Annotated in this window: 50 protein-coding genes (1 of these 50 cut by a window edge); 6 read left to right on the top strand and 44 right to left on the bottom strand. The window is 53.6% G+C overall.

Going from position 1 to position 57,671, the window contains the following annotated elements; all coding sequences use genetic code 11:
* Positions 1 to 3: 3 nt before the first annotated feature.
* The 16 genes from glyS to AC3ZPD_RS13285 form a co-directional block, all read right to left on the bottom strand.
* Positions 4 to 2,085, bottom strand: a complete 2,082-nt coding sequence (gene glyS, locus AC3ZPD_RS13360) for a glycine--tRNA ligase subunit beta (RefSeq protein ID WP_490984785.1) — start codon at positions 2,083 to 2,085, stop codon at positions 4 to 6.
* Positions 2,078 to 2,962: a glycine--tRNA ligase subunit alpha gene (glyQ, locus tag AC3ZPD_RS13355; protein WP_094093614.1), complete on the bottom strand. Its 885-nt coding sequence runs from the start codon at positions 2,960 to 2,962 to the stop codon at positions 2,078 to 2,080. Before glyQ ends, glyS begins: the two co-directional genes overlap by 8 nt.
* A gap of 353 nt (positions 2,963 to 3,315) precedes the next feature.
* Positions 3,316 to 4,062: a DNA repair protein RecO gene (recO, locus tag AC3ZPD_RS13350; protein ID WP_490984784.1), complete on the bottom strand. Its 747-nt coding sequence runs from the start codon at positions 4,060 to 4,062 to the stop codon at positions 3,316 to 3,318.
* Positions 4,063 to 4,125: 63 nt separating this feature from the next.
* On the bottom strand, positions 4,126 to 4,266 hold the full coding sequence (locus tag AC3ZPD_RS13345) for a YqzL family protein (protein WP_490984783.1): 141 nt from the start codon (positions 4,264 to 4,266) through the stop codon (positions 4,126 to 4,128).
* 95 nt (positions 4,267 to 4,361) lie between these two features.
* Positions 4,362 to 5,261: a GTPase Era gene (gene era, locus AC3ZPD_RS13340; RefSeq protein WP_490984782.1), complete on the bottom strand. Its 900-nt coding sequence runs from the start codon at positions 5,259 to 5,261 to the stop codon at positions 4,362 to 4,364.
* Between the two features lie 25 nt (positions 5,262 to 5,286).
* The gene (locus tag AC3ZPD_RS13335) at positions 5,287 to 5,724 is read right to left on the bottom strand and encodes a cytidine deaminase (protein WP_490984781.1); all 438 of its coding nucleotides are present in this window, start codon (positions 5,722 to 5,724) and stop codon (positions 5,287 to 5,289) included.
* A gap of 17 nt (positions 5,725 to 5,741) precedes the next feature.
* Positions 5,742 to 6,116, bottom strand: coding sequence for a diacylglycerol kinase family protein (locus AC3ZPD_RS13330; RefSeq protein WP_490984780.1), 375 nt, complete (start codon positions 6,114 to 6,116; stop codon positions 5,742 to 5,744).
* Positions 6,116 to 6,613 carry an rRNA maturation RNase YbeY gene (gene ybeY / locus AC3ZPD_RS13325; protein ID WP_490984779.1) on the bottom strand — a complete coding sequence of 166 codons (498 nt, stop codon included), beginning with the start codon at positions 6,611 to 6,613 and terminating at the stop codon, positions 6,116 to 6,118. The genes AC3ZPD_RS13330 and ybeY overlap by 1 nt, the downstream gene beginning before the upstream one ends.
* Complete coding sequence (locus AC3ZPD_RS13320) at positions 6,585 to 8,870, bottom strand: HD family phosphohydrolase (protein WP_490984778.1); 2,286 nt, start codon at positions 8,868 to 8,870, stop codon at positions 6,585 to 6,587. Before AC3ZPD_RS13320 ends, ybeY begins: the two co-directional genes overlap by 29 nt.
* Positions 8,871 to 9,063: 193 nt before the next feature.
* A complete protein-coding gene (locus AC3ZPD_RS13315; RefSeq protein WP_490984777.1) occupies positions 9,064 to 10,032 on the bottom strand; it encodes a PhoH family protein in 969 nt (322 codons plus the stop codon).
* 6 nt (positions 10,033 to 10,038) lie between these two features.
* Positions 10,039 to 11,220, bottom strand: a complete 1,182-nt coding sequence (yqfD, locus tag AC3ZPD_RS13310; RefSeq protein WP_490984776.1) for a sporulation protein YqfD — start codon at positions 11,218 to 11,220, stop codon at positions 10,039 to 10,041.
* Positions 11,217 to 11,510: a sporulation protein YqfC gene (yqfC, locus tag AC3ZPD_RS13305; protein ID WP_490984775.1), complete on the bottom strand. Its 294-nt coding sequence runs from the start codon at positions 11,508 to 11,510 to the stop codon at positions 11,217 to 11,219. The genes yqfD and yqfC overlap by 4 nt, the downstream gene beginning before the upstream one ends.
* A gap of 232 nt (positions 11,511 to 11,742) precedes the next feature.
* Positions 11,743 to 12,186 (bottom strand): GatB/YqeY domain-containing protein, encoded by a 444-nt coding sequence (locus AC3ZPD_RS13300; protein WP_490984774.1) that lies wholly within the window; start codon positions 12,184 to 12,186, stop codon positions 11,743 to 11,745.
* A 15-nt stretch (positions 12,187 to 12,201) separates the two neighbouring features.
* Entirely contained in the window at positions 12,202 to 12,375 is a 174-nt protein-coding gene (rpsU, locus tag AC3ZPD_RS13295) for a 30S ribosomal protein S21 (RefSeq protein ID WP_005547957.1), read from the bottom strand.
* A 280-nt stretch (positions 12,376 to 12,655) separates the two neighbouring features.
* Positions 12,656 to 13,021, bottom strand: coding sequence for a histidine triad nucleotide-binding protein (locus AC3ZPD_RS13290; protein ID WP_490984773.1), 366 nt, complete (start codon positions 13,019 to 13,021; stop codon positions 12,656 to 12,658).
* A gap of 346 nt (positions 13,022 to 13,367) precedes the next feature.
* Positions 13,368 to 14,159 (bottom strand): PaaX family transcriptional regulator C-terminal domain-containing protein, encoded by a 792-nt coding sequence (locus AC3ZPD_RS13285; protein ID WP_490984772.1) that lies wholly within the window; start codon positions 14,157 to 14,159, stop codon positions 13,368 to 13,370.
* A 269-nt stretch (positions 14,160 to 14,428) separates the two neighbouring features.
* Between AC3ZPD_RS13285 and AC3ZPD_RS13280 the strand changes: the two genes are divergently transcribed.
* The gene (locus AC3ZPD_RS13280) at positions 14,429 to 15,106 is read left to right on the top strand and encodes an MBL fold metallo-hydrolase (RefSeq protein WP_490984771.1); all 678 of its coding nucleotides are present in this window, start codon (positions 14,429 to 14,431) and stop codon (positions 15,104 to 15,106) included.
* 236 nt (positions 15,107 to 15,342) lie between these two features.
* Here AC3ZPD_RS13280 and AC3ZPD_RS13275 read toward each other — a convergent pair whose 3' ends face one another.
* The 5 genes from AC3ZPD_RS13275 to AC3ZPD_RS13255 all read right to left on the bottom strand — a co-directional run bounded on the left by AC3ZPD_RS13275 (position 15,343) and on the right by AC3ZPD_RS13255 (position 29,357).
* A complete protein-coding gene (locus AC3ZPD_RS13275) occupies positions 15,343 to 18,753 on the bottom strand; it encodes an AAA family ATPase (protein WP_490984770.1) in 3,411 nt (1,136 codons plus the stop codon).
* The gene (locus tag AC3ZPD_RS13270) at positions 18,750 to 19,937 is read right to left on the bottom strand and encodes an exonuclease SbcCD subunit D (RefSeq protein WP_490984769.1); all 1,188 of its coding nucleotides are present in this window, start codon (positions 19,935 to 19,937) and stop codon (positions 18,750 to 18,752) included. Before AC3ZPD_RS13270 ends, AC3ZPD_RS13275 begins: the two co-directional genes overlap by 4 nt.
* Positions 19,938 to 20,017: 80 nt before the next feature.
* Positions 20,018 to 24,217 (bottom strand): helicase-exonuclease AddAB subunit AddA, encoded by a 4,200-nt coding sequence (gene addA, locus AC3ZPD_RS13265; protein ID WP_490984768.1) that lies wholly within the window; start codon positions 24,215 to 24,217, stop codon positions 20,018 to 20,020.
* Complete coding sequence (gene addB, locus AC3ZPD_RS13260) at positions 24,205 to 27,747, bottom strand: helicase-exonuclease AddAB subunit AddB (protein WP_490984767.1); 3,543 nt, start codon at positions 27,745 to 27,747, stop codon at positions 24,205 to 24,207. Before addB ends, addA begins: the two co-directional genes overlap by 13 nt.
* A 248-nt stretch (positions 27,748 to 27,995) precedes the next feature.
* Positions 27,996 to 29,357 carry a class I SAM-dependent rRNA methyltransferase gene (locus AC3ZPD_RS13255; protein ID WP_490984766.1) on the bottom strand — a complete coding sequence of 454 codons (1,362 nt, stop codon included), beginning with the start codon at positions 29,355 to 29,357 and terminating at the stop codon, positions 27,996 to 27,998.
* 197 nt (positions 29,358 to 29,554) lie between these two features.
* Here AC3ZPD_RS13255 and AC3ZPD_RS13250 point away from each other — a divergent pair, with 197 nt between their 5' ends.
* Positions 29,555 to 30,538: a Na/Pi cotransporter family protein gene (locus AC3ZPD_RS13250; protein WP_490984765.1), complete on the top strand. Its 984-nt coding sequence runs from the start codon at positions 29,555 to 29,557 to the stop codon at positions 30,536 to 30,538.
* A gap of 36 nt (positions 30,539 to 30,574) precedes the next feature.
* Here AC3ZPD_RS13250 and AC3ZPD_RS13245 read toward each other — a convergent pair whose 3' ends face one another.
* The 7 genes from AC3ZPD_RS13245 to AC3ZPD_RS13215 form a co-directional block, all read right to left on the bottom strand.
* Positions 30,575 to 31,006 carry an NUDIX hydrolase gene (locus AC3ZPD_RS13245; RefSeq protein ID WP_490984764.1) on the bottom strand — a complete coding sequence of 144 codons (432 nt, stop codon included), beginning with the start codon at positions 31,004 to 31,006 and terminating at the stop codon, positions 30,575 to 30,577.
* Between the two features lie 118 nt (positions 31,007 to 31,124).
* Positions 31,125 to 32,468 (bottom strand): tRNA (N(6)-L-threonylcarbamoyladenosine(37)-C(2))-methylthiotransferase MtaB, encoded by a 1,344-nt coding sequence (gene mtaB, locus AC3ZPD_RS13240; RefSeq protein WP_490984763.1) that lies wholly within the window; start codon positions 32,466 to 32,468, stop codon positions 31,125 to 31,127.
* A 2-nt stretch (positions 32,469 to 32,470) separates the two neighbouring features.
* Positions 32,471 to 33,247 carry a 16S rRNA (uracil(1498)-N(3))-methyltransferase gene (locus AC3ZPD_RS13235; protein WP_490984762.1) on the bottom strand — a complete coding sequence of 259 codons (777 nt, stop codon included), beginning with the start codon at positions 33,245 to 33,247 and terminating at the stop codon, positions 32,471 to 32,473.
* Positions 33,248 to 33,352: 105 nt separating this feature from the next.
* Entirely contained in the window at positions 33,353 to 34,033 is a 681-nt protein-coding gene (locus AC3ZPD_RS13230) for a site-2 protease family protein (RefSeq protein WP_490984761.1), read from the bottom strand.
* Positions 34,034 to 34,035: 2 nt separating this feature from the next.
* The gene (gene prmA, locus AC3ZPD_RS13225; RefSeq protein WP_490984885.1) at positions 34,036 to 34,959 is read right to left on the bottom strand and encodes a 50S ribosomal protein L11 methyltransferase; all 924 of its coding nucleotides are present in this window, start codon (positions 34,957 to 34,959) and stop codon (positions 34,036 to 34,038) included.
* A 254-nt stretch (positions 34,960 to 35,213) separates the two neighbouring features.
* The gene (locus AC3ZPD_RS13220; protein ID WP_490984760.1) at positions 35,214 to 35,390 is read right to left on the bottom strand and encodes a YfhD family protein; all 177 of its coding nucleotides are present in this window, start codon (positions 35,388 to 35,390) and stop codon (positions 35,214 to 35,216) included.
* 32 nt (positions 35,391 to 35,422) lie between these two features.
* Positions 35,423 to 35,746 carry a hypothetical protein gene (locus tag AC3ZPD_RS13215; protein ID WP_490984759.1) on the bottom strand — a complete coding sequence of 108 codons (324 nt, stop codon included), beginning with the start codon at positions 35,744 to 35,746 and terminating at the stop codon, positions 35,423 to 35,425.
* A gap of 128 nt (positions 35,747 to 35,874) precedes the next feature.
* On the opposite strand from AC3ZPD_RS13215, the gene AC3ZPD_RS13210 reads away from it, so the two are divergent.
* The 3 genes from AC3ZPD_RS13210 to AC3ZPD_RS13200 all read left to right on the top strand — a co-directional run bounded on the left by AC3ZPD_RS13210 (position 35,875) and on the right by AC3ZPD_RS13200 (position 37,085).
* Positions 35,875 to 36,222 (top strand): hypothetical protein, encoded by a 348-nt coding sequence (locus AC3ZPD_RS13210; protein ID WP_490984758.1) that lies wholly within the window; start codon positions 35,875 to 35,877, stop codon positions 36,220 to 36,222.
* 140 nt (positions 36,223 to 36,362) lie between these two features.
* Entirely contained in the window at positions 36,363 to 36,803 is a 441-nt protein-coding gene (locus AC3ZPD_RS13205) for a hypothetical protein (RefSeq protein ID WP_490984757.1), read from the top strand.
* 3 nt (positions 36,804 to 36,806) lie between these two features.
* A complete protein-coding gene (locus tag AC3ZPD_RS13200) occupies positions 36,807 to 37,085 on the top strand; it encodes a YxcD family protein (protein ID WP_490984756.1) in 279 nt (92 codons plus the stop codon).
* Positions 37,086 to 37,205: 120 nt separating this feature from the next.
* Here the strand turns inward: AC3ZPD_RS13200 and dnaJ are convergent, their stop codons facing one another.
* The 10 genes from dnaJ to gpr form a co-directional block, all read right to left on the bottom strand.
* Entirely contained in the window at positions 37,206 to 38,333 is a 1,128-nt protein-coding gene (dnaJ, locus tag AC3ZPD_RS13195) for a molecular chaperone DnaJ (RefSeq protein WP_490984755.1), read from the bottom strand.
* A gap of 201 nt (positions 38,334 to 38,534) precedes the next feature.
* On the bottom strand, positions 38,535 to 40,373 hold the full coding sequence (gene dnaK / locus AC3ZPD_RS13190) for a molecular chaperone DnaK (protein WP_490984754.1): 1,839 nt from the start codon (positions 40,371 to 40,373) through the stop codon (positions 38,535 to 38,537).
* 290 nt (positions 40,374 to 40,663) lie between these two features.
* On the bottom strand, positions 40,664 to 41,248 hold the full coding sequence (gene grpE, locus AC3ZPD_RS13185) for a nucleotide exchange factor GrpE (protein ID WP_490984753.1): 585 nt from the start codon (positions 41,246 to 41,248) through the stop codon (positions 40,664 to 40,666).
* 95 nt (positions 41,249 to 41,343) lie between these two features.
* Entirely contained in the window at positions 41,344 to 42,372 is a 1,029-nt protein-coding gene (gene hrcA, locus AC3ZPD_RS13180) for a heat-inducible transcriptional repressor HrcA (protein ID WP_490984752.1), read from the bottom strand.
* A 108-nt stretch (positions 42,373 to 42,480) separates the two neighbouring features.
* Positions 42,481 to 42,948, bottom strand: coding sequence for an N-acetyltransferase (locus tag AC3ZPD_RS13175; RefSeq protein ID WP_490984751.1), 468 nt, complete (start codon positions 42,946 to 42,948; stop codon positions 42,481 to 42,483).
* A gap of 210 nt (positions 42,949 to 43,158) precedes the next feature.
* Positions 43,159 to 44,403, bottom strand: coding sequence for a radical SAM family heme chaperone HemW (gene hemW, locus AC3ZPD_RS13170; RefSeq protein ID WP_490984750.1), 1,245 nt, complete (start codon positions 44,401 to 44,403; stop codon positions 43,159 to 43,161).
* Between the two features lie 146 nt (positions 44,404 to 44,549).
* Positions 44,550 to 46,364 (bottom strand): translation elongation factor 4, encoded by a 1,815-nt coding sequence (lepA, locus tag AC3ZPD_RS13165; RefSeq protein WP_490984749.1) that lies wholly within the window; start codon positions 46,362 to 46,364, stop codon positions 44,550 to 44,552.
* Positions 46,365 to 46,457: 93 nt separating this feature from the next.
* Positions 46,458 to 46,997 (bottom strand): hypothetical protein, encoded by a 540-nt coding sequence (locus tag AC3ZPD_RS13160; RefSeq protein ID WP_490984748.1) that lies wholly within the window; start codon positions 46,995 to 46,997, stop codon positions 46,458 to 46,460.
* 29 nt (positions 46,998 to 47,026) lie between these two features.
* On the bottom strand, positions 47,027 to 48,424 hold the full coding sequence (locus AC3ZPD_RS13155; RefSeq protein ID WP_490984747.1) for a stage II sporulation protein P: 1,398 nt from the start codon (positions 48,422 to 48,424) through the stop codon (positions 47,027 to 47,029).
* Positions 48,425 to 48,747: 323 nt separating this feature from the next.
* Positions 48,748 to 49,752, bottom strand: coding sequence for a GPR endopeptidase (gene gpr, locus AC3ZPD_RS13150; protein WP_490984746.1), 1,005 nt, complete (start codon positions 49,750 to 49,752; stop codon positions 48,748 to 48,750).
* A gap of 177 nt (positions 49,753 to 49,929) precedes the next feature.
* Between gpr and rpsT the strand changes: the two genes are divergently transcribed.
* Positions 49,930 to 50,202: a 30S ribosomal protein S20 gene (gene rpsT, locus AC3ZPD_RS13145; protein ID WP_068696583.1), complete on the top strand. Its 273-nt coding sequence runs from the start codon at positions 49,930 to 49,932 to the stop codon at positions 50,200 to 50,202.
* Positions 50,203 to 50,295: 93 nt separating this feature from the next.
* Here the strand turns inward: rpsT and holA are convergent, their stop codons facing one another.
* The 6 genes from holA to AC3ZPD_RS13115 all read right to left on the bottom strand — a co-directional run.
* Positions 50,296 to 51,315 (bottom strand): DNA polymerase III subunit delta, encoded by a 1,020-nt coding sequence (holA, locus tag AC3ZPD_RS13140; RefSeq protein ID WP_490984745.1) that lies wholly within the window; start codon positions 51,313 to 51,315, stop codon positions 50,296 to 50,298.
* Between the two features lie 280 nt (positions 51,316 to 51,595).
* Entirely contained in the window at positions 51,596 to 52,906 is a 1,311-nt protein-coding gene (locus AC3ZPD_RS13135) for an anti-sigma factor family protein (protein ID WP_490984744.1), read from the bottom strand.
* Positions 52,903 to 53,451 (bottom strand): RNA polymerase sigma factor, encoded by a 549-nt coding sequence (locus AC3ZPD_RS13130; protein ID WP_490984743.1) that lies wholly within the window; start codon positions 53,449 to 53,451, stop codon positions 52,903 to 52,905. Before AC3ZPD_RS13130 ends, AC3ZPD_RS13135 begins: the two co-directional genes overlap by 4 nt.
* Positions 53,452 to 53,629: 178 nt before the next feature.
* On the bottom strand, positions 53,630 to 56,356 hold the full coding sequence (locus AC3ZPD_RS13125; RefSeq protein ID WP_490984742.1) for a ComEC/Rec2 family competence protein: 2,727 nt from the start codon (positions 56,354 to 56,356) through the stop codon (positions 53,630 to 53,632).
* 191 nt (positions 56,357 to 56,547) lie between these two features.
* A complete protein-coding gene (locus tag AC3ZPD_RS13120; protein ID WP_490984741.1) occupies positions 56,548 to 57,063 on the bottom strand; it encodes a deoxycytidylate deaminase in 516 nt (171 codons plus the stop codon).
* Positions 57,064 to 57,081: 18 nt separating this feature from the next.
* On the bottom strand, positions 57,082 to 57,671 hold the 3' portion of the coding sequence (locus tag AC3ZPD_RS13115) for a ComEA family DNA-binding protein (RefSeq protein ID WP_490984740.1). The gene runs 7 nt beyond the window's last position; 590 of the gene's 597 nt are visible here — the last part of the coding sequence; its start codon lies beyond the right edge, outside the window; the stop codon is at positions 57,082 to 57,084.

The raw sequence follows: 57,671 nt of genomic DNA, 5'->3' as shown, positions 1-57,671 counted from the left end.
TGGTTAAGCCCAAACAAGTTTGCTGAAATCAGCAAATGCTTTCAGATCCCCGTCAATGCCTGCAAGAAGCGCCAGGCGATTGTTGCGGATCTGTTCGTCGTCGGCCATAACCATTACGCTGTCAAAGAAAGCGGTGATCGACGCCTTCAATCCGCTAAGCGTGCTGAGCGCCTGCTCGGCTTCTTTACCGGCAAGCGCCTGCCGGTAGCTGCCCGACACGGACTGCCAGGCTTCATAAAGCGCCTGCTCGGACGGTTCGGCCAGCAGGTCCGATCTTACTTTCTCGGAGGAAACGGCTTTTGCGGCGAGGTTGCTGACCCGATTGAAGGATTCAACTATCGTCTTAAAATCCTCCTGGCCGTTTACGGCAGCGGCGAGCGCATGCCCGCGCTTCACGACGGAAACGACATCGTCATAACCGGCTGCAATTACCGCATCCACGATATCGTAGCGAAGCTCATCCGACAATAGCTTTTTCACGCGAAGACCGAAAAATTCATTCATATCCTGCGTCACTTGCGCAGCAGGCCGTTTCAATCCTCTCAGCTCTTCATGCGCTTCGATGCCCAAAGCAAAAATGTCGCTCAGGTTAATTTCCAGCTTGTGCTCCAGCACGATTTGCACGATGCCGGCCGCCTGGCGTCTCAATCCGTACGGATCCTGGGAGCCCGTCGGAATGATCCCGATCGAGAAGCATCCCACCATCGTATCGATTTTGTCCGCCATACTGACAATAGCTCCGGCCAGGGAGGCAGGCGCGCTGTCGCCGGCAAAACGCGGCTGGTAATGCTCAAACACGACATCCGCCACCGCTTGAGGTTCGCCGGCTTTGCGGGCATAATCCTGACCCATAACGCCCTGCAGCTCAGGGAATTCGTAAACCATTTGCGTGACCAGGTCAAACTTGCAAATTTCCGCGCCGCGGTTCGCCGTTTCACGTACGCTGCTTTCCACGTTCAGCTTGGCTGCCAGGCTGTCGGCAATCCGGCGGATACGGCGGACTTTGTCCCCGATCGTTCCAAGTTCTTCATGGAACACGATCGTTTCCAGCTTGGAAAGCGCATCTTTGATGGCCAGCTTCTGGTCTTCCTCGTAAAAAAACTTGGCGTCGGACAGACGGGCGCGAAGCACCTTCTCATTCCCTTTAGAGATGACGTCCAGCGATTCCGCATTCCCGTTGCGGACCGTTACGAAGAAGGGAAGCAAAGAACCTTTGCTGTCCAGCACCGGGAAATAACGCTGATGCTCACGCATCGAAGTAATCAATACTTCCTGCGGAATGTTCAGGAACGATTCGTCGAACGTCCCGACCAGCACCGTCGGTGTTTCTACAAGGAACAGCACTTCTTCAAGCAGATCTTCCTTGACTGCGATGTTCCAGCCTTTTTCGGCCGCAAGCTTGTCGATTTGATCCACGATCAGCTTCTGGCGTTCTTCCGTGTCCGCAATAACATACTGTTCGCGAAGCACATCCAGGTAAGTGCCCGGCTCCGAAATGACGGCTTCCGAACCCAGGAAGCGGTGCCCCCGGGTGACGTTGCCGGATTCTACGCCCACGATGGACATCGGCACGACGTCCTGGCCGAACAAAGCCACAATCCATTTAATCGGACGGACGAATTTGAAATCGTAGCTGGCCCAGCGCATGTTTTTCGGGAAAGTCATCGCCGTCAAAATGCCGAGCAGGCTTTCCGGCAGCACGTCGGCCGTATATACGCCTTTAGTGTTTTTTGTGACGTAAATGTATTCCACGCCGCCAAGCTCACGGAATGTAAATTGTTCGGGATCCACGCCCTGGCTGCGGGCAAAACCAAGCGCGGCTTTGCTCCAGTTGCCGTTTTCGTCCAAAGCGATTTTACGGGAAGGGCCCTTCACTTCTTCCTCAACGTCCTCTTGCTTTTCGGCAACCTCTTTAACCAAAACGGCCAAACGGCGCGGCGTCGCATAAGCCTCTACCGTTCCGTGCTGAATGCCGGAGGCGTCCAGCCATTTCACCGTACGGTCTTTGAACTGGTCCATCGCCGCCCGGATAAAGCGGGCCGGCGTTTCCTCTAATCCGATTTCAAACAGCAGATCCTTAGGCATGGTCTACTCCTCCTTTAAGCAGCGGGAATCCTAGCTTCTCGCGTTCCTCCAGGTAAGTTGCGGCAACCTGTCTCGCCAGATTGCGGACCCGGGTAATATAACCGGTTCTTTCCGTTACGCTGATCGCGCCTCGCGCGTCCAGCAGGTTGAAGGTATGCGAGCATTTCAGGACATAATCGTAGGCCGGGAACACGAGGTGCTCGCTCATCGCGCGATTCGCTTCCTGCTCGTACATGTTAAACAAAGTAAACAGCATTTTGACGTCGGATACCTCAAACGTATATTTGGAGTGTTCGACTTCCGGATGATGGAACACGTCGCCGTAGCTGATGCCTTCCACCCACTCCAGATCAAACACATTTTCTTTCTCCTGGATGTAAGAAGCCAGACGCTCCATACCGTAGGTGATTTCAACCGCTACCGGGTTGGTTTCAATGCCGCCCACCTGCTGGAAGTAGGTAAACTGCGTGATTTCCATGCCGTCGAGCCAGACCTCCCAGCCCAGGCCCGCGCAGCCGAGGGAAGGATTTTCCCAGTTGTCTTCCACGAAACGGATGTCGTGTTTAAGCGGATCAACACCCAAAGCCTTCAAGCTGTCCAGGTAAAGCTCCTGAATGTTGTCAGGCGAAGGTTTGATAATCACCTGAAACTGGTGATGCTGGTAAAGACGGTTCGGGTTTTCCCCGTAACGGCCGTCCGAAGGGCGGCGGGAAGGTTCGACGTAAGCGACTTTCCAAGGCTCAGGACCCAGCGACCGCAAAAAGGTCATCGGATTCATCGTACCCGCCCCTTTTTCCGTATCGTACGGCTGGACAAGAATACAGTTCTGTTCGGCCCAGAACTTTTGCAGCGTCAAAATCATCTGCTGAAAATTCATACAAACACTCCTTACCTGAAATTTGTTGGTTTCATTTGAATCCAATAAATCAAAGCCGCTTTGCGGCGATTATATACAGACAGCAAAAAGCTCCCGCCTCTACGCCTGTATATCAGACGTAGGGACGAGAGCTGTTCCCGCGGTTCCACCCTACTTGATCCAGCCGATGGCCGAATCCACTTTTCACGTTCCGTTTGCCGCTCCGGGGATCGCCCTAAGACAAACCAGCCAATCCGGGCTTGCACCGTCCCCGGCTCGCTAACATCGGCTTTGCGTTTATCTCTTTCCCTTTCAACACAGCAACTCACTTTTATGAGAAATATGATTTATAATAGCTGATTTCAAACGCCAAGTCAAATCTGGTATTTATCAAGCTGATCCAAAAAGTTCCGCGACTTGAGCTGCATCCCGAGCTGCATGTCCATCAGCGCCCTCATCAGCGTTTTCAGCTCCGTTTTGGTCGTATCCTTCACCGCCACATTGCCCAGCCTGCGCATATCCAGCTTTGCGAATACGCGAAGCAGCTTTAACGCCGAAGGAGAAACCGCCAACGCCGCCGGATCCAGATGCCGGCTTCTCCGGCTGAGCACGCCGCCCAGCCTCGGACTAAAGAACTCAAGCTCCTGATCCGTCCCCGAAACGACGCAAACGTCCATTTCCGGCCCGTAGCCCGCCGCCTGCAGGATCTTCATTTCATAGAGGTGGATCAGCACCTCGGGGTCCTTCCCTTCCTGCAGCGCATCCAGAAAAGCCTTTAACTGGCCAAACCAGAAGGAGCCCGTCTCTTCCTCCTGAAGCACCCGGTCCAGCAGCTCGCAGGCATAAGAGCCGTAAGCGGCCAGCGTTAGATCCTCCCGCAGCTTATGATGCGATTCGATGATTTCCCCGGCGTTCAGCGTTCCAAGCCCTTTATTCCTGAAAAAAATGTACTGTCCGTATGTAAAGGGCATCGTCATGGCCGCATGCCGGCTTTTCGGCTTTTTGGCTCCGCGCACCATAACGCCCACTTTTCCGTCCTGTTCGGTCAGCAGCGTAATAATTTTGTTGCCTTCCCCGTAATCCATACTTCGTATAACAATGCCCTCAACTCTGTATAACATAAGCTCCCCCCGCGCCCGGACCTCTCCCAAAAGATCCCCAAAACTTAAAACAAGAGGGGCAACTTAGGCCTCCTCCTGCTCCAGTACCAGTTCTTCGGGCTCCTCCTGCTGTTCATCCTCCGGGGGAGCTCCGACCTCCTTATAAAGCATATAAGCATCTACATCACCAGTCATCGTAAAATACTTCCACGAAAAGTCTCGCACTCGTATTCACCCTTTCTTCGGACATGACGCCTTGCTTTGTAAGAATAGGATGTACCGAGCCTGCTTAACTATTCGCCCTAATAACTGGTAAAAGCTTAATCGCGGTTAAAGCCGAGATCGCGCAGCACCCGATCCTGGTTTCTCCAGTCTTTTTTAACCTTTACCCACAATTCCAGAAAAATTTTCGAACCGAGCAGATGCTCGATATCTTTGCGCGCAAGTTTGCCGATTTCTTTGAGCAGCGCGCCCTGCTTCCCGATAATGATGCCTTTTTGCGAATCCCGTTCCACAAAGATCACGGCCGAAATGTAAACGACTCCGTTCTCCTCGACGCGCATATCTTCAATCGTGACCGCAATGGAGTGCGGAACCTCTTCGCGGGTCAGGTGGAGGATTTTCTCGCGGATGAGCTCGGCGCAAACAAACTGCTCCGGATGGTCAGTCACCTGATCTTCCGGATAATACTGCGGTCCTTCGGGCAAATATTTGGCGATCTGATCCAGCAGCGTATTTACGTTATTGCCGTGCATGGCCGAAATCGGCACGATTTCCGCAAACGGGTACAGCTTGTTGTAGGCTTCGATCATCGGTAGCAGCTCTTCCGGGGTAATCTTATCGATTTTGTTCAGCACCAGAATAACCGGCGTTTTGATTTCCTTCAGCCGTTCGATAATATAACGGTCTCCGCCGCCAAAACCTTCCGAGGCATCGGCCAGGAACAAAACCGCTTCCACTTCGCCAAATGTATTCAGGGCGGTCGTGTTCATGTAATCGCCAAGCTTCGATTGGCGTTTATGAATCCCCGGCGTATCCAGGAAAATAATTTGCATATCGTTTGACGTGTAAACGCCGTGAATTTTATTCCGCGTCGTCTGCGGCTTGTCCGACATGATCGCGATTTTTTGCCCGATGATGTGATTCATCAAGGTGGACTTGCCGACGTTCGGACGGCCCACGATCGTAACAAAGCCAGATTTAAATGAGGATTTCGCCATAATTTCTCCTTTGCGCTAACAATTCTTAAGACTGGGCTTCCTTCAAATGGGAAGGCACAAACGCATGAGGCAGCAGCTCCCGCATGGTCGTTTCCATAACGTCCCCCTTCAGGTTGCCCAAAATCACCGGCATGTCCAGCCCGCCAAGCTCGGCGAGCACCTGCCGGCATACGCCGCACGGCACGATCGGCTCGTCCGTGTCGCCCACAACCGCAATGGCTTTGAAGCTGCCCGGACGGCTGCCGTCCGCAATAGCGCGGAACAATGCAGTCCGCTCGGCGCAGTTCGTCGGGCTGAACGCCGCATTTTCCACGTTGCAGCCGTGATGGACCTTGCCGTTTTCATCCAGCAGAGCGGCCCCGACCGAAAAATGGGAATAAGGCACATAAGCATTTTTATAAGCTTTCATCGCTTCCTGAAGCAGCTCTTTGTTATCCATCTTTATTTTTACCTCGCTTTTCAAGTTCAAACTTCCGATCGTCAGCCCCAGCCAAAATAAGCGCAAACCGGAGAGTAAAAAAGCACGATACCGATCAATACTGAAAAAAAGGCGGCGATCAGCACCGCACCTGCGGCTGTATCTTTAGCAATTTTAGCCAGCGGGTGCCATTCATCCGTCACCAGATCCACCACCGTCTCCAGAGCCGTGTTAATCAGCTCAAGCGCGATGACCGAGGATATAGTCAGCATGAGGAGCACCCAGCTGGTCGGCGGCAGCCGGAAAAGGACCGCCATGGCCGTGATCACTATGGCCACTGCCAGGTGCGCTTTCATATTCCGCTGAGTACGAAGGGCGTACCAGATGCCTGCGGCGGCATAACGGAAAGTGAACTTCCACCTAGGACGCGGCTTCATCAGCGTACCAGACCCACTTGGGCGAGAACAGCCTCCTGTTTGCCCATCATTTCCGCTTCGCTGGCTTCATCCTGATGATCATAACCAAGCAAATGCAGGAAACCGTGCACAAACAGAAAACCAAGCTCACGTTCTAACGAGTGGCCGTAGTCTTCGCTTTGTTCCTTGGCCCGTTCTACGGAGATAATAATATCCCCCAGCATGTCCGGGAACATTTCGGCCTGCTCGTCTTCCCCGAGCTCATAAATGATCTCCGGTTCCTCATCCAGGCTTTCGTTCATGGCAAAGGAGAGGACATCCGTCGCGCGGTCAATGCTGCGGTAATCCCGGTTAAGCTCATGAATCTGTTTATTGTCGACAAAGGTGAGCGCCACTTCTCCTTCCTCGATCCCCTCGGCTTCCGCCGCTTTCTGAAGCAGCGTATCCAGCAGGGCGATCAATTCGTCGGAAATGTCGAACTGCTCCTGTTCATTGCTCCACGCCAGATGAATGGCCATCTTTTTCACGCTCTTTCCCATCATTATTCTTGTTTGGCTTGACCTCATCCGGATATTCGATCCGGGAGTGGAAAATGCCCATCACCGTTTCCTTCAGCGTCTGTCCGACGATATCAAGCTCGCGCATCGTTAAATCACACTCTTTAAACTGATGGTCGTCCAGACGGCTTTTTATAATTTTTTCAATCATCGTCTCCACCTGGTTTACCGTCGGTTTATGCAGGGAACGGACGGCCGCCTCCACGCTGTCGGCAATCCCGACAATAGCCGCTTCCTTTGTTTGGGCATTCGGGCCCGGGTAACGGAAATCGTCCTCCGTAAAATCAGGCTCCATGCCCTGCTCCTCGGCTTGTTTTAAAGCCTTGTGGTAGAAGAAATGCAAAAACGTGGTGCCGTGATGCTGCTCGGCGATGTCCCGGATCGGCTTCGGCAGCTTATATTCCTTCTGCATTTCCACGCCGTCCCGCGCATGGGCGATAATAATCGACTTGCTGAGTTTGGGATCGATGAAATCATGCGGATTTTCCATCCCGTTTTGATTTTCGATAAAATAACCCGGCCTTTTCGTTTTCCCGATATCGTGATAATACGAACCGACACGGCATAACAAACCGTTTGCGCCGATAGCCTCGGCAGCCGCTTCCGACAAATTGCCGACCATTACGCTGTGATGATAAGTGCCCGGCGTTTCCGTCAGCAGCTTCCGCAGCAGCGGATGATTCGGATTGGACAGCTCCACCAGCTTTAAGGCTGACAGGATACCGAAGGTCACTTCAAAAAACGGCATCAGGCCAAAAACCATAATCGTCGCAAGCAAACCGCTGGCAAAAGCAAAACCGACCGCGTACAAAATATTGGTCTGGTCCCAGCCGTTCGAGTTAATCATAATCAGGATGCCCACCAGCAGGGCCCCGAAGAACGACACCATGACCCCTGCTTTCAAAATCGAAGCGCGCTGGCTGGCGCGGTGAATCGTAAAAATCGATACAAATGAAGTCACAAGCGCAAACAATCCGTAATAAAAATCAAAAATCTGTCCCTGATGCAAATTCAGCACGATGCTGGCTACCACGGACAAAACGACCGAGGAGATGTAAGCCAGCGGCACATCCAGCAGCAGCGTGATTAACATAGCGCCGACGGCCACAGGAGCCAAATACCCCATATACGGCCTGCGGTCATTATGAAGCAGCTCCAGCAAATGCATCGACAGAATCGTAATCAAAAAAATCAGCAGCAGCATCGTAAGCTGCGAATTGTTATATTTGTAGCGCGCGCCCGACTCCGGTTGTCTAGTCGACATATAAAGTCCGACTGTAAGCAAAATGGACAGCAAAGCTACGCCAACTTGAGGCCAATAGTTGACTTCGTTTTTCAGAAGATCATTGTCCTTCAGAAGGGTGTACATTTCCTGGGTAATGATTTCGCCTTTCGAGACGAGCACATCCCCCTGCTTGATATAGACAGGCGCCGTGTTTTCCCGGGCTTTGACTTTGGCTTCCTTCGTCGCATCTTCATCATAAAACTTGTTAGCCGTAATGACATAACGGGCAAGCTCCTGCACAATCTCGCGGGAAATCCGCTTGCTGAGCGAGCTGGAGCTGACCTGTTCGGCAACCTTCACCCGCGTGGTTTGCGCTTCGGTAGCCGGGTCATACATCAGCCTGCTCACGATATCCGAAGCCACGGGTTTCATTTCGGCGATATCCTCAGGCGTCAGCTGGGGCAGTTTAACATAAGTTTCTTCCGAAATATGATACATCTGCTCGTTAATGCGGGTCCTCACCTCATCCAGGAAGGTTGAGGAATAATTGCCGGCATTCCGGCTGGACATAATGAAATTCTGAATAAACGTCTGAAAAATTTGCGGCAGATCCTGCCGGTAAATGGAAATTTTATCTTCCTTGGAAACCTGGTCGTCCTGATTGATCCGTGCAATTTGATCCAGCATTTCGGTAATGATCGCTTCATTGCGAAGGGAGATTTTGGTGTAAACCGGTTTCTCGGCTTCCGCGGCTTCCTCTTGCGCTTTTAAAGTCGCTTTGGTGTTCTGGATCTGCATCGGAGCCAGAATTTCTTTCTCGCTCGGCATATTCACCGCAATATTGTATTTCTCTGGCAGCAGCTTAGGCGCAAGGCTGACATATAACAGGATGAACAGCAATGCGAACAGAGCATAACGCATTCCTGCGCTATGCCGCCAGCCCGCCATCTTGGATTGTATGGAGTTGCTATTATTGTCGCGATTTGAGGTCATTCGAAACAGCCCTCTCTATCCTTTTGAAATTTGCCCCCGGTCAATCATCCGGAACACCGGACTCGAACGTTTCTTCTCATCTTGGCTCCCCCAGGGTCCCCCATCATTCCATTGCTGCAGGGGGGTTATCTCGCTAGATACATAGACAGACTGTCTTTTATTCGGCTGGCGGTCTGACCGTTGTTATGACGGATCAGCCGTTATCGATAGCCGCTTCATAAGCTACAATGATTTTTTGAACTAGGGAATGGCGCACTACATCCGACTCGTTAAAATACACAAACCCGATTTCTTCGATCTGATTCAAAATGGAGCTGGCCTCGATGAGGCCGGATTTTTTGCCCCGGGGCAAATCAATCTGCGTCATATCGCCAGTAATGACCATTTTGGAGCCGAAACCAAGCCGCGTCAAGAACATTTTCATCTGCTCGGGCGTCGTGTTTTGGGCCTCGTCCAGTATAATAAAGGAATCGTCCAGCGTTCTTCCGCGCATGTAGGCCAGCGGCGCTATTTCAATCAGCCCGCGCTCCAGCGCTTTCGCCACCTGATCCGGACCCATAACGTCATACAGCGCATCGTATAAAGGTCTCAGATAGGGGTCCACCTTCTCCTGCAGGTCCCCCGGCAGGAAACCGAGGCTTTCCCCGGCTTCCACGGCTGGGCGGGTCAGCACGATTTTTTTGACCGAACCTTCCTTTAATGCCGATATGGCAAGCACGACGGCCAAATAAGTTTTCCCCGTGCCCGCCGGACCGATGCCGAATACGATATCCCTTTTCTTGATTAAGGTTACATAGTGATTCTGGCCAATGGTTTTGACCCGGATCGGCTTGCCGCGAAACGTAACGGCAATTTCGCCTTTATATAAATTAAGCAGCTGGTCCGCCCGCAAATCGAGCGCAAGATCGACGGCGTACGAAACATCACGTTCCGTTAACACATATCCGCCGCGGATTAACTCAAGCAGCACCTCAAAAAGCTGCTGGACCGCCATCGTCTCCCTGTCGCCGCCGCGTATCGTAATCTCGGATTCGCGCGACACGACCTGCACGTCGATTTTTCCTTCCACCAATTTCAGGAAGATATCCTGGGGACCAAACAAAGAAAGTCCTTCTGAAGCGTTTTTAAGCGGGATTCTGATCACAGTCTGTTGTTCTGCCAAATATACTCATTCTCCTTGATCTTGGACTATAGGAACCTCTTCCGCGATATTCTGCTCTACCTCAAACAATACTTTCATATAAACTTTACCATTCTCTGTCTTCTCATGCAAAATTTTTTCCTCCTTCACGAAGGAATCCGCGCCGTTTTTCGCCACAATATCCCGCTTGGCCTGGGCGAGTCCCGCCGCTTTGGCCTGCTCCGCCGTTTGTTCGATTTCAATGTCCGCCTTCTCCATCACGTGTTCGCTCATCCAGCCTATAGGGAGCTTCCACTTCCGCCAGGTGAGGGGGTCCGTTTCCGTATAGGTAACGCTTTCGGCGAATTTGTTTTTGCCGTAGCCGGTCAGTTGAATGGCCGTGTTTCCGAAATACAAATAACCCTTCGTTTTCTGCTCTCCGCTAAGGACGCTTTTTTTCTTGACGAGCGGGGCTTCGATATTGTATTCGTGCCAAACCAACCCCCGGACCTCTCCTTTGGACACAACCGCTTGGCCGGCCTGATAACCCGAAATGAGGAGGCTGCCTTTTTTGACCCGGTCGTTCTTGGCTACCTTCGGATACCCTTTTTCCGCATAAATATAAGTGATTACCGCATCCGATTTGCTTACTAAGTTGCTCGGGCTGCTGAGCTTCTGGTCCTTGGGTTTCGTCGCCTCCACGACCTCAATCGTCGCTTTGGTTCCATGAATCGTAACTCCGACCCAGGAGGTGCCTTCCAGTTTCCTCGTCAAGGTTTTGGATAGCTTGTCCTGTTCGGGAACCTTGAATCTCCATTGAAAAGGATACAGCCCTTCCTCTTTGGCGGCCTGCTTGATATCCTCTGCCGGGATCTTGACGTTGCCCTTCACCTCTACGTCCCAAACCATGGAGGACATGAGAGCGATGGCCATTACAAAAAAGACGATGCCTGCCACAAACCATTTTCGCCGCAGCACGCGGAGCGCAAGGAACGGCAGGCCTTTTCGGCGTTTCACGTGCATCCGGCAGCTTGTCTGCCTCAGAAGCGGACGAAGCTTAAAAAAATCGCCAAGCATGACGCTCAGCTCCATTTTCCTTTCCGGCAGGGGTTTGACCTCCCAAACCCCTATCCCCTGTTCCGCGCATTTATTAATCAGCTGCTCCAAATCGCCGCCGCGGATTTCGAGTCCCACCCATCCGCGGAGAAAACTAAAGGCCGGTTCATTCACGGCTTCTCCCCCGTTCCACGATACTTGATTTCTGCGATATCCCCTTCAACCATCACTTCTTGGGGCATAATGGTCTTGATGACCAGATCTTTTCCCGTTACTTCGAGGCCGCCTTCGCTGAGCGCCAAGCTTAACCGCTCTTCCGAAAAATGCAGAACGCCCCTGTGATTCTCAATGAGCAGCTGTTTTCCGCCGACAAGCGTAAGTCTGGGCAGCTCAAAGACGAGATCCCCCGGAAGACCCATCGCATCAACGGTCCATTTGCGAAATTTGCGGGTAATGCGGCTCATACGAGGCAATCCTCCTTCCCCTATGCTAAAAATTATGCTTGGGACTCCGAATTTATGAAAAACACCTGAAGATTGATGGCATTCGCAAGGAAAGGTTAAGCTGCAGAGAAAATCGTGGAAGTGAAACCGGGGGAGAGCCGTTGGAAGACAGCAGATTAACGCGGGCACGGTAAAGGAAAAAGAAACAGCAAAAAACGCCCTTCTTCTCAGAAGGGCGTCCTGCTATTCGCTTTTATTGCAGCAATTGCTGAACTGCCTGGTTTACAAGTTTGCCATCCGCCCGTCCTTTGACTTTAGGCATTAGCGCACTCATTACTTTCCCCATGTCGGCTTTCGAAGAAGCACCGGTTTCCTGGATGGTCTGCTGTACAATTACTTTAATTTCTTCTTCGGTAAGCTGCTCGGGGAGGTACCGGGCAATAATATCAATCTCGGCATTTAAGTTATCTGCAAGATCGTCTCGGCCTGCTTTAATAAAATCCTGGAGGGCATCTTTGCGCTGTTTGATTTCACGACTTAGGATATCAAGCACTTCATCATCGTTCAGAGTTCTCTTCAGATCTATTTCAAGATTCTTGATCGTAGCACGAACCATACGAATCGTGGTGAGTTTGAACTTTTCCTGATTCCTCATCGCCTGCTTCATATCTTCGTTTAATCGTTCGCTAAGATTCATGAAGTTCAGATCCTCCTAGAACTTTCTCTTACGAGCAGCCTCAGACTTTTTCTTGCGTTTCACGCTTGGCTTTTCATAATGCTTGCGTTTCTTCACCTCAGCCAGGACGCCGTCCTTAGCAATGGAGCGCTTAAAGCGACGAAGTGCAGCATCGATTGTCTCATTTTTGCGAACTTTCGTTTCAGACACCAGTTTTCCCTCCCTCCGACCAGACCGTCCAAGAGCATAACACGGTTCATCAATCTTCATTATAGGTGAAGAGAGAACCTAGGTCAACTATTCTGAAAATAATACCTGTCTCCCGATTTCGACGAGAGTCGGCTGAACAGTTCCAGTCCCCCTTTGCAGCTCTTCAAAAACTGTTAAAAGATTTTTTGATAACTTGACAACAACCAACAATTTTCAATAATTTCCTTCAATTATCTTCTGTTTTCTTTGCGTTTTCTATTAAGCCTAATCCCTAATCAGCCTACTCGGCATGAGAAGCGGAAATTCCCGTAAGCGCCCCCAGCTTGGCCCCTCCAAGCAGGTGGTAATGCAGATGGAACACCGTTTGTCCTCCGTCCGGCCCGCAGTTATTGATCAGTCTGTAGCCCGTTTCCGCAATCCCCAGCTGTTTGGCGGACGTTTGCGCAACCTTGTGCAGCCTGCCGATCAAAGCAAAATCCTCGCCTTCCGCGTCATTCACGGAAACAATATGTTTCTTTGGAATCATCACCGCATGGACCGGAGCGGCGGGCTGAATGTCGTGAAAGACCAGAAACTCGTCGTCTTCATAAATTTTGTTGGAAGGAATATCTCCGTTTACGATTTTGCAAAACAAACAGTTCTCCATAATTAACGGCCTCCTGAGATTTATGTATTGAAATCGAACACGGGTGCCGGAACCCGCACACCGGCAGCCCTCTGCTTCCTATCATACCAGAAATACGGCAAAAAAAAGAAGCACCCGGCACTCCCGCTCAGGGGAGTGCGTCAGACGGACGTATGAGCAGGAGCGGCAAGAGAACTAAACTCTAACCCATACGTCCGTCCAGGTAGCTTCAATGAGTAATGTCGGCTTAGCTGTATTATAACAGCGCCTTTAAACTGTATCTGTGATATGGATCACATCAAGCTCGGACACATTCGACCTCCATCAAGCGGCCAGAAAACCCCTCTTTAGACCACAAATCCCGCTTTCAGTGCTTAAACCGGGAATAGGGGCTTCCGCTCGGAATAGCCTGGGACAATGCCTCGTACCGCTCAAAAAAAGTATCCAATATTCCAGGCGCCGTCCAGCCTTCGGGAAGCAATTCTCCCGGAAGCATCGGATCGGCGAGAAACAAATCCGTAATCGCCTCTCCAAGTTCAAGATACAAGGAAAAAAGCTCCAAATCCGAATTCCCCTGTGCTAATACCCTCTTCGCCATAGGATTAAAAACCTCTTGAAACCAGTTCCATTTTTCTTGATAGGTTTGTTCCAGGCTACCAAGCTTCCAAATATGAAAGGCTTTCTCTTTCGTGATCCGGCCCAGCTGAAAGGTACCGTTAAAGAGCGATACTTTCCCTTCCAGCTCCAAATTTCGGATGCTAGACAAAACTTCCTCCTCATAATTCCAGGGGGAAATATACACGCTGTTATATAATAGACCAAAACCGTACTGCAGGATTTCAACGCGAAACCGGTCCCGTTTCTTTCTTTCCCCTTCCGGAACCTCCAGCATGACCGTTTGCCAGGTGCCGTTCCATTTTTCGCTATACCGGTGCGGCTTTTGGTTGATGGATCGGATAAACGCCCTTCCCGATTCCGTTATCTGATAAACCGATCTGGAGGGCGAAAGGACATAACCCTCTGATTTCAGCCGAGATAACGAATTTCGGACATAAGTGGCAGCATAATTCCGTTTCTCATAAATTTTGATGAGTTCCTGAATCCCCATGCTTTCCGCCCGGCCAAGCAGATACAGCATTTGCTTTTCTATCGATAACAAAGCCAACAACTCCTTAAAGAGGTACAAAGAAAAGGCAAACCCTCGCTTGACAGCATTTGCCACTGAATATATCATAAATTCAAACGTTCGTTTATAAAAATAATACATTTATTTACGAGAATGAATGTACTTTTTATTAATTGGATTATAGCAATTCTATTACAGCCTGTTGGCATTCACAAGAGAACGACAGATGCAAGAAGGACGAAAGAAAAAGGTATCGTTTGGAACAGGAAGCGATCATTCTATTATTTGGAGGAGAGAAAGCCATGACAACAGCCACAGGAATCAAACCGTTAAAATTAGAAATGACCTCCCGAGGAAACCCATTCATAGCCCATGCTGCCCTTTTATGGGACGAGAACGAAGTCATTTTGGTCGACGCCGGCCTGCCCGGCCAGCTTCAAGTAATCCGGGATGCGCTTGCCAAGGAGCAGTTCTCCCTGGATCAGCTGACGAAAATCATCATCACTCACCAAGACTTCGATCACATCGGCGGTTTGCCGGAGCTGATCGCGGCGACTGACGGGAAGGTCGAAGTCATCACTCATGAGCTCGGGAAACCTTATGTCCAGGGGGAAGTGCCGCTGCTTAAAGGCGGATTCCCTGCACCGCCCACCAAGGTAGGAGCCATCGTAAAGGACGGCGATACGCTGCCTTACGCCGGCGGCATCCAGGTTATCTTTACTCCGGGACATACACCGGATCATATTTGTTTGTACCATGCGCCGAGCAAAACATTGATTGCAGGCGATGCGCTTATGGCGAACGGGGAAGAACTGGGGCTGTCAAGTCCTGAATACACTTTGGATATGCCCGGCGCCCTGCAGTCTGCAGCCAAACTGCTTAACTGGGATATCGAAACGGTCATTGCTTATCACGGCGGCGTATTTACCGGACAGATCCAAGAAAAGATCGCCAAAATTGCCTCGGGTGAACAGGGTTAACCAAAAGGATGACCGAAGCCTGCCGGCGAACAGGCCGGAATCGAAGAAATCTATGAGTAACTGAAAAATACATCTAAAAAACCCAGGCGCGGCCTGTCGAGAGGTTCGGCGCCTAGGTCTGTAGATAAGTTGGCACTCCATTGTTGAATAGAATGCTGTTCACCGAATCAGCTTCTGCAAAAACTATGGAGTGCTTTTTCAGTTTTCACAAAGTCCTGCTTGCCTGAAAATCAGCATTAATATTTCTCAAGCCGGATGCGGGAGCCTTCGCCCGCATGTTCAGCCGGCTCCACGATCAGCTTGCGGGGCAGCCGGTCGCGCAGCTCCGCTACGTGGCTGATAACGCCGACGGAAAGATGATCATGATGCAGATGTTCCAGCGACGTAATCACCGTGTCCAACAGCTCAGGATCCAGCGTGCCGAAACCTTCATCCAGGAAAAAGAATTGCAGCGGATATTGGCCCCGCAATTGGATTTGAGCGGATAAAGCAAGCGCCAGGGCCAGCGAGGTCAGAAAGGTTTCGCCCCCCGACAGCGTGGAAACCGCTCGTTTTACGCCGCCGTTGGCGTCATCCCGGATAACAAAACCTCCGCCGGAGTCCGTTTCCAGCGAATAACGCTGTTTGGTCAGAAATCGAAGCCGCTGGGAAGCGGCCTGGCTGACATGGACCAGTTGTTCTTCCGCTACGTATTCCACGAACGCATTGCCTCGGAGCGTGCCCTGAAGTTTACCAAGCAGCCCGCTCTCATGCTCCAGCCCGCTGCGCTGCTGTTCAAGCTCCTGCCACCGGATATGCCGTTTCTCCACATCCTCCAAATCCCGCTGCGCTTTCGCTTTCTCCTGCAGGGCCAGCTCGTCATTAGCCTGGCCTTCCTGGAAGATGCGCTGGACTTCGTTCCATTCCTCCTCAGAGAGGGTTCTGCCGTCCAATCGCTGTTCCAGGTCGCGCAGCGTCACTGCCAGCTCCTGCTGCTGCTTCCGGTGCTGCTGCGCCTGACGGGCCAGCTCTTCTGCTTCGTCCGGACGCATGGCGGCCTCCGCCGCCTCCTGCTCGGTCGTAAATGGAGAGTCCGTCAGCGCCTGCAGCCAGCGCCGCTCCTGATCGGCCGCTTGTTCCGCAGCGGCCGCAGCCGCCTGACGGGCCAGCACATCGGCTTGGACCGCTTCGTTCCGCAGCTGCTGCGCGGCAGCCAGCTGCTCCCGGGCAAGCTTTGCCGCCGTTCGCAGCCGGTTCAGCTTCGCCTCGGCGGCGGACAGCAGCGCTTCGGCAGGTTCCCCGCCCGTCAGGGCAACAAGCCGTTTGCTTTTCTCCTCAATCAGCTGAAGGCCGCCTTCAAGCCGGGTTGAACATTCAACCAGCTCCCTGTCCAAGGCCGCCAGCTGCTCCGACAAGACGCGCAGGCTGCCCGTCTTGTCATCGATGAACGGTCCGCTGACTTCGAGGCGGTGCCGGATATCGTCGGCCTGCAGATCCTTGGCCTGCAGGGCCTCGTAGCTGCGCTGCAGCTCATCCGGGGTCATACCGGGATGAGCTGCAGCCCATTCGGCTGTACGGCGCTGCACGTCAGCCTCAATCGCGGAGCAGCGGGCCTTCTGCTGCTCCGCCTGGGCCGCGGCTGCCTGCTCCTCGGCAGCCGCCAGGGCGCAGCGCTGGCGCAGTTCGGCGCCGGCGCTGCGCTGCCCGCGGACCCGGCTCTGCAGCGCAGCGAGCCGGGCTCCGCTTTCGCCGTGCGCGGTGCGCAGCGCGGCGAGCCGGCTGCGGGCGCTCTCCGCGTCCAGCGGAGCGCCCGGCCGGGCGGCGGCGGTCTGCGCAGCCGCCGCCGCTTCGCCGGATGCCGCCGGGTCTGCGGCGGCATCCAGGCTTTCCAGGGCCGCGCGCGCCGACTCCAGGTCGCGCGCGGCCCCAAAGCGCTGCTCCCGGCATTCCGGGAGCAGGGAAGCCACGGCCCGGAGCTCCGCCTCCAGGGCCGACGTTTCCCCGGCGCCGTGCACGGCCGGCGCCGGGTGCTCCAGCGAGCCGCACACCGGGCAGGCTCCGCCCTCGTGCAGCTCCTGGGCCAGGCGCACGGACCAGACATGCAGCTCCTGCTCCTTCAGCTTCTGCTGGAGCAGCGCTTCTCGCCGCTCGAGTTCTCCGGCGATCACCAGCAGCTCCTGCTCCTGGTCCTGCAGCTCCGCGGCCAGCTGTACGGCATCTGCAATCGTCGCCTGCCGCTCGGCTTCGCCGCGCGCCGCATTGTCCGTTAGCTCCCGGAGCTGACGAGCCGCCTCTTCCTGTTTCCGGCGCAGCTGCCCGGCCTCCAAACGAGCCTGTTCCAGCTGCTGTACGGCGGCGGCCAGCGTTTCCCTGCGCTGCATACCCTCCTGGAGAAGACGGCGTTCGGCCGACTTCACCTCAAGTTCTTTCAGCTGCTGCTCCAGTTCCTTACGCCGCTGCACCGCTTTGTTCAGCAGCGTTTCTTCTTTCGCGGCCTCTTCGGCGGCCAGCTTCCTCTTCCGTTCGATCTCCTGCTGCCTATCCAACTGGAGGGCATGGTCGGATTGAAGCTGCCCGACCTCCGTCTGGAGCAAGCGGGCCTGCTCCAGCTGTTCCAGACGGCGGAGCAGCCCCGGCTCCTCCTGCCCCAAAGCTTCATCGGCAGCAGCCGAAAGGCCCGCGGATTCGCCCGCCTTTGCTTCGGCCGACGCGGCATTCGCAGCAGCGGCCTCGGCGGCAATTGCACGTTCACGGGCTGCAGCCAAGGTTTCCTTCCAGCCGTTCAGGATCGGCAGAAGCTGCTCCGCGGCTTCTGCGTGACGCAGCTTGTGCTCAGCCGCCTCGATGGCCGGATCATTAGCGGCCAGGCGGGCTTCCTCCGCCGTCAGGCGCTGCTTTTCGTGGAGCAGCTCGCGGATTTTAGCCGCTTCTTCCGCCCGGCTCCGGGCTGCCAGCAGACGGCTGCGGGCCGCTTTGGCCGATTCGTCGGCCGCAGTCAGCCTTTCCGCCGCCGCTTTGACCGCTTCTTCAGATGCCATTCCGAGCCCCTGCTGCTCAGCGGTCAGCTCTTTGAGCCGGCCCTCCGTCTCCTTAACCCGCCGACTGAGCTTAATCGCAAGCTGGTCTCCGTATTTCTCCAAATGGAACAGACGCTGCAGCATCTGCCGGCGCTCGCTTCCCTTCAGCGAAAGAAATTCGGAGAACTTGCCTTGCGGCAGCACGACCGCCCGGGTGAAATCGTCCATTTTAAGTCCGATTTTATCTTCCACGCAGCGGTTCACCTCGGCCAGCTTGTCCGCTACCACGGTTTCGCCCTCGGGCTTCATTGCGACGAACCGGCTGATCGTGCAGCTTACCGACTGCTCCCCGGTCCGTTTGAATCTCCGTTCGACCCGGTACCGGCTGCTTCCCTTCGGGCCGGTCAGTTCAAACGTAAAAGCGACGAACAGGCTGTCCTCGGAGTGATTCATAATCCCCTGGGTGCCGTTCACCGCCCGTTCCACCTTGCCGTAAAGCGCCAGCGTCATCGCATCCAGCAGCGTTGATTTGCCGCTCCCCGTCGGTCCGAAGATGCCGAACAGACCCGTTTCGCAAAGCGCCGTAAAATCGATTTCCTGGCTTTCGCGGTAGCTTTGCAGCCCCGATAATTTAAGCAAAATCGGCTTCATTCCGCATCCTCCTCCCCGGCCGCGGCCGCTTCGTCTTCAGCCAGCAGGCTCATAAATAACCGGACCAGCTCCTCCCCAGGCTCGGCCCCCCCGCTTTGGCGCTGGTAAAACTTCCGGAACAGCTCATCGACCGGCATCTGCGACCGCTCCGCCATCGTTTCCTCAATCGACGGACTGCCCGGATATACAGGCCGGATATGTACAAGCCCGTCCCGGCTTTTGCGCAGCGTTCCGATATCGCCCATCGACATCGCTTCCGTCAGGGAAAGCTCCAGATCGATAAAAGCGTTAGCGTCGCGTCCTTCCTGAATCCAGCGGTAGACCTCTTCCAGCCCGCCCTTGCACACCCATTTCACGAGCGGCCTGCCGCTGCGAAGAAAAACCTCCTGCGGTTCGGCCGGCTGGCCGGGCTTAAGATCGAGCAGCATCACCGACTTGGCTTGTCCCGCTTCCGAAAAGCTGTAGGCCAGCGGGGAGCCGCTGTACCGGATTACCCCTTCGCCTTTGACCAGCTGCGGCCGGTGCAAATGGCCAAGAGCGGTATACTGCGCTCCGATCTGAAAAGCGGACGGATCCACGGTATACGCCCCGCCCACTTGAATCGGGCGTTCGCTGTCGCATTCCAGCCCTCCAAGCACATAAAGATGGCTCATCGCCAGGTTGACCGTGTCCGGCCGAAAGGAGGACGCCAGCTGTTTCATCAGCTGGCCGACCCGCGCGCTGTAGGCGAGGCGCAGCTCCTGCTCGTCTCCGTCGCCCGCTAAAAGCTCCTGCAATCTTGCTTCCGAAGGATAAGGCAGGGCGGCAATGACCGCCTCCTCGCCTGTTCTGCCCGTACGAATCCGTACCGATTGATTTGTCGGCAGGCCGGTCAGGCTGATCCCGCGGGTTGAAACAAGCGGCGACACCGAAGAGACGCGTTCCGGCTGGTCATGGTTACCCGCGATGACCGCCAGATGGCGGCCGCCTTCGCTAAGCCGAGCGGCAGCCTCGTAGAACAGCTGCTCGGCCGCTGCCGGCGGATTGACGCTGTCATAAACGTCTCCCGCCATCAGAATCAAATCCACCTGCTCGTCCCTTACGATCTCGACCAGCTCATCCAGAAACTGCTCCTGCTCGGCCAGCCGGCTCCGTCCCTCAAGCGTACGGCCCAAATGCCAGTCCCCCGTATGCAAAATGCGCATCCTTTTTTCCTCCTACTTCATTCTATTCCCAAACATCTCGCGGCTTGTCCAGCCGGAGCCGCGTTTAAAGCTTCACGGTTCTAACCGATCTGCACCGCATCCCCGGAATCAAAGAAATACAGCCATTTCTCGGCTACCTGCTCCCGGGTAATTTCCTCGACGGCTCTAGCATAAAGCTCCAATTGGATCCGGTAACGTTCCTTCAGCATTTCCAGCTGTTGTTCCCTCGCTTGGGCAGGCACGTAGTCGCTTTTATAATCCAGCATGATCAATTTGCCGTTTACTTTGAACAGGCAATCGATGATCCCCTGCACGATAACTGTTTCCTTCTGCAAATCTTTGATTACGGCCAGATCTCCTTCGGATCCGGCTGTTTCGGCTGCCGCTTCGCTCTGCCGGCCGGTTAAAGCCGGCGAAAAATGCGGGTAAGCCTCCGCAGCCTGCATCGCATACGTAAACGGCAGCTCCTTTTTCACCCATTCGGCACGAAGCAGCCTTTGCCCGAGCTCGCTGTCCAAAAATCCGGCAATTTTGTGCGGCTCCAGTTCCCCTGTCTGTTCCTGCGGCAAAATCCGGTCAGCCTCCAGCCTGCGGAAGGTTTCTTCCACCAGTTGAAGCCCGTCCCTTCCCGCTTCCTGCAGCGGCAAATGCTGCATGACCGTATGATAAGCCGTGCCCCGCTCGGTCCCGGACATTTTCCGCTGCTCCATAAATTTCGGCCGTCGCAAACGAAGTTTGGAATCCCCGCCTGTCTGCCCGCTCGCCGGTTCTAACGTTCCTGCCGCCATCCCGTAGAGCTCTCCGGTCCGTTCTGCCAGCAGCTCAAGACCGTCCGCTGCCGGCGAATCTTCCGAAACAAGCCGCGATTTCAGCTCGGTCACCGTCGTTTTGGCAGCCACACGGCTGCTCCATTCATTCGGGTAAGACCACTCCAGTCTGCGGGCAACCTCGGCAAACACCGCAGGGCGGACGAACGGTTTTTCTCCGCCGGCATTCGGCCCGTCCTCGTCTTTCTCAGGGTTATCCTCTATCCGGTTAAAGGCAGGACTATCTCCATGCTCTTCGATTCTACCTCTTTCGTCTCTACCGTATTTGTCCGTTCTTCCGGCATCGTTTCTCCCCGCATAATCCGCGTATTCGCTGTCGTCATCCACCGTCAGGTCTCCGGCTTTAGACAAGCCGGCCGCCGACAGCAGTTCCCGCAAGGCTTCATCGCTGCGTGATGCCGGCACCAGTGCCGATTCACGCCCCGCTGCCGCCGCATAAACCACGTCCCGGGAAGGCACAAACAGGAACTGCCAACCCGGGCTATCTTCACGATGGGGCAGCAGTCGATGCCCTTCGGCGCTTAATCCCGCCCATTCACGCAGCGCCCCGGCAGACGGATGCCGGATCAAAGCCGGACCGATCCAGTCCAGATAGCTGCGCCCGCGGGCCAGCAAATAGTCCGGGAGAATTTCCTCGGCCCCGCTGAGCGACTGGCTCCAGTTCACCGCTGATTTCTCCAGATCCTTCACCGCCGATACGAGGATCAGCTTATCCTTCGGCCGAGTCAAAGCAACGTACAGGATTCTCATTTCTTCGGCAATCAGCTCCATCTGGCTCCGTCTTCGAATCGCCAGGTTCGGCAGCGTCGGGTAGCTTACCCGGGTATTAGGATCAACGTATTTCGGACCGAAACCCAGCTCCTTATGCATCAGGAAAGGAGCGTTCAAATCCTGGCGGTTGAACATTTTCGACAGGCCGGCCACAAACACGACCGGGAATTCCAGCCCTTTGCTTTTGTGGATGGTCATGATACGGACCGTATCCTGATCGGCTCCGCCAACGGAAGGAGCGCCCAAATCGCCGCCCGTATCCTTAAGCTTGTCGATAAATTTGAGGAAACTATATAATCCGGGGGTCCCGGACGTTTGCTCGAACTGTTTGGCCCGGCTGTACAACGCCTCCAAATTGGCTTGTCTTTGCGGGCCCCCCGCCAGACCTCCAACCCAGTCTAGATAAGAGGTTTGCCGGTACACCGTCCAAATCAGGCGGCTGAGCTCACCTTCCCGGGCCATCCGCCGCCAGCCCTCCAGCAAAGATAGGAAACGTTCCAAACGTACGTATAATCCGCTTGGTTCCGGCTCTGCCAGCTCGGCTTCTTCCATCCAAGCCAGCAAAGCTTCATAGAACCCGGAGCCCGAGCGGGCCAGCCGGATGCGGGATAATTCCTCTTCATCCAATCCGACAATTGGAGAACGGAGGACGGAAGCCAGCGGAATATCCTGGCGTGGATTGTCAATGATCTGCAGCAGCGACAAGGCGATTTCAACCTCCGACGCCTGAAAATAACCCTGATTCACTTCCCCGGCCGCCGGAATGCCTTCCATTTGCAGCTCCTGAATCAGCATCGGCGCCCAGCCAGAGGTCGAGCGCAGCAAAATGACGATGTCCCCAAGCACTGCGGGACGGGAGCCTTTCAGGCTTTTATCGTAAACCATGAGCGGAGCTCCTCCTTCGCCGAGCAGGCCGCGGATGCGGGCCGCTATTGCCCGGGCTTCCAGACGGACCGCCTCGACATCGGCGGCTTCCTCTGCTTCCGAATCCTTGTCGGCTTCTCCATCCGCTTGATCCGTGCCGGCAGCTTGATCGGCATCCAGACCCGCATCGCCGCCGCTTCGGTCAATCAGCATCAACTCCGGTTCATATTGCGGTAGCCCTTTCTCGGCCTCAGGAAACAAATCGCCGTAGATCAGCTCGGCCCGTTCATCATAGTCGATTTCCGCAACCGTCCGGTTCATGATCTGCCGGAACAGCATATTTACGGCACCAACCACCTCGCGGCGGCTTCTGAAGTTCCGGGCCAAATCGATTCTGAGGCCGCTTCCCGAGAAATCGTCCCCATATTCCCTATATTTCTCAAGGAACAGACCCGGCTCGGCCAGCCGGAAGCGGTAAATGCTCTGCTTGACGTCGCCGACCATAAACCGGTTGCCCGTATCGGGCCTGGAAATCAGCTGTACGATGGTCTCCTGGACGGTGTTTGTGTCCTGGTATTCGTCCAGAAGAACTTCCTCATATTGGGCCTGATATTCCAAAGCAGCGTCGGAAGGCAAAATACGGAGCGGCGTTGCGTCCGGGTGCAGCAGGATACGCAGGCAATAATGCTCCAAGTCGGAAAAATCCAGCCAGCCGCGTTCCTTCTTCGCTTCCGCGTAACGTTCTCCGAATTCAATAACAAGCTCGGCAAGCCCGGACATAAGCGGGGCCGTGTCGTGAAGCTCGGCGACAAAGTCCTCCGCCGGTCTTCCGAACAGCTGCTGCCGGAGCTCGTTCAGCGATTTTTTCGCTTCCTCCCGCAGCGCTTTTACCCTTTCCTGAACGGCCGGGTCGGTCTGATCCTTCTTCACCGGTTTCAGTTTCCCGAAATTTGCGGCCTGAAATACCGGATGCAGGTCTTTCCAGGAGCCGTTCAATACCGCGTTCTTCAGTTCAAGCACCATGTTCAGGTCTTCCTCAAGCGAGACGGCGTACGGAGCCGGACCCGACGGCGACAAGGCCAGCGCCTTGCCTTGGGACAGCAGGTTGAGGATCCCTTCCAGCGACAGCAGCGTATCCTGGGTAATGCTTTGGATCCAGGTGCTGTTCTCCAGGGAATCTACCGTCGCATTTGCAAAGGAAGCGGCCATGCCGCGAAGCCAGAAATCGGGCCAAGGATGGCTGCAGGAGAAATCATACAGCCGCTGCACAAGCCGGAACGCACCTTCGTCGCTCCGCTCGCCGCTGAACCATTCCACCAGGCTGAAGAAAGCCTGGCCGTCTTCGGCGCCGTATTTTTCCTCGAACAATTCCTCCAGCGTCTCCTGTCTGAGCAGCTGTGCTTCATGCTCCGAGGCGAGCCGGAAACCCGGGTCGAGCGGAATCATCGTGTAATACCGCTGGATCACTTCCATACAGAAGGAGTGCAGCGTGGTGATCGAAGCCCGGCCCAGCATCGCCAGCTGCCGCTCCAGCTGTTCGTTAGGCTCGCCTTGCTCCAGCAGGCCTTCCAGCGCCTCGCGGATGCGATGGCGCATTTCCGTCGCCGCCGCTTTGGTGAAGGTGGCTACCATCAGCCGTTCAATATCGACCGGATGCTCCGGGTCGGTGAGCTTGCGGATAATCCGTTCCACCAGCACGGCGGTTTTGCCGGAACCCGCGGCTGCCGCAACCAGGATATTGCCGCCGGACAGCGCAATCGCGTTCCATTGGTCATCGCTCCAGTAACTTCCAGCCGGTTTTGGAATTACAGGCTCCATGGCGATTCCTCCTCTAACGTGCTCCAAATCCGGTCTTTGCCCGGTTTGGCCAATAATTTATAACGGCTTTCGTCCGAAGGTTCGATTTGGCAGACCGACTTGAAGGCACAAAACGTGCAGGCGGTCTCCTGTCCCAACCGGTAAGGCTCGATGGATACATCCCCTTCGGTAATTCGGGTGCCGATGCCGCGAATCGTCCGTCGTACGGATGACAAAAGAACATTCCACTGTTCCGGTGTCGTAACCGCGGCGCTGCTGTAAAACCCGCCGTCCGCCTTAACGGCAACGGGCAGGATGTCCGAATGGCCTTTCTCCAGCTTGTTGTCCATCATCAAAGCAATATCGCGGTCCGCCGTCACCAGGCCTCTCAGCTTAAAACGCTTAAGCATTTCCTGACGTGCCTGTTCAGGCGACATGCCGTTGCTGCTTTGCAGCAGCGGATTATGGACGTGAAAATAAAGCGTTCCGGCCGGTTTGGCCGGACTGCCAAGCCATTCCTCGGCCGAAGACAAAACGACGTCCAGATAGGTCAGCATTTGCAAAGCCAGCCCGTAATAAACTTCATGCAGCTTCAGGTCGGTCTGGCTGGATTTATAGTCGATCACCCGCAGCAAAATCCCCTGCTCGTTTTCCGCCATATCCACCCGGTCCACGCGTCCGACGATCTCCATGACGCAGCCATTCTCCAGTTCAAAGGTCAGCGGAGGCAGCTCTTTGCCTGGGCCGAAGTCCAGCTCGAGCCCAACCGGCTCGAAGCTGCCGCGTTTGGCCTGCTCGCCAAGGATCAGCGAAGCCCGGCCGACGATATTTTTCAGCTTGCGAGTAATAAAGCCATACCGTTTGGAGCTAAGCAAAATTTCCCCTTGCAGCTGGGGTACCAGCTTGTCCACGACCGCTTCCGCCTCCCGCACGCATTCTTCGGGCGTCAGGCTGGACCAGCTGCGGTTGCTGTCCTTGAACGAAAGGGCCATCGCGCTGAGCGCGGCATGAAACAGCTGCCCGATGTCCGGTGCTTTCAGCCGGTACAGCTGGCGCTCCTTCAGTTTCAAACCATGCGATGCAAAATGGGAGAACGGGCACGCCGCAAATCTCTCCATCCGCGATACGCTTGTGCGCAGCCGAGTGCCGTACAGCCTGCGGCTCGTCTCTTCCGTAAGCGTCCGCGTGCCGTTGCGGTAATCGAGCGACTGCAGCAAATAATCCAGCTTATGATAAAAATCCTTACTCCGGCCGAACCAGGCGATAGCCCCGTGCCAGACCGGGGACAATTCGGCTCCTGCCCGCCACTGCCGCAGCTGTCCGACCAGCGCCGACAATGCCGGCTCCGGACCGGCTACATACTCCAGCTGCACGTTCTCAGGCAGCGCAGCCGGAGGTACAGGAGAGACAAGTTTTTCCTCCAGGGAAGGGAATTTCAGCTTCAGGTCACGGATAACCTCGGAAGGCAGCAAAGCTTTACCCTCTTCATCTGCAGCAGGATAAGAGATCCATAGGGATGACTCCGCAGAAGATAAAATTTGGTAGATCATAAAACGCTCATCCAGCAGCTTTCTTGCCGTCCCCGGCTCCAGCACCAAACCGGTTTCGGCCAATCTGCTCCGTTCCTGATCCGTCAAAATGCCCTCCTCCTGATAAAGGGCAGGCATGACGCCTTCGTTTACGCCCAGCACAAAAACATGTTTGGCGTGAACCGAACGGGTCCGGTCCGCACTGCCGACCAGTACCTGGTCCAAAGACGGCGGAACAAGCCCCAGCTTAAGATTGCGCAGGCCGGTGTCAAGCACTCCGGCAAACAAGCGGGCGTCCAGGCGTTCTTCCCCCATCATTTCAACAATTTGGTCCAGCAGATCCAAAACGGCTCCCCAGACGGACCGATGCTCCATCGCCCGCTGCGGCTCGCCGGCAGCAGCCGCTTCCTCCGCCAGGCAGTCCAGCCGTTCGGCAGCCGAAACCTGCTCCAGCAGCCCAAATACGGCTTCGCACATCTCTCTGGCCGTCTTGCTCCGCTTCATTCGTTTCTCGAACAGGGACAGCGGTTCGACTACCGCGTCCTTTGCCCGCAGAATCTGGTTCAGCTCCTCGTCGCCGCCTCTTTGGCTGGAGGTTTCCGGCGAATCTGCCGCTCCTCCGGTTTCCCCCGGCTCCAAAGAGAGATTCGGTTTCCCTCTCCAGGCTTTTTCACGGTTCCAGCGCGCGCCTTCGATGCCCGCAGCCATGACGTAGTTCTCCAGCACGTCCATGTCTTCGCGCGTCAGGCTGCCGTCCAGGGGCAGCAGAAAATCCGTTTTGACGCAGCGGAAAACATCTTCGATCTTCCAGAAACGTTTAACCACGTCCAGCGCTCCCCGCACCAGTTCGATCAGCGGATGGGCGGCCATGCTTTTGCGCCGGTCCATAAATACCGGAACTTCATAATCACCGCAGATCGGCTCGATCAAATCCGCATAGTCCTCCAAATTGCGGACGTATAAAGCCATATCCCGCCATCGGACCTGCTCTTCCCGGGCCAGTCTGACCATTTCGCGGACGGCCGCCTCCACTTCGGAACGTTTGCCCGGGGCCGACCGGAGCCGCAGGCTTTGCTGCAGATCCTCCGGTTCGTCCTGTTCGCGGACCCGCTTCCTTGTGCCGTAGATTGATTCAAGCAGGCTCAGCGTTTCGCTGTTCTTAAATCGCGGGTAAGGCCGCTCGTCCATAATTTTATCCGGCCATACCGCCATCCCCGCCGATTCGGCCAAAGCCCGCAGCTTCATATACGTAACAGCCGAGGTGTAAAACAGATTCAGTTCGTTCGGCGGACGCGAAGCGTCATACGGCCGGTCTAACGTCAGCGCCACGTTTACGCGCACAGCCGCCTCCATCAGCCTGCCAAGCGCTTCTTGTTCCATAGGCGTAAACGAATGGAAGCCGTCCACCCATATTTCCGAGCCCTGCAAATAAGCGGAACTCAAAGCGCCTTCGGCCAGCTTCCGGACATGGTCCTCCGCATCGATATACAAGCCGGAAAGCTCTTTCTCGAACTCTCCGAACAGCAGCTGCAAATCATGCAGCTTGTTCCTGAGCAGCGGCGAATCGCCCCCGGAAGATTCCAAAAGCCGAAAATGCTGCCCCAGGGAAGCGGCGTCCGCCCCGTATTTTTTGGTTTCCGTATAAAGGCTGTTCAGCTTGTCGATCAAACCAAGCGCCCCGCCGGCGCTGCCATACAGCTTTAAATCATCCTGTAGCCCGCGCATAATGCGGTACAGCAGCATCTTTTTCCCTTCATCGCTGATCGGGATCAGCGCCGAGCCCCCCGTCTCCTGCATGATCCGGTAAGCCAGACGTTTGAAGCCCAGCACCTGGACGCGGACCGTTCCCTTTAATCCCGGAAAAGAAGCGATGGCGCGCTCCAGCTGAAAGGTCGCCTGCTCGGGAACCAGAATGATGATAGGCGGACCCATAGGGTCCTCCTGCAGCCGTTCACGGATTTGATCCAGCATATATCGGCTTTTGCCGCTGCCGGCCCGGCCGATAATCAGTTGAAGTGACACTTAGGCATCCTCCCTTATATAAAAAGGCTCCCCTAAAAGAGCCGATCGTTTCCCGTATCGATAGATTCTAGTATACCATAACCAGCGGGATCGGAACATGTGTTTGCAACAGCCCTGAGGATTGGAAAAAGAAAAAGCAGGCCGGTGCTGCACCGGGCCTGCTTGGCTGCGTATAAAAGCTTAGGGCCGCAAAGCGGCTCCAAAGCCGGATTCTTTTTGCTGCAAACCACACCTTTAGGCGAGGGTCCTCAGGCTTTGCTGCGCACCTCAAAAATGGCAAATTTCAAATAGTGGCCTTCGTCCACGCCCAAAATTTGCGGATGGTCCTTGCCGGCCGCGCGCCATTCCACCAGCCGCAATATTTTTCCCGCATCCTCCGCGGCATCGGCAATCGTGCTCAGGAACAGGTCGGGACGCATATGGTAGGAGCAGCTGGCCGTCACCAGGTAACCGCCTTCGTTGACCAGCTTCATGCCGTGCAGATTGATGTCCTTGTACCCTCTGCAGGCGCCGGGCACTGCTTTCTTCGTTTTGGCGAAAGCCGGCGGATCCAGAATGACCACATCCCATGTCCGGCCAGTGCCTGACGTCAGGGGCACCGAGGTATCGGCTTTCCCTTCCGCTCTGGCCTTGCGGTCCTCCTGCCCTTTGACCTGGCTGCGCAGGTAATCAAAAGCATCGGCCACCACAAACTCGACCCGTTCCTCGAACCCGTTCAGCTTGACGTTTTCGCGGGCGCTTTCGATGGCATGCTCGGAGATGTCGAGACAGGTGACCTTTTTGGCTCCGTATTTGCAAGCATGCAGCGTAAAGCTGCCGGTGTGCGAGAAACACTCCAGCACCGTTGCTCCGTCCCAATAAGGGAACGTCACTTCTTTGCCGCTTTTGTTCACGGGAACCGTGCGGGTTCCTTCTTCCGGGTTTTCCAGCTCCTGTAGACGGATGCCGCTTTTCTCGCCCCAGCCCAGCATAAGGGGGGCGATGGACGCGCGGTTTTCCCGCTGGTCAAAGAAATAACCGGTCTTTTGGCCTTCCATGATGTCCACGGAGATCAATAGACCGTTTTCCGTTACGGTCACGTGACGCGGGCAGTCTCCGTATAAAGCCCCTTTCACCTGCTCCAGCCCTTCGATCTCACGGACGCCGACATCGCTGCGCTCATAGATGCCTTTGGGCTGCAAAACCCGCACCAAAGCCTCCACGATCTGCTCCCGGTGTTTGTCCATGCCGAGCGTCAACAGCTGCACGACCAGCACGTCGCCGAACCGGTCCACAATCAGCCCGGGAAGAAAGTCCGCTTCCCCGTACACCAGGCGGTATGCGTTCTCCTTAACGAAACGTTCGCGGTGTCGAAGGCAGTCCGCAAACCGTTCGGCAAAAAAAGCCGTATCCATATCCTGTAAAGGTTTATAGGACAAGATCCTCACCGTAATCTGGGAAGCCGGGTTGTAATATCCCGTCGCCAGGTATCGCCCCTGATGATTGACCACCTCTACCAGGTCGCCGGGCGAAACCTCGCCGTCCACCCGTTCTATTTCGCTTTTATATACCCAGGGATGTCCCTGTTCCAGCCTTTTTTTGCGGCTGCGCTGCAAAACTACTGCTGCCATTTGAATGTCCACTCCTAATTTCTGCAAGTTATATACGAATTATCAATTACTCCTGATCTTCGAGATAGCAGCGGTAATCTTCCCGCGTTCTCTCTCCGCTCTACCATTCCGGATGGCATGACTGGTCCTTTGCATGCATAAACATAACCTCAGCAAAGGCTTGTTCCAAATTTTTTCCCAGGAAAGGAGGCCGATCGGTGTTCCGCGAAATCGCAGTTCCGCTGATCTTCGGACTGGCCCTCTTTATTTTCGGCATGAAAATGATGGAGCTGGCTCTGCAGGCCTGGGCCGGACCGGTACTGACGAAGCTGCTGAACAAAGTTTCCGCCACCCCTCTTACAGGGATGCTGTTCAGCACGGCAATCACCGCCCTGCTGCAAAGCAGCACTGCCGTTACCGTAATGACGATCGGCCTCGTCAATGCCGGTCTGCTGACCTATGGCCGCACGCTCGGCATCATTCTCGGAGGAAATATCGGCACCTGCCTGACCACCGAGCTCATTGCTCTGCATATTTCCGCTATCGGGCCTCCGCTGCTTCTGCTTTCCTTGTGCGTCTGGTTCGCAGCGGTTGTCTTATTCGAGAAACTTCCCTACCGGCTGCAAAAATATGCTTCCCTGCTGCAGTCCGTCCAGCACGCTGCGCTTGCCGCCGCAGGCTTTAGCATCGTGCTGGTCGCTATCGCCTGGATGCAAAACACCGGAGGAGCCCTCCAGGCTTACGGATTGATCGATTGGTTTACCCGGCGGGCGGAAAGCAGCCTGTTATGGGGCGTAGCTGCCGGAGCCGTTCTGGCTGCTGCGGTTCACAGCAGCGCAGCCGTCATCGGACTCGCGATGGGCCTGGCCGCGGCGGGAACCCTTCCCGTCCCGCTCGGCATCGCCGTAGTTCTCGGCTCCAACGTGGGAACCTGCGTAACGGCGGTTATCGCCTCCATCGGCGGAACCCGGTCGGGCAGGTTCGTAGCCTGGTCCCATATTGTGCTGAATGTCGGCGGCTGCCTGCTGTTTCTCCCGTTCATCAGGGAATTAGAAACGGTATCCTCCTGGATGTCTTCCGACGCTTCCGGCGTGATCGCCCACAGCCAAACCTTGTTTAATGTGCTCAGCTCTCTGCTGGCCCTGCCTTTATGTTACTTATCCATATGGAAACGGTTGGAGGACAAGGGCAACAGAACTTAAGGACTGACCTGAATACCTTCCCTTCCTGCTTCCCTATTAAATCTGCACGCCCAGCAGTTTAAGGCCTTTTTCCAAAATAAAATCATTGTTGTCATACCCGGAAGTCCGCTGCTTGTCCCACGCTTCAAGCGGTAAGTACCAATCTACGCCGCGGATTTCTTCGACTTGGGCCTTTAGCTCGCCTTGAGCGCTTTCCACCAGATAATAATGAACTTCTTTATCTACTTCGCCGTATTCGGCATGCTCATATTTATAAGCGATAATATCGATGGGTTGAACGATTGTGCCTGTAACGCCCGTTTCCTCCCAAATCTCTCTCAGCGCGGTTTCTTCAACCGTTTCCCCGAGTTCCTGCTTCCCTTTGGCAAAAGAGATTTTGCCGTAACGGTCCGTGATCAGCTGGATTTGCAATTCCCCTGCTTCCCGGCGGTATACGACGCCCCCGGCTGAAATTTCCTTGTATGCCATAATGGCTCCCCTACCTTTCCATCATTCCATGAATAACAAGGATTCCATTCTCCGTGAATGAAATCCTTGGGTTTGTTGCCTATAAATCAATTGTAAAGGGCGGGACCGGAATCCTACCTTAATGCCCTGCAGCCTCCGGAAGCTCGTCCAGAATGCGGACCAGCGTGCCTTCGCAGCCGTTGACGCCGGCTTGGGTCACTTTGACGCGGCACAAACGGCCAGTCAAATCTTCTTCCGTATCAAAAACGACCTGCAGGTAGTTATCGCTCATACCCATCGCGCGGCCAGGGCCATATTGGCCTTTTTCGTCGCGTTCCGGAATGACGTCCAGCACCTTGCCCACAAATTTCTCCGCATAAGCCAGCTGCATTTGCTCGGACAAATCGATCAGCTCGTGCACGCGCGCATGCTTCACTTCCTCGTCGACCTGGTCTTCCATGCGCGCAGCCGGAGTACCGGTACGCTTGGAATAAGGGAAGACGTGGAGCTCGGAGAAACCGATCCGCTTAATGGCTTCAAAGCCGTCGCGGTAATGCTCGTCCGTTTCGCCCGGGAAACCCACGATAACGTCCGTCGTAATCGCTACGTCCGGCATAAACTCGCGGATTTTGCGGATTTTCTCCTCAAACTCGGCAATCGTGTATTTCCGTCTCATTCGTTTGAGCACTTCATCATTGCCCGCCTGAAGCGGAATGTGGAAGTGGCGGCACATTTTCGGCGATTTTTTAAGCACCTCAAGCACCTTATCATCGATTTGGCTCGCTTCGATCGAACTGATGCGCACGCGTTCCAAACCTTCCACCTTATCCAGATCCCAAAGCAGGTCGGACAGCTTGTAATCGTCAAGGTCGTCGCCGTAACCGCCGGTATGGATGCCGGTCAGCACGATTTCTTTATAACCGGACGCCACCAGCTGTCTAGCTTGGGCGATGACGCTTTTCGGATCGCGGCTGCGCGACAGCCCCCGGGACCAAGGAATGATACAAAAGGTGCAGAAATTGTTACACCCTTCCTGAATTTTAAGGAAAGCGCGAGTATGATCCGTAAAATTAGGAACGTCAAGCTCCTCGAATTCGCGGGTTTTCATAATGTTGCGCACCGCGTTGATCGGCTGGCGTTTCGCCTGGATTTCGTTGACGTAATTTAAAATTTTATCGCGGTCCTGCGTACCGATGACCAGGTCCACGCCCGCAATGTCCATAATTTCAGCCGGCGAGGTCTGCGCGTAACATCCGGTTACCGCAATGATCGCGTCCGGATTGCGGCGGACGGCGCGGCGGATGATTTGACGGCTTTTCTTGTCGCCGGTATTGGTTACCGTACAAGTATTGATCAGGTATACGTCGGCGGTCTGCTCGAAATCAACCTGCTCGTACCCTTCATTTTTAAACAGCTGCCAGATGGCTTCCGTATCATAAAAGTTAACTTTACAGCCAAGCGTATAAAAAGCTACAGATGGCATCGTTAAACTCCCCCCATTTCTCCAGTTTCGTATAATATGCAGGTCAGGGCGGCCATGCCGGCCGTTTCCGTTCTCAAAATGCGTCGGCCAAGCCCGACGGATCTGGCGCCTGCCGCCTCCGCGGCGGCTACCTCTTCTTCGGTAAATCCGCCCTCAGGGCCTACAACGACCAGCACCCGTCTGGCCTTGTCCGGCGAATTATCGGACGTCAGGGACGCCGCAAACGGCTGAACAACGTCTCTTAATTGTTCGCCGAGTTCTTTTTCATAACAAATACAAACCAGGTCATACTGTTCAAATACCCCTAGCAGTCCCTTCCATTTCAAAGGCTGGCGTACCGCCGGAATCCGGCTGCGATGAGCTTGTTCCGCCGCTTCTTTGGCGATTTTGGCCCAGCGGGCGGTCCGTTTTTCTTCCTTGCGCTCATCGTATTGAACGATCGTCCGTTCCGATAGGAACGGAATAAACGCCGCTGCGCCGATTTCGGTGCACTTCTGAATGACTGTTTCCATTTTGTCGCCTTTAGGCAAGCTCTGGCCAATATCGACCTTGACCTTGGGTTCGCTGGATTCCGGCATCTTTTCCAGAACGTCCGCCGTCACGGCATCCGGCTCCAGCAAGCTGAGCTCGGCCAGTACCACCCGGCCCTGCCCGTCGCTGACGATCACCTGATCCCCCGGCTTGCCCCTCATGACTTTGGTGATATGGCGGGCGTCTTCCCCGGCGACGATTACCTGTTCCTCACCGAACTGTTCCGGCGGGATAAAATAACGCTGCATGTTCATCAATCCTTGTTCCAAATTACCAACCTACATCATACAACTTTTGCTTCGCGCTGGCTACAGCTTCAAAGAGCCTTTTTACTGAAAATAAGCGGCCGATCGTCAAGAAAATAAATTCAGATACAGCTGGCCGAACGCATTAAATATTTTATAAATCAAACTGTACAAAGGCGTCAGTGTCACGGCTCTTAGCGCCGGTATAAAAACAAACAACAGAAAAATCAGGGAAGCCCATTGTTCATACTGCTGCAGCATAGGCCGGATCCGTCTCGGGACGAGATCCTCCACAATCCGGTAACCGTCCAGAGGAGGCAGCGGCAGCAGGTTGAACAGGAACAAACCGATATTTAAAATCGCCAAATAATAGAGAAAAATATGCAGCGCATCCTGAAAGCGAGAGGTGCCTAGCGGCCCTATCACCCCTTCTTTTAATAAGGCAACGTAAAGAATTGTTGCGATAAATCCGATGATCAAATTGCTCAAAGGGCCGGCTGCCGAAACCACGATCCCCATCAAACGGGGTTTGCTGAAATTATCCCGGTTCACGGGTACGGGACGGGCCCATCCGAAACCAAGCAAAAGAATCATCAGCGTACCGAACAATTCAATGTGCGAGGCCGGATTCAGGGTAACCCTTCCCAGCAGTTTGGCGGTTGGATCCCCAAATTTATTGGCCATATAGGCATGCGCAAATTCATGAAATGTAAAAGCGATCAGGATGACTACCAGAATAAACGGCAGCACATCCAGGGGAAAAGCAAGAATCGAATCCAGAAAGCCCATGTTTACCCCTTTCTGGCCACAAAGGCGACCCAATCTTCTTCACGTGCCGTATGCGTGATCTCGAAGCCTGCCGCAAGAAGTCCGTCTTCAACTTCCTTCTCTTTGTTCTTGTAGATGCCCGAAGCGATATAATATCCGCCCGGCTGAAGCGCTTCATAAACGTCGTCTATGAAGAGCAAAATGATCTCGGCCAGGATATTGGCTACAACTACGCGTACGGGCAGCGTAATTCCTAGCTCCGTCGCCCCTTTGCCGCTTTTCAGGACGGCCAGAAGATCGCTTTCGAAGATGGTGACCTGTTTTTCCAAGCCGTTAAGCAGGGTATTTTCACGCGTGCTGGTCACCGCAATCGGGTCCAAGTCGAGCGCCAAAACGTGTTTGGCTCCAAGTCTGACCGCCCCGATGGCCAAAATGCCGGAGCCTGTTCCGACATCGATGACTTCATCGCCTTCCTGAATGACGGATTCCAGCGTCCGCAGGCAAAGCGCCGTCGTCGGGTGGGTTCCCGTCCCGAAAGCCATGCCCGGATCCAGCTCGATAATTTTTTCGTTGTCCGAAGCCGGCTCGTAAATTTCCCAGGTCGGTTTAATGGTCAAACGTTCGGAGACGCGGATCGGTTTAAAATATTTTTTCCAGTTGTTCGCCCAGTCGTCTTCACTGACATCCCGCAGCGAAAATTCGGCTGCCCCGGGATCAATGGCGTATCCGCGCAGTTCCTCGATCCGTTCGCTGATCTCGCGCTGGATGTTCTCCATATCGCTGCCTTCGGGAAAATAACCGCTGATTTTGGCTTCTCCCTCCGGAATGTCGTTGGGCGGAATCTCAAACCACTGTCCCAAAGAAGTATCTCTCGGTTTATTGTTATCGACATGTTCTTCAATGGCGACTCCGCCTGCCCCGGACTCGTGCAGGAAGTTCGAAATCATTTCCACCGCTTCTTCTGTCGTATGTATCGTAAGCTCTTTCCAAATCTTCAAACCCGTTTCCTCCTCAATATTTGCATGCCTTCTATTGTACTATAAAAAGGAACAAAAAAGAAAACCGCCAGGCTCACGTCCCGCCGGTCTGCAGGCTTGTGAACTTGACGGCTGAACTCGCGGAGATTTTAGGTTCGCCATGATTTTTTATTTTTTCTAAAAGGAACCTGCCAAGCAAGGATCGAATGTATTCTTACGTTTAATTATAGCTTAGGCGTTTTGTTTTCCTGGCGGGCATCGGCCCGTTCGCTGCGTTCCAAAGCTTCCCAGTCCTCTTGGTCAGCGCGGTCCTCGGAAAATTCGACGTCCAGATTGTGGCCTTCGAGATTTTTGGACAAGCTTTTTGCGCCTTTTCCATAAGATTTATTCAGATGGTTCATGTGCAAGCATCCTCTCGTTTTGTATTTGAGATTTAAATCAAGCCGCCAGCCTCTTCAACGATTTTCATCGCCTGGTGATGAATATTATCATCAACGACCGCCGTCAGCAGCACATCCCGGCCTGTCGGACCTCCCTGGCCCCCATCGCTCATGCCGCTGTTGGACGGATCGGCTTTAGCCAGAATACCTGCCGACTGATGATCCATGTCCTGCGCAAATTCCATCATGGTTCCGCTTCCGTAACGGGTAAAACGGTCGATGGACAAGTCAATGACCCGCAAGGCCTGCAGCTTGCGCGCCGCGCCTTCGGCTTCCTCGGGACTTTTAAAATAAGCGAGAATATTTTTTTCGGCCATTTTTTCACCTGCTCTTTTGTTCAGGATAATTACGACAAGCATTTACCGCTTAATCGTTATTTTGCAACCGCAGGCTCTTTTTATGCTCCGGTAACAAAAATCTCATTCCTTGAAAGGGAGGCAGCACCATGGACATGAACAACCGATTTAGACGAGCTTTTCCAGGAGGAGGCGGATTCCAGCCTAAGGATTTAGTCCCGCTCCGCAATTTAAGCATGAGTACAGCCCCCGTTAATGAAGAAGTAAACCGGGTTGTCGTCAGGGCCCATGTCCCCCATCCAGGTTACGGCATTCGGGTATCGTCCATTCATTTCATGGAGGACAAAGCGCTGATCTATGTCGCTCCGCTCCGTCCAGACCCCAATGCCTTGTATCCTCAAGTAATGTCCACCGTCCAAGCCGCCGCCTACGTTGCTGCCAAATACACCCCCGTATTTCCTCCGGAATATGAGAAACACCTGAATAATTTCATTTGAAGGATTCGGCTGGCATGGAGCAGGGATCGATTTCTGTTTTGTCCCAAAAAATTAATAAAAATTTGAAACGTCCCCGGCTCTTGTCCGTATTACCTGTATAAACGCATAAACACCACTTCACAGGAGGGCGACTAATTTATATGTTCAAAAAAATCATAATGGTTGTAATGGCATTTACCCTGTTTTTTGCCTTTACCATCCAGGACAATGCTGATGCCAAAGGACGGATCGGCGGCGGAGGTTACAGATCAGGCGTAAAGTCCCACACGACAACCCCAAATAAATCGACCACGACGGACAATGTGTCCAAATCCGGCACGACCAGCTCGACTAAGGGGACAGCCGGTACGACGGCTAACCGCGGATTTTTCAGCGGCGGCAGTTTTATGAAAGGTTTGATGATCGGCGGATTGTCCGGCCTGCTGTTCGGCAGCTTGTTCTCCAGTATGGGCGGTTTCGGCAGCCTGCTTGGACTGGTCGTGAACCTGTTTGCCATCTACCTGGTGATCGTCATTGCGGCTGCCTTGTTCCGCAGATTCAGCCGTCCGCGCAAGCCTGATCCAAGGGACGGACGGTATTAATCCATGATTCTGACGGAAGACGAAATTGTAAATGCCGTTTGTATCCATACGGCGAGCCGTAAGCAGATCCGCCCTTCGGAGGTACAGGTCGAATTAGCCTGGGACGAAGACACCGGGTTTACGGCCGAAGTTTGGGCAGCCGGCAGAAACCAATATATCGTTGAAGCCAATTTGATCGAAGCGATTTTGCTGTATATGCACGAAGAATATGGCAGACGGGTGTTTAAAGACGAAGTCAGACTCGAGCTTGAAGACGAAATCATTGCGGTAGTTAACGATTAAAAAGAAAGTCCGGGATGCGGCGCAAGCCAGGTCCCGGACTTTTTTATGGCCGTAAGGCAAACACGGCCATAAAAAAGAGAACAGCGCAAGGTGCGCTGTTCTCTTTTTGCATATGCAGGCTTAGTCGCCTCTGAAAGCTCTCTTCATCCGGTCAAAAAAGGACTGCTCATGCTCATGGGTATGTTCCCCGTCATGGGCCGCAAACTGGCGGAGCAGTTCCTTCTGCTCGTCGCTAAGCTTGCTTGGCGTAATGACAACAACTTTTACATGCTGGTCGCCTTGGCCAACGCCGCGAAGCTTCGGAACCCCTTTGCCTTTAAGGCGGAAATAGGTTCCCGTCTGTGTTCCGGCCGGGATCTTCAGCTTCACTTTTTCCGTAAGCGTAGGAATTTCAATCTCGTCCCCAAGCGCCGCCTGCGCGAAAGTAAGCGGAACCTCGCAGTAGATGTCGTCGCCTTCGCGTTCAAAGAAATCGTGGGACTTCACGCGAATGACGATGTACAGATCGCCTGCAGGACCGCCGCGAAGGCCGCCTTCGCCTTCGCCGGACATACGCAGCTGAGCGCCGTCGTCTACGCCGGCTGGAATCCGGACATGAATTTTGCGCTGCTTTTTAACTTGACCGCTGCCGGAGCAGGTTGGACATTTTTCTTTGATGATTTTGCCGCGTCCGCCACAGTTAGAACAAGCTCGACGGTTCACCATCCGGCCAAACGGCGTATTTTGGACCACTTCCTGCTGGCCCGAGCCATGACATACGGAACAAGTTTCCGGATGCGTCCCCGGCTTGGCGCCGGAGCCGTGACAAGTATCGCAGCTTTCCGTACGAGGAATGGTAATATCCCGTTCCACGCCAAACACGGCTTCCTTAAATTCAATCGTCATCGTATACTGCAAATCGTTCCCGCGCTGCGGTGCGTTTGGATCCCGTCTGCCGCCTCCGCCGCCGCCGAAAAACATGTCAAAAATATCGCCAAACCCGCCGAAGTCACCTCCGCCGGAAAATCCTCCGCCCATGCCCTGGTTCGGGTCGACATGGCCGTATTGATCGTACCTTGCGCGTTTTTGACCATCGCTTAATACGTCATAGGCTTCCTTCACTTCCTTGAACTTCGCCTCGGCATCGTCCGCTTTGTTTACGTCCGGATGATATTGGCGCGCTAGCTTCCGGTAAGCTTTTTTAATCTCATCGTCCGAAGCGCTTTTCCCGACGCCAAGCACCTCATAATAATCTCGCTTATCAGCCACAGTTCCACCTCCGCCATCATCGCACAAAAGGAAAGTCAAAGCGCGGAATGCCTAAGCGCTTTGACCTCCCTACTGTGCTAATCTATTCGTCCGATGCCTCAAGCGGCTCCGGTTCTGTATGGGATTAACCCATTGTATCGCAAAGTCCGTAATTCCTCAAAAAAGTTTACGCTCTGAGGTCAATGCTTCCTCTTTGAGATATTATTTCTTGTCTTCGTCAACGACTTCATAGTCGGCGTCTACAACGTTGTCTTTAGCGGAACCGCCTTGGGAAGCTCCTGCGTCTTCAGCGCCGCCTTGAGCAGCCTGAGCTTGCTCATAAAGCTTGACGGACAGCTGCTGAACGATTTCAGTCAGCTTATCGGAAGCTGCTTTGATTTCATCCAGGTTGTCGGTGCCAATGGCTTTGGACAACTCTTCTTTAGCTGCGTTCGCTTTGTCGATTTCGCCAGCGTCCACTTTGTCGCCCAGGTCTTTGATCGTTTTATCAACGCTGTAGATCAGCTGGTCGGCATTGTTTTTCGCTTCAACAAGCTCTTTGCGTTTCTTGTCTTCGTCCGCATGCAGCTCGGCGTCTTTCATCATACGTTCTACTTCTTCGTCGCTCAGGCCGCTGGAGGAAGTGATCGTGATTTTTTGGCTTTTGCCTGTGCCTTTGTCCGTTGCGGATACGTTAACAATCCCGTTCGCATCGATATCAAAGGTAACTTCGATTTGCGGTACGCCGCGCGGTGCCAAAGGAATATCGTTCAAAGTGAAACGTCCCAGCGTTTTGTTGCCGGCCGCCATTTCGCGTTCCCCTTGCAGTACGTGGATTTCAACGCTTGGCTGGTTATCCGCGTAAGTGGAAAATACTTGGGATTTGCTTGTAGGGATCGTAGTGTTGCGGTCGATCATCTTGGTGAACACGCCGCCAGCAGTTTCGATACCCAAAGACAATGGAGTTACGTCGAGCAATACCACGTCTTTAACGTCGCCGGTCAATACGCCCGCTTGAACGGCTGCGCCAAGGGCAACTACTTCGTCCGGGTTAACGCCTTTGTGAGGTTCTTTGCCCGTCAATTTCTTGATGGCTTCTTGCACGGCAGGAATACGAGTCGAACCGCCGACTAGAACCACTTTATCGATATCAGATGCAGACAAGCCCGCATCGCTCATCGCTTGACGTGTAGGGCCCAAAGTGCGCTCTACCAGCCCAGCGGACAGCTCTTCGAATTTGGCGCGAGTCAAGTTCACTTCCAAGTGCTGAGGTACGCCGTCTACTACCGTAATAAACGGCAGGGAGATCGTTGTTGTAAGCACGCCGGACAGTTCTTTTTTCGCTTTCTCGGCAGCGTCTTTCAAACGTTGTACAGCCGCTTTGTCTTTGCTCAGATCAATGCCTTGCTCTTTCTTGAATTCGTTCACGAGGTGATCGATGATCACTTGGTCAAAGTCATCGCCGCCGAGGTGGTTGTCGCCGCTGGTGGCTTTAACTTCAAAGAAGCCGTCGCCGAGTTCAAGAATGGAAACGTCAAAGGTACCGCCGCCAAGGTCAAACACGAGGATCGTTTGATCTTCCGATTTTTCCAGACCATAAGCAAGAGCTGCCGCCGTTGGTTCGTTGACGATACGCAGCACTTCGAGACCGGCGATTTTACCCGCGTCTTTAGTTGCTTGGCGCTGGCTGTCGTTGAAGTAAGCCGGAACGGTAATAACCGCTTGGGTTACCGGTTGGCCCAAATAAGCTTCCGCGTCTGCTTTCAGCTTTTGAAGAATGATCGCGGAGATTTCTTGAGGCGTGAAGTCTTTGCCATCGATGGATTCTTTATGGTTCGTACCCATATGTCTCTTAATGGAGATGATGGTACGGTCAGGGTTAGTGATCGCTTGGCGTTTAGCCGTTTCGCCTACGATACGTTCGCCGTCTTTTTTGAAGCCTACTACGGACGGAGTTGTACGAGCGCCTTCAGGGTTCGGGATAACAACGGCTTCGCCGCCTTCCATTACCGCTACGCAAGAGTTGGTTGTACCCAAGTCAATACCGATTACTTTACTCATGGAACATGTCCTCCTAAAAATTTTTATGAAGTCTAGACTTCGCAGGTTAACTTCGCAATAAAAATTCGCTTCGAAAGCATAAGCTTTTTGTTGAGCATACGCTTCTTGAATTATCTCCGAGACAAAATGGCTTCGGAAGCATCCGCTTAATTTTTATAAAGCATTCGCTTCGCAGATTAACTTCGCAATAAAAATTTGCTTCGAAAGCATAAGCCTTTGTTGAGCATACACTCCGACTCATTCTTCACCTTAAGCTTAACCGCTCAAATTGAAGGTTCGCTGAACGCTGCTCAGCCGCTTACTTTTACCATGGCCGGACGCAGCACTTTGTCTTTCAGCATGTAGCCTTTTTGCAGTTCTTCCACCACGGTGCCTTCTTCATACTCATCGGTTTCGACCGTCATGATCGCCTGATGGTATTCCGGGTTAAACGGCTGGCCGACCGTTTCCATAATGGTCAAACCTTCGGCCTTCAGCACCCCTTCAAACTGGCGGAAAATCATTTCCACGCCTTTAACGAACGAAGACTGGTCGTTTTGTTCAGGCACCCCTGCGGACAAAGCACGTTCGAAATTATCGAACACCGGCAGCAGTTCCCCGATCAGCTTGGAAGAAGCGTATTTCGCGAGCTCCTCCTTCTCCTTTTGCGTACGTCGGCGGAAGTTATCATAGTCCGCTTGAACGCGAAGCAAACGCTGCTGATGTTCGGCAGCTTCGGCGCGCAGATTTTCCAGTTCCGGATTGGCTGCCGCTCCGACTTCTTCGGTTCCCTCTTCAGCAGCGCCCTCAGCAGGTGCGGCCGTTTCCGGCTGCAGCTCCTGTTCATTTTCCAATGGGGTCTGCTCTTGATCTTTCAGGTTATCTTCATTGTTCATATTCGTTTCCTCTTCAGTTCGATTGATATTCTCCAAAGAAATCTTCACCTCCTTGAAGGGCGGTTTTGCTTCTGGTTATCATCCCGCTTAAGGCGTCATGATTTGGACAAAGCCGCTGTCAGGTTGTTGGATAAAATGTTTAAAATGCCGATTACCCGCGCATAATCCATCCGGGTCGGCCCCAGGATCGCGATCGAACCCAAAGCTTCCCCTTCAACCGAATACGTAGCCGTAATCAGGCTGCAGTTGGCAATCGCCTCGTGGGTATTTTCGCTTCCGATCCGAACCTGAATGCCAGAACCGCTTGCGACGGAAGAAATCATTTTGGTCAAGGTCGGCGTTTCTTCGAGCAGATCCAAAATATCCTTGACCTTCTCCACGTCTTTAAACTCGGGTTGGGTCAGCATATTGGTCGTTCCGCTCAGAAACAGCCGCTGATTCTCCAGATTGGAGCCAAACGTTTCATCCAGAACGCTCATCAGCTGCTGATAATGGGAGACATGGCGCTCCATTTCCCGGCCGATCTCCTGAAAAATCTGAGCTTTCAGCCTATAAATCGGCATGCCGGATAAACGATGATTCAGCAGATTAACCATCCGCTCAATTTCTGAAACCGAAATGCCCGGCGGAATCGATACCGTCTTATTTTCTACCTGTCCGGTATTTGTTACTACAATAGCAACCGCCTTATTATCATTTAATGGAAGCAGTCCAAAATGACGAAGCGTCGTATGGAAAACCTCCGGTCCTAACAGGATCGAAGTATAATTCGTCATATGGGACAAAATCGTGCCCGCATGCTGCACAACCTGCTCGACCGCATTCAGCTTTTCGGCGAAAAAAGCCTTAAGCTCCTTCAGTTCGGCAGTCTCCAGCGAAGCCATCGGGACCAGATGATCCACGTAATACCGATAACCTTTATGGGACGGGATCCGACCGGCCGACGTGTGCGGCTGCTCCAGGAAGCCAAGCTCCTCAAGGTCGGACATCTCATTGCGGATCGTAGCCGGGCTGTAGCCGACGTCCCCGCGTTTCGAGATGCTGCGGGACCCTACCGGTTCTGCAGAACGGATGTAATCATCCACAATGGCTGTTAAAATAAGTCTCTGTCGCTCCGTCAACATAGGTAATCCCTCCCCGATTCGATATCTGTCGCTTCCGCTTTAGCACTCACTACAATAGAGTGCTAATCACTATTACAAAAATACCAGACTGACATGACGATTGTCAAGTCAGTCCAGCATTTTAAGAACCGCAATTTCATCGCAGCAGTGCTGCTTTGCGCAGTGTATGCAATCCGTCCAAACCTTCTCCGGAAAGATTTCTTTTTCGACGACATGGAAACCGTTTTTTATGAAAAAGGAGACCTCGTAGGTCAGTGCCATAATCTTCGGTATGGATCTGGCTTTGGCCTGCTCGATCAGCTTGCTCACAATCATCGAGCCCAAACCCTGGCCTTTGCAGCCTTCCGAAATGCCTAAGGATCTGATCTCTACCAGATCATCGCCGAGCTGGCAAAGCGATCCGCAGCCAACCACCTGTCCGTCCACCTCGACCACCACGAAGTCCTGAATCTGGCGTTCCAGCACCTTGCGTGACCTCGGCAGCATGATGCCCCTGCGCGCATATTCTTCTATCATTAAAAATAAAGGTTCAACATCCTCGATGTTTGCAGTTCTGCATACGGCAACAGCTGGCATCGTCAGCACACCTCCTTGGGTAATAACACGAATAAATATACAATAACACGTATAAAACTTCAAGAGGATTATTTCAATTTTTTGGGGAATAATTTCTGCAGTTTTCAGCGGCCGGACAAGCTTTGGGGCAAAAAGAAAAACGGATCCTGCCGCAGCGGCAAAATCCGTTTTAAAACGGCTATTTATTTAATGAAGGACATTGCTCTCTATTCAATCTTCTACCGTCAAATGACCGATAAACGCCCCAAACACATCGTTTCCATATAAAACGCCCTGTTCGCTCAGCTTGTAGCCGTCACCGTCACTTCGGCCAACGAGCAGCTCCAGCTTCAGGAGACGTTCAAGCGGAGCCTGAAACACCTCTTCAAACTTCCGGCCGAACTGGTGCTCAAAACGCGAGGTTTGCATGCCGTCCAGCATCCGCAGCCCGACCATCGCAAAATCCTCCATCGCTTCTTCCTCGGAGACCGTAAACTGGTCCAATCGCGGAAGCCCCTCGGCGGCTCCCTGATTATACGGGGTCACGCCTTTAATATTCACATGGCGCTGTCTGCCGACATAGCCGTGGGCTCCGGCTCCAAGGCCGTAATAATCCTCGTTGCGCCAGTAAGTCATATTATGCCGGCTTTCAAAGCCCGGTTTGGCAAAATTGCTAATTTCGTATTGCTTGTAGCCAGCCTTGGCCATCCGCGACATCAGCAGCAGATACATCTGCAGCTCGTCTTCTTCATTTGGCAGCGGGAGCTGGTTTTTCTGGTACATCGTATGGAAAAGCGTATTTTCCTCCACCTTCAGGCTGTAAATGGAGTAATGCGGCAGATCCAGCTCCAGAGCTTTGGTGATGCTTTCGTCCAGCATTTCCACCGTCTGATTCGGAAGCCCGAACATCAGGTCGATCGACAGGTTGTGCAGCCCCGCCTTGTGGGCATTCTCCAGGCTGCGGTACACGTCGTCCGTGTTGTGGATGCGGCCGATACCGCTGAGCAGCGTGTTCTGGAACGACTGGACGCCAAAGCTGACGCGGTTGACGCCGCCGGCCTTCATCACAGCCAATTTATCCAAATCGGTTGTACCCGGATTCGCTTCCATCGTAAATTCAAGATTCGGAGCCCAGTTCGAAAAATGCCTGCGGACCGATGCCAAGAAAAACTCCATCTCGGCCGGGGTCAAAACCGTTGGCGTTCCTCCCCCCACAAAAATCGTATCGATCCGCTGCGGCGGCGTCTGCTGCACCGTCAACTCCATTTCGCGGTCAAGCGCACGCAAATAGTCCATGACCGGCTGATCCTTCAGCACATAAGAGTTGAAATCGCAATAAAAACATTTATTCGTGCAAAACGGGATATGAATATAAACGGCTCTGGGCGGCGCAAAGCTGTGCTGCTGATGCTGCTCATTTGCTTGCGTTTGGCCTTCGGACGAACCGTGATTTTTTAATCCTGGTTGAACATTCATTTCAAGGACACCTCCCTGGAGCAAAAAATAGACAACCGCCCTTATTTCTCAGGGCCAGCTGCTTAACCTCACATGCAGAGCGCATGTGCGGAAAATTTGGAAGAGGGAGCCGGTGAACGGCTCCCCCTCTGCAAAGCGGATCTTAATTATTCGTCAATTTTCAGGACGGCCATAAAGGCTTCCTGCGGAACCTCTACGTTGCCGACCTGCTTCATCCGTTTCTTACCTTCTTTTTGTTTCTCAAGCAATTTCCGTTTCCGGGAAATGTCGCCGCCGTAACATTTGGCGAGTACGTTTTTGCGCATCGCTTTAACGGTTTCACGGGCAACAACCTTCGTTCCGATAGATGCCTGAATCGGCACCTCGAACATCTGGCGAGGGATCAGCTCACGCAGCTTCTCGCAGATGATCCGGCCGCGCTGATAACCTTTGTCCCGGTGAACGATAAAGGACAGGGCATCGACCTGCTCCCCGTTCAGGAGAATATCCATCTTCACCAGGTTGGATTTGCGGTAGCCGGATAGCTCGTAGTCAAACGAGGCGTATCCTTTGGTACTGGATTTCAACTGGTCAAAGAAATCATAAACGATCTCGGAAAGCGGAATCTGGTACGTGATGGTTACCCGGGTTGTATCCAGGTATTCCATATTTACGAATTCGCCGCGTTTGCCTTGGCAAAGCTCCATCACCGTACCTACATAATCGTTAGGGACGATAATCGCCGCTTTGACGTAAGGCTCTTCCACATATTCGATACGTCCCACTTCCGGATAGTTGGAAGGGTTGTCGATTTGGATCGTTTCGCCGTTCGTCAGCGTAACTTTGTAGATAACGCTTGGCGCTGTTGTAATCAGCGGAATGTTGAATTCACGTTCGATCCGCTCCTGAATGACGTCCATATGCAGCAAGCCAAGGAAGCCGCAGCGGAAGCCGAAACCCAGCGCGCTGGACGTTTCCGGTTCAAAGCTGAGCGATGCATCGTTGAGCTGGAGCTTCTCCAGCGCTTCGCGCAGGTCGTTGTAATCCGAGGTTTCGATCGGATACAGACCGCAGTAAACCATCGGGTTGATCTTGCGGTAACCCGGCAAAGGTTCGGCTGTCGGATTTTTGGCGTCCGTTACGGTGTCGCCGACACGGGTATCGCCGACATTTTTGATGCCGGCTACGATAAAACCTACGTCTCCGACGTTAAGCTCGTCAATAATGCTCATGCGCGGTTTAAACGCGCCGACTTCAATGACATCAAATACCTTTTCGGTCGCCATCATTTTGATTTTGGAGCCTGTTTTAATTTTCCCGTTCACTACGCGGACATAAACGATAACCCCTTTGTAAGGATCGTAATGCGAGTCAAAAATCAGCGCCTTCAGCGGTTCGTCCGGATCTCCCGTCGGAGCCGGAACCTGGCGCACTACCTGCTCCAGAATTTCCTTGATGCCGATTCCGGCTTTGGCGGAGGCCAAAACGGCTTCGCTGGCATCCAGACCGATAACGTCCTCGATCTCCTGCTTCACCCGTTCCGGATCGGCGCTTGGCAGATCGATTTTGTTGATGACCGGCAAAATTTCCAGGTTGTTGTCCAAGGCCAGGTAAACGTTCGCCAAGGTCTGGGCTTCAATCCCCTGGGCCGCGTCCACCACCAGCAAGGCGCCTTCGCAGGCAGCCAGGCTCCGGGAAACCTCGTACGTAAAATCGACGTGTCCCGGCGTATCGATCAAATTCAGCAAATATTCTTCGCCGTCATCCGCTTTGTAAGTCAACCGGACGGCCTGAAGTTTGATCGTGATCCCACGTTCCCGTTCCAGCTCCATTTGGTCCAGCACCTGCTCCTGCATTTCGCGGGACGAAAGCGCCCCGGTAAATTCCAAGATCCGGTCGGCCAACGTGGATTTACCGTGGTCTATATGTGCAATAATACTGAAATTTCTGATTTTCTTCTGTCGTTCTCTAATGTCGCTCATGCCTTACCCCCACACAGGTACTTATAACCATTACTTCATTATAACAGATCAAAGGATACGCCAGCAATGGCAAGTCCTAAAATCGATATTCCGCTAGTCCGTAAGCGAGCCGAATAGGGAGACTACCCAGTTAATCCCTTTCTGCGAAACGTTCTGCAGCAGTTCGCCCGTCTTGTCGGCAAAACGGTCCACGGAGGTTTGCGGAGCCGGCGACAGCAGAAGCTGGCCCGGCGACTGGTATGGGGGCATGCCTCCCGAATTTCCCGCTTGTACGGATGTCCCGCCCGAATTCGCGGTCACCTGCGGCAGAGTGGAGGGAACTGGCAGGGACCCCGAAGTGGAACCCGGATTTTGCACATAATAATAGGTAGTGCCGTCCGGCAGCTTCACGTAGGTTCCCTGCTCGTAACCCTTTCCGGCGGCCGCGCTCCCGTTCTGACCGGAAGCGGCGTTCCCCTGCTGGGCCGGGGGAGCATTATAACCGACTGTTCCCATACCTGCCGTACCCGGCATCCCCCCTGCCTGGGCGGTATAACCGCCGGTCGGGTCTCCGGATACCAGCTGCATGCCAAGCGCTGCCCCGGCGGCCAGAAGACCGCCGTACAGCAGCATTCTTTTTATACCACGGGCCATGTTTGTTTCCTCCTTCTTAATTAACAAGCTTAAGGTTTCGTCGTTTTGCTCGAAGCGGAAGCGTTAACCTTCTCCGCCTTCTGGTCTTCGAAATAAACGTCGGCCAGCGTGTCCGCCAAAATTTTGGAAGTGCGCTTAAGTTCCTCCTTCGTATTGTCAATGCCGCCTACTTCGATCAGCACGCTGTTCGGGGATAAGGACTGGTTGTATTCGCCGTTGCCCTGGGCGCTCGTTTTGCCCCAGATGCCGCGCGATAAGCCGGGATATTCCTTTTCGATCCGTTCATAAATTTTGTTGGCGAACGCTTCGTTTTTGCGCCAGTCCGGGTTGCCATGGCCGATGATGAAATAAAGCTGCGCATAGCTGACGCCGTTGATCGTGGTGGTTGTTTTGCTGTAGCTCTGCGAATCCCGGTGAATATCGATAAAATAATTCAGGTCGGCATATTCGGCCAGCGCATCCTTGACGGTGACGCGGGAATATTTATAGGAATAGTTGTAATTGTAGCCCTGCACGTTTTTCATGTAATCCTCGAAGGCGTGATAAGCCCCTACTCCCTTTTTTTCCAATTCTGCGGCAACAAAGTCGCCGACGACGCCAACATTTTTAGCCGGATTGGATGAGCTGGGGTTATCGGTTTTTTTGCCAAGCAGCGGATTATAAGATTCGTAAGGGTGGGAGTGATAGATCATGATCGTTTTGCGCTCGTTGGCCGTGGAAGAAGTGTTTCCCTTATTTCCGCCCGGCTTGTCCGTCGAGCCGTTTTGGCTTGTCCCTCCCTGCGCTCCGGAAGCTCCGGAAGGATCCGCGGCATCCTTGGACCCGTTACCGCCGCCGGACGGATCCTTGGAGCCGGATGACGGGTTGTCGTTTGCGCTGCCGCTTTTGTCCGCGCCGCCGGTTTGATTTCCCGCTCCGCTTGGATCAGACTGATCCGCCTCATCCGTGACGCTGCTGTCCGGATGATCGTCCGCATCGGCCGTCCGGTAATCCTCCGGCGCCGTCGGCGCCGTTTGGCCCGAACCCGCCCGCAGCAAAATCGGACTGCCGACCGAGAGGCCGGGCACCTCCCTGGCTACCAGGCTTTTTGGATCCGAAGGATTGACGTTCGTCAGCAGCTGAAACACGAAATTCGTCATGTTTTTCCCGCTGAACACTTCATTCTCCACCGGTTCTTTGCTCTGCAGGTGCGGCACCTCCATTCCCAGCATTTCCGCGAAAAAACCGCCGGGCAGCGAAGACGCCAGCCCTTTCATGGACGAGACCGGGGAGCTGTTAAGCTTGTTCTCCGCCAGTCCCCCCAAGCCGATCATCATAAAAAACACAAGCGACAACAGCGTGAGCACAACCATCGTTCGGCCCATCGCCAATATTTGAAAGGTTTTCCTTTTCATCCGTCCGACATTCCAGGTTTTGAAACCGTTCATTTTCAGGGTACCTCCTTCATCCGGCTTTGTTGATTTACGTCTATATTCAAATCTATGAACCGGATCATAGAGGTAGAACTGAAATCTACTATTTTTTAGAGCTGTCTTTGCAGAAAAAAGAGAGAAAGAAAAACACAAAAAAGCCGCTTCCTGAACCGGCTTTCACCGGCAGGAAGCAGCTTTACGGCTGTTCTCGCCTATCAGTCTTTCGTCCTTGTCCTCAGCCTTTCGTCCTTGCGCCTTTCAATCTGTAAGTCTGTAAAAGTCTATTAGACTTCGGACTTCGGACTTCGGTATTTCGGCTATTTTCGGGGCGAAGGCCCTTAATGCGTGTAGGCCGCCACGTTATCGCCGTTAACCGCCTGATGCAGGGACGCGTTTAAGCCGCTGGCAATAACGTTGGCAATGTCCTCGACAAACTCGTCGATCTCTTTCGGGGTAACGACCACATCGTGGCCAAGCGGCTGGAGAACTTCCTTGACCAGCGCGAGACGCTCCTGCTCGCCCAGATCGGGCAGCATGCCCATGATTTGTTTGGTTTGTTCGGGACCGCTCCCTGAAAAATGCTGCTTCATCATATCGATCACGCTGCCAACGATCGTGGAAGCATAACAGACCGTAGGCACGCCGATGGCGATGCAGGGAACGCCAAGCGTTTCCATCGTCAAACCCCGCCGTTTGTTGCCGATCCCGGAACCCGGATGGATGCCGATATCCGCAATTTGGATGGTCGTATTCACCCGTTCCAGCGACTTGGAAGCCAGAGCGTCAATGGCGATTACGGCATCCGGCTTAATCCGGTCCACGATGCCTTTCACCACATCGCTGGACTCGATGCCCGTAAGGCCCAGCACGCCCGGCGCCACCGCACTGACCTCGCGGTAGCCGTCGTTGACCTGATCCGGGGCAAGCTCAAAATAGTGGCGGGTCACCAAAATATTTTCCACCACAAGCGGTCCCAAAGAGTCGGGAGTCACGTTCCAGTTGCCGAGCCCGACCACCAGAATTTTGGCTTCCGAGGAAACGCCGATCTTTTGCAGAAATCCGCTGAACTCCTTAACAAACGTCTGGGCTACCTTTTCCTGAAGATCCGTATCCTGGTTGCGCAGGCCGGGAACCTCAAGCGTGACATAATGCCCCTGAACACGACCGATCCGCTGGGAAGCGGCCTCGTTGGTCACGTCGATACGGGTGACTTTGATGCCGCCTTGTTCCTCCACTTCTTCGTTTAATCCCGGGATCGGTCCGCCGTAAGCAGCTTCCGCTATCTCTTTGGCATCAACCGCCAAATCCGTTCGTACATTATAGTTCTGCAAATCCAGTTCCATCGTCATACCTCCTGTAGCGCCTGTTTAGTTGTAGTTTGCGGGACAACCGTCAAGTTTATACAAAAGATATGGATTTAAGGATTTTGCGGATTTTATTGCATTTTGTCCTACCACATGCTAAACTATTTTAAGTTGTGAACCATCTGAGTGATCATGCCTTACAGGAGGTGAAATGCAATGCCAAACATTAAATCCGCGATCAAACGCGTTAAGACTAGCGAGAAACGCCGCGCTCTGAACGCTTCCCAAAAATCCGCACTTCGTACAGTTGTTAAAACTGCCGATACAGCGCTGGTAGGTAACGATGTGGAAGCAGCTAAAGCTGCAATCGTTGCTGCTACAAAGAAATTGGATAAAGCCGCAACTAAAGGTTTGATCCACAAAAATGCAGCTGCCCGCAAGAAATCCCGTCTTGCCAAAAAACTGAACGCTCTTACGTCCCAAGCGTAATTGTCCGTTTATATACAGCATAGCTGACATGAAGAAGCCCCGAACGATCTCTCGTTTGGGGTTTTTAATATTTTTACAAATAAAAAGACGCCCTCAGGCGCCTAATCTCAGCAAAAACATCTCGATGCCCAGCACCTTGTCGATGCCGCCGCTTTTCATTTGGTAATCCAGCTGCGCAAGCTGCGATAAGGTCCGGGCAAGCTGCTGCTGGCTGAATTTTCGCGCCTGCTCGCCGGCGATTTTAACCGCATAGGGATGCAGGCCCAGCTGGGAAGCAATTTGCTGCTGGGAATAGCTTTGTCCGCCAAGTTCTTTGACCTGCAGCATAATCCGGAACTGTCGGGCGATCAGCGAGGCGATTTTAATCGGTTCTTCCTTCTGTTTAAGCAGCTCGTAAAAGGTCCCCAGCGCCCGGTCCAGCTTCAGGTTGGCGATATCCTCCACCATGCTGAACACGTTTTGTTCGGTTGTCCGCGCCACCAGCTTTCCAACCGCCTCAAGCGTAATCTCCCCGCCTTCTCCGGCAAACAAACAAAGCTTGTTGACTTCCCCCGATAAAGTGGACATCTGAACCCCGGCATTCGCGATTAAGGCCTCCGCGGCCTGCTGATTCATGGTGCATTTCCGTTTGCCCGCTTCGCGGATGACCCACTGCACAAGCTCGGAGGCCCCTAGCGGCATAAAAGAAAGCACCTGCCCGGAGGTTTTGATCGCTTTGACCGTTTTTTTCCGTTCATCCAGCTTTTCTCCGTTGGCGATGAACAAAATGACGCTGTATTCAGCCGGGTCGGCTAAATAAGAGAGGAGCCTGTCCACGTTATGTTCGATTTTCCCGCCTTCTTTTGCCGCCGTAAACATCGAGGCCGACTGCACAATGACCAGCTTGCGTTCGACCAGAAACGGCAGCGTCTCCGCTTCCTCCACCACCAGTTCAACCGGCGTTTCGGAAAGATCCATCTGCACGACCGCCATCTCCCGCTGCTCCGGCTCTACCAGCTGGTTCGTCACGGCATCAACGAATTCGCGAATCTGGTATTTCTCCGTTCCATAACATAAGTATAAAGGGCTTACCTTCCCTTGTTTGATTTCTTTAATAGCCGTTCTAACATCCAACTTAAAAAATCCCCCTGCCTGCTTGCGCCGCCCTGCGCCGCGCATCTGATTCTATCCTTGCATTCTCCTTCTATTATTGTAAAATAACTTTTCCCGGCAAACAACAAAGGAACTTCAGACCTTGGCAGGACTGAAGTTCCTTTGCTCCAGTGCATCTATATAAACAAAGGCGGCGCAAGCTCTAGAAACTTGCTGCCTTTGGTCATACGACGTACAGGTGTAGAATGGATCGATAGCTGATAGATAATTTATTCTATTCCGGCCGGCCGGAAAAGGTTCCTTATTTTTGAACCATCGCTGCCGCTTGGTCCGCATCCACCTCAGATTCGACCGAAGTGCCGTCTTCTATAACGGTATACTTGAAAAACGAACCCTCCTCGGACCAATAAGCCGAACCTTCCTGCCACTCGCCATTGACCGGATCTTCATAGATCCGGGACAGCTCACCGGAGGCGGAGATCAGGTACACGTTCAGATGTCCGTCTTCCAGTTTCGCCACGTATTTTCCGTTTGGAGAATACCATACGTCCGTTTCGGCCATGGACTGGAGGCCCATGGATAAGGAGTTTTTCTTGGCATCCGAGCCCGCTGGCGGCACCAGCGATTTTAACGTATCAGGCGATTCCGTTTTAAACGGCGCCGCATCCGAAGCTGCGCCGTCAGCAGCCGATGCCTTGTCTTCGGAAGGCTCAGGCTGCTTGGAAGCCGGAGGTACCGAAGGCGGAGACGTATTTCGTTCCGCCTGCTGGGAACCGGCGGATTCCTTAGGTCCGGCCGATTGCTGTCCGGAATGTTGTCCCGGGCTTGAAGTCGAGGGCCCCTTGGTCATTCCCTTGCCTGCCGAGGTTGAAGCGCTGCCGCCGGAGGCGTCCGAATCCCCCGAAGAAGATTTAACCGTACCCGCAGCCGGATTTGGCGTTTGCTCCGGATCCGATGAGGACGGAGCAGCCATATCGGCTGCAATGCCGGAGGCGGAATCGCCTGCAGAACTATCCGCAGATGGATCCGGAGAAGCCTTGGACTCGCTCGAAGCGGACGGTTCTTGCGAAGCAGCGTCCGGCGCAGAAGAGTCTGCTCTGACTTCATTTTGCTGAGAAGAAGATAAAGAATTGCTCTCAACAGCCGGTTCAGCGTTTGGAATTTCCTTAGGCTGGAATTGGTAGATGCAGAAACCTAAAATGACTGCAGCTGCCGCTCCTCCAGCCACCCGTGTCCACAGCTGTCTTCTTCTGACCGGCAAGGAACATACTTTTTTATCCTGATCGGACTTATGAACCCCAGCCTGCGAATCTGCTTCCGCGGCCACCGGCGTCATTTCGGCCGGCGGGGAAAACGATTCCTGTTTAATTTCGGCCCGCTCACCGGATTGATCCAACTCGTCAAGACGCGGCAGAATCGAATCTACCAGGCTAAATCGCGGTTTCACGTCAGGCAGGCTGTCCAGCCCGGCCGAAATCCGCTTCAGCAGATCAAAGGTTTCCGCACATCCCGGACAGCTGTCCAGGTGCCGAAACAACTGGCGGGTTTCCGTTTCACTGAGATCATTGTCCAAATAGCGGTTCATCAACTCGTCTGCCTCTTGGCATTTCATCCCGATACACCCCCTTTCTGATAATCTTGTAGTAAGTTTTGAAGCTGCTGCCTGGCCCTGTATAAATAAGACTTGACCGTATTAAGCGGCAATCCCATCGTATCTGCAATTTCATTGTAGGAGAAATCCTGCAGGTAACGCAGCACCACAACCGAGCGGTGATGGTCTGGAAGCTGGCTGATGGCAGCCTGGATATCCTGGGCCAAATAACCCGACATGACTTCCCGCTCCACGCTCTCCTTGCCCTCAAAAACCATTTCATGCTCTTCTATGGAAACGGTAGGTTTGGCTCTCCTGAACTTATCGATACAGATATTGGTCACTATACGCTGAACCCAGGTTTTGAATTGTGCTTTTTCTTCGTAGGAACCGATTTTTGTATATATCCGGATTAACGCCTCCTGCGCAGCATCGTGCGCATCCTGTTCGTTATTCAGAATATAGTAGGCAGTCCGGTAAACATGCTGTTCGATCTCTCGCAATAGGGTGATTAGAGCGTCGCGATCGCCGGATTGAGCGGCTCTAATGAGTTCCTGCTCTACCACTATGATCCCCCTTCCTTGCAACATTACAGACGGTCTTTCCGTTCAAATTGTTGCAATCCCCGATTATCTTTGAGCAAATATTTATAATCTCATTTAAAAGTTAAAGTTAACGCTCCGTGTCTTCAATAGAATAGCAGAAAAAAGGAGCCCCGTCATTAAACGTGCTCTTTCCGTTTTTTCACATTTCCACTTTATTCCTGACCCAAAGTTTGCCGTTCCGGACCCGGATCTGGATCTCTCCGAGCTCATCGGTTCGCAGCACCTTTTTTGCCCCCGCCGTTTTCAGCCTGTTGACCACATCCGGGTTAGGATGGCCGTAGGTATTGTTGGCGCCTACCGAAATTACGGCATAACGGGGGTTCCAATAATTGATCCATTCCTCCGTCGTTGACGTTTTACTGCCATGATGCGCTACCTTCAGCACATCCAGGGAAAAGACTCCTTCCCTGCTGCCGTTGTCGAATCCGGACTCTTCCGATTCTGCGCCCGCTGCTCCCTCCTTAGCCTTGGATAAGGAGGCTAAAACCTCCCGTTCTTCCTCCGCCTCCATATCTCCCGAAAACAAAAAGGTTTTTCCCTCCAAGGTCATTAAAAAAACAACGGACCTGCCATTCTGTTCCTTTACGCTGGGCAGCTCGTCCGCTTGACCGGACCGCGGATTATCCGCTACAGGGCCGATGAACTGCAGCAGGGTTTGCTTATCCGCTTTCAGCTCAAGGCCTTGATGAGCCTCATAGACGGGAATCTTTTTCTTCCGGATCAGGTCAAAAACCTGATGAAAAACGGACGTATCCGTCACGCTGCCGTTCATGACGAAAGCTTTTACGGGAATTTGCTCCAGAACGGCCCGCATGCCGCCGACATGGTCCTGATCCCAATGGGTGGCGATCACGGCATCAAGCGCGTGTACGCCTCTTTTTTTCAGCAGCGGCACCACAACCTTGGCCCCTACTTCGTAAGGGACCTTTGGATCGCGCCAGCCCTCCGATGCCTTTCGGAATGAGACGGTGCCTCCGCCATCCACCAGAATATGGCGTCCTTGCGGCGTTGTAATCAGGATGCAATCCCCTTGCCCGACATCGATATATTGCAGAGTTCCCTCCCCCTTCGCATAAGCGGGCTGATACCCCCAATACAACAACGCCGTGAGCAGAAGAGCAGTCAGCGCAGCTTTGTATCTATCCCGATGGGTATCTAATTTATACGACCTTATGAAATCCGCAAGTGAGGCGGTCCATCCGTCCGAAGCGGGAATAAACCCCAAGGCCGCGGGAGGCAAAACTCCCGGCGGAGCCATATGCGGCTGCAAAGGTACCGTGTCATCATTGGAGTCCGACTTCGTTTGTTCCTGCCAGGAAGCGGCTTTAACAATCCCTTTCAGCATCCCGTAAAGCAGGACATAATACAAGGCTATCCACCAGAGCGGAGGCGATTTCCAGATCAGCATAAATCCTTCTTTCGCTTCCAGCCAAGACACCGCGTCAAAGGTAAGCGTGTTAAGGCCTTTAACCGTGAGCGCCGCCCATCTGCCTATCGGCTCATATACATAAGCAATGATAAGGCAAGCAGTCCCGATCGGCAGCGCAAGCAAACTGACTACCGGCACCAGCAGCAGGTTTGAAGCCAGGGACAACAAGGAAAATTGATTGAAATAATAAATGGTCAGCGGAAAAGAAATGAGCTGTGCCGCCAAAGTGATGGCCGCCGCACCCGCCAAACGTTTCGGCAAAAAGCCGAACAAGGGCTGGATCAACGGCACAAAAACAATCAGTCCCGCCGTTACGGCAAAAGAAAGCTGGAAGCTGACGTCCAGCAGATAATAAGGTTCCCAGATCAGCATAAGCAGAGCCGCCGCGGACAATACATGAAGCCCGTCCTTTAATCGGCGTTTTCGCAGCAGAAATAAACCGATCAAAGCCATAATGCCGGAGCGGACCACGGAAGGTGATAAACCTGTAAGCAGCATATAAAAAGGGATAAAACAAATCACTATCGAATAGGAGGTTTCCCTCGGCACTCTCAGCCTCTGCAGAATCCAGAATAATAAAGCCGTATTAACGGCCACATGACTGCCCGAAATGGCCAGAATATGAGTTAGCCCAAGCGCGGAAAAACCGCCGTAAATATCCGGATCCAGCTCATCCGTATCGCCGATCAGCAGCCCTTTCATATAACCGCTGTCCCGGCCGCCAAAAATTGAAGTGATCTTGTCGCCGACCGCTTGTCTCATTTTATCGTTATACCCCAGCAGCTTAGGAACGCTGAAAGGGCCGGGGGATACTTTGGCCGAGGAAACGCCGGAAACCTTCAGCAGCCAATGCATGTGCTTGTTATGTAAATAAGAGGCATAATCAAAACCGCCAAAATTGCGGGCTTCGCCCGGCTGTTCCAGGGTACCGACGATTTCGGCCCGTTGTCCCCGGGTCCAAGACTCCACGACCGGTATTTCCTGCTCTTTCGCAAGTCTGACCTGAACCTGCACTTTCTCTTTCTTGACCTTCATTCCATTGGCGGGTATTTGTGCGGTTCCTTCCCCTAACGACGCCTGCCTGACCTCCAAGGTGAAATCCGCCCGGTCTCCGTCCCGTTTAACCGCTGATACGATAGTGCCCTTAAGTTTCATCTGCGACTCCTGAAGTTTGTCTGCCGTCGTATGCATGCCTACGGGCAAAGCTGTAATGTTATGCGCTTCATGAAGCTTCCAGTAGAAAAAAGCGACCGAAAAAACAACCAGAACGGCCACGGCTTGTTTCCTTGTCCTGTTCGTCCGGAAAGCAAACAACGGATAAATCAGCAGGCAGGCTCCCCACAGCAGCCAGCTGGTTCTCCCGCCGGACAGATGTGCGGCTGCACTTGCCGCCATCCACCAGCAGGCTGCTTCAAGCAGCGGTCTTTGTTTCAGCACTCTGCTTTCCTCCTTTTGTTTCTTAAAATCTATGGATTGATCTTTCATAGGAAAAATAAAGACAAAAAAACCTCCGCACTCTTTGGCGCGGAGGTTCTTCCTCTCAAATCCCTTGCATAGGATATTTATATAAAACTATAAAACTTTAATTCTACCGATCCCTAGCAGAATGAAGAAAGCAGATCTTCAGACTAATCGTGGATGCTTCCTTCCATCGTATCCGCAGGTGGATGATAGCCCTCCAGCTGACGGAAGGTTATGCCCTTCTGGCGCATCAGCTCACTGACCAGCTGCGTATCCTTGGCATAAGGGCGGTGGTAAACCACTTCCACGATACCGCTGTTGGCGAGCATTTTGGCGCAGGTCCAGCAGGGCTCGTCGGTCACATAGACGCTGGAGCCTTCACGGTCGGCCCGGTCCGTAAACAGCAGCAGATTCTGCTCCGCATGAATCGTGCGGATGCAGCGCTGCTTGCGCACGACCTGCTCCTGGCCGTCCACCACGACGGTCTCCAGCTCTTCGGCAATCATGCAGCCTGCTTCGGAGCAGTCGGGGACGCCGGAGGGAGCGCCGTTATAGGCGGTGCCGAGCAGCTTTTTCCCCTGGACCAGCACCGTCCCTACATGGCGTCTGTTGCAGCGGGAACGGGTGGATACCATATAAGCGATGTCCATAAAATAGGTGTCCCAATCTTTGCGAATGTTCACTTTCCAGCTCTCCTGTTCTTATAGTCCGATATAAGGCCTCATTTTCTCGAACATTTTGTCTCCGATGCCTTTCACATTCTTCAGTTCATCCAGTGAAGAGAAGGTGCCATGCTGATTCCGGTAATCGATAATCGCTTGCGCTTTCTTCTCGCCAATGCCGGGGATGTCCTGCAGTTCGTCTGTGCCAGCCGTATTAATACGAATGACGCCGGATGAAGCCGCAGCTTCATATGCCTGGACGTTTGCCTTCTGGCCAGAAGGCACGACAGAAGAGGCGGGAGCCGGGGCCACTGCCGATGATTCTCCGCTCGAAGGAGCTGCCCCGGCGTTTGCGCTTGGGGAAGCAGACGAAACGGCTCCGGCAGAACCAGGCGCGTTAGTTCCCGCCACCCCGGCCGCGGCTGAATGGGCCGAATCCGCCGGTTTCTTGCCTTCAGCCGCCGCTAACGCGCCCGAAGGAGGCTGGCCGTGATCAACCACGGCTGCAGCCATCGCTTCATTAACCGGCGTCCAGCCGGTTATGCCCGAGGAAGGTTTCGTTCCCAAAACCAGCAGCATTAATCCTGCCCCGCAGACGGCAGACAAAACGGCGATCGAAATACGTTCCT

It is taken from the genome of Paenibacillus mobilis, from assembly GCF_058267595.1.
This window is presented reverse-complemented; position numbering and strand designations above follow the sequence as displayed.

Bases quoted from the DNA above. Each gene is read 5' to 3' on its own strand.
- glyS (WP_490984785.1), bottom strand. From the start codon at position 2,085: ATGCCTAAGGATCTGCTGTTTGAAATCGGATTAGAGGAAACGCCGGCC.
- glyQ (WP_094093614.1), bottom strand. From the start codon at position 2,962: ATGAATTTTCAGCAGATGATTTTGACGCTGCAAAAGTTCTGGGCCGAA.
- recO (WP_490984784.1), bottom strand. From the start codon at position 4,062: ATGTTATACAGAGTTGAGGGCATTGTTATACGAAGTATGGATTACGGG.
- era (WP_490984782.1), bottom strand. From the start codon at position 5,261: ATGGCGAAATCCTCATTTAAATCTGGCTTTGTTACGATCGTGGGCCGT.
- AC3ZPD_RS13330 (WP_490984780.1), bottom strand. From the start codon at position 6,116: ATGAAGCCGCGTCCTAGGTGGAAGTTCACTTTCCGTTATGCCGCCGCA.
- ybeY (WP_490984779.1), bottom strand. From the start codon at position 6,613: ATGGCCATTCATCTGGCGTGGAGCAATGAACAGGAGCAGTTCGACATT.
- AC3ZPD_RS13320 (WP_490984778.1), bottom strand. From the start codon at position 8,870: ATGACCTCAAATCGCGACAATAATAGCAACTCCATACAATCCAAGATG.
- yqfC (WP_490984775.1), bottom strand. From the start codon at position 11,510: ATGAGCCGCATTACCCGCAAATTTCGCAAATGGACCGTTGATGCGATG.
- AC3ZPD_RS13300 (WP_490984774.1), bottom strand. From the start codon at position 12,186: ATGAATCTTAGCGAACGATTAAACGAAGATATGAAGCAGGCGATGAGG.
- AC3ZPD_RS13290 (WP_490984773.1), bottom strand. From the start codon at position 13,021: ATGGAGAACTGTTTGTTTTGCAAAATCGTAAACGGAGATATTCCTTCC.
- AC3ZPD_RS13280 (WP_490984771.1), top strand. From the start codon at position 14,429: ATGACAACAGCCACAGGAATCAAACCGTTAAAATTAGAAATGACCTCC.
- AC3ZPD_RS13275 (WP_490984770.1), bottom strand. From the start codon at position 18,753: ATGAAGCCGATTTTGCTTAAATTATCGGGGCTGCAAAGCTACCGCGAA.
- AC3ZPD_RS13270 (WP_490984769.1), bottom strand. From the start codon at position 19,937: ATGCGCATTTTGCATACGGGGGACTGGCATTTGGGCCGTACGCTTGAG.
- addA (WP_490984768.1), bottom strand. From the start codon at position 24,217: ATGGAGCCTGTAATTCCAAAACCGGCTGGAAGTTACTGGAGCGATGAC.
- AC3ZPD_RS13255 (WP_490984766.1), bottom strand. From the start codon at position 29,357: ATGGCAGCAGTAGTTTTGCAGCGCAGCCGCAAAAAAAGGCTGGAACAG.
- AC3ZPD_RS13245 (WP_490984764.1), bottom strand. From the start codon at position 31,006: ATGGCATACAAGGAAATTTCAGCCGGGGGCGTCGTATACCGCCGGGAA.
- mtaB (WP_490984763.1), bottom strand. From the start codon at position 32,468: ATGCCATCTGTAGCTTTTTATACGCTTGGCTGTAAAGTTAACTTTTAT.
- AC3ZPD_RS13235 (WP_490984762.1), bottom strand. From the start codon at position 33,247: ATGCAGCGTTATTTTATCCCGCCGGAACAGTTCGGTGAGGAACAGGTA.
- AC3ZPD_RS13230 (WP_490984761.1), bottom strand. From the start codon at position 34,033: ATGGGCTTTCTGGATTCGATTCTTGCTTTTCCCCTGGATGTGCTGCCG.
- prmA (WP_490984885.1), bottom strand. From the start codon at position 34,959: ATGATTTCGAACTTCCTGCACGAGTCCGGGGCAGGCGGAGTCGCCATT.
- AC3ZPD_RS13220 (WP_490984760.1), bottom strand. From the start codon at position 35,390: ATGAACCATCTGAATAAATCTTATGGAAAAGGCGCAAAAAGCTTGTCC.
- AC3ZPD_RS13215 (WP_490984759.1), bottom strand. From the start codon at position 35,746: ATGGCCGAAAAAAATATTCTCGCTTATTTTAAAAGTCCCGAGGAAGCC.
- AC3ZPD_RS13210 (WP_490984758.1), top strand. From the start codon at position 35,875: ATGGACATGAACAACCGATTTAGACGAGCTTTTCCAGGAGGAGGCGGA.
- AC3ZPD_RS13205 (WP_490984757.1), top strand. From the start codon at position 36,363: ATGTTCAAAAAAATCATAATGGTTGTAATGGCATTTACCCTGTTTTTT.
- AC3ZPD_RS13200 (WP_490984756.1), top strand. From the start codon at position 36,807: ATGATTCTGACGGAAGACGAAATTGTAAATGCCGTTTGTATCCATACG.
- dnaK (WP_490984754.1), bottom strand. From the start codon at position 40,373: ATGAGTAAAGTAATCGGTATTGACTTGGGTACAACCAACTCTTGCGTA.
- grpE (WP_490984753.1), bottom strand. From the start codon at position 41,248: ATGAACAATGAAGATAACCTGAAAGATCAAGAGCAGACCCCATTGGAA.
- hrcA (WP_490984752.1), bottom strand. From the start codon at position 42,372: ATGTTGACGGAGCGACAGAGACTTATTTTAACAGCCATTGTGGATGAT.
- AC3ZPD_RS13175 (WP_490984751.1), bottom strand. From the start codon at position 42,948: ATGCCAGCTGTTGCCGTATGCAGAACTGCAAACATCGAGGATGTTGAA.
- hemW (WP_490984750.1), bottom strand. From the start codon at position 44,403: ATGAATGTTCAACCAGGATTAAAAAATCACGGTTCGTCCGAAGGCCAA.
- lepA (WP_490984749.1), bottom strand. From the start codon at position 46,364: ATGAGCGACATTAGAGAACGACAGAAGAAAATCAGAAATTTCAGTATT.
- AC3ZPD_RS13160 (WP_490984748.1), bottom strand. From the start codon at position 46,997: ATGGCCCGTGGTATAAAAAGAATGCTGCTGTACGGCGGTCTTCTGGCC.
- AC3ZPD_RS13155 (WP_490984747.1), bottom strand. From the start codon at position 48,424: ATGAACGGTTTCAAAACCTGGAATGTCGGACGGATGAAAAGGAAAACC.
- gpr (WP_490984746.1), bottom strand. From the start codon at position 49,752: ATGGAACTGGATTTGCAGAACTATAATGTACGAACGGATTTGGCGGTT.
- rpsT (WP_068696583.1), top strand. From the start codon at position 49,930: ATGCCAAACATTAAATCCGCGATCAAACGCGTTAAGACTAGCGAGAAA.
- AC3ZPD_RS13135 (WP_490984744.1), bottom strand. From the start codon at position 52,906: ATGAAATGCCAAGAGGCAGACGAGTTGATGAACCGCTATTTGGACAAT.